This is a genomic window from Kitasatospora sp. NBC_00240 (assembly GCF_026342405.1).
Lineage (GTDB): Bacteria > Actinomycetota > Actinomycetes > Streptomycetales > Streptomycetaceae > Kitasatospora.
In genome coordinates this window covers 4,526,852-4,584,522 of the sequence record NZ_JAPEMU010000001.1, presented here as the reverse complement: position 1 = coordinate 4,584,522, position 57,671 = coordinate 4,526,852, and the positions used below count along the sequence as shown (strand labels likewise).

At 72.3% G+C, this 57,671-nt stretch carries 40 protein-coding genes, 1 tRNA gene, 3 rRNA genes and 2 pseudogenes (1 of these 46 cut by a window edge); 26 read left to right on the top strand and 20 right to left on the bottom strand.

What is annotated here, in order from left to right:
- Positions 1 to 148 precede the first annotated feature (148 nt).
- Together OG689_RS19330 and OG689_RS19325 are read left to right on the top strand one after the other, a co-directional pair.
- The gene (locus OG689_RS19330) at positions 149 to 886 is read left to right on the top strand and encodes a hypothetical protein (RefSeq protein WP_266321974.1); all 738 of its coding nucleotides are present in this window, start codon (positions 149 to 151) and stop codon (positions 884 to 886) included.
- An 11-nt stretch (positions 887 to 897) separates the two neighbouring features.
- Entirely contained in the window at positions 898 to 1,656 is a 759-nt protein-coding gene (locus OG689_RS19325) for a tyrosine-protein phosphatase (RefSeq protein WP_266321973.1), read from the top strand.
- Positions 1,657 to 1,743: 87 nt separating this feature from the next.
- Here OG689_RS19325 and OG689_RS19320 read toward each other — a convergent pair whose 3' ends face one another.
- From OG689_RS19320 to OG689_RS19285, 8 genes are all read right to left on the bottom strand, one after another.
- A complete protein-coding gene (locus tag OG689_RS19320; protein WP_266321972.1) occupies positions 1,744 to 2,838 on the bottom strand; it encodes a hypothetical protein in 1,095 nt (364 codons plus the stop codon).
- Positions 2,839 to 3,197: 359 nt separating this feature from the next.
- A complete protein-coding gene (locus tag OG689_RS19315) occupies positions 3,198 to 4,007 on the bottom strand; it encodes a hypothetical protein (protein ID WP_266321970.1) in 810 nt (269 codons plus the stop codon).
- A 312-nt stretch (positions 4,008 to 4,319) separates the two neighbouring features.
- Positions 4,320 to 4,393 (bottom strand) — tRNA-Met (locus OG689_RS19310).
- 47 nt (positions 4,394 to 4,440) lie between these two features.
- On the bottom strand, positions 4,441 to 5,964 hold the full coding sequence (locus OG689_RS19305; RefSeq protein ID WP_266321968.1) for a PrsW family intramembrane metalloprotease: 1,524 nt from the start codon (positions 5,962 to 5,964) through the stop codon (positions 4,441 to 4,443).
- A 96-nt stretch (positions 5,965 to 6,060) separates the two neighbouring features.
- A complete protein-coding gene (gene trmB / locus OG689_RS19300; protein WP_266321966.1) occupies positions 6,061 to 6,891 on the bottom strand; it encodes a tRNA (guanosine(46)-N7)-methyltransferase TrmB in 831 nt (276 codons plus the stop codon).
- A 106-nt stretch (positions 6,892 to 6,997) separates the two neighbouring features.
- Positions 6,998 to 8,233 (bottom strand): L-2-hydroxyglutarate oxidase, encoded by a 1,236-nt coding sequence (gene lhgO, locus OG689_RS19295; RefSeq protein ID WP_266321965.1) that lies wholly within the window; start codon positions 8,231 to 8,233, stop codon positions 6,998 to 7,000.
- Positions 8,234 to 8,330: 97 nt separating this feature from the next.
- On the bottom strand, positions 8,331 to 9,968 hold the full coding sequence (locus OG689_RS19290; protein WP_266321963.1) for a TROVE domain-containing protein: 1,638 nt from the start codon (positions 9,966 to 9,968) through the stop codon (positions 8,331 to 8,333).
- 527 nt (positions 9,969 to 10,495) lie between these two features.
- Entirely contained in the window at positions 10,496 to 11,923 is a 1,428-nt protein-coding gene (locus OG689_RS19285; RefSeq protein ID WP_266321961.1) for an MFS transporter, read from the bottom strand.
- Positions 11,924 to 12,981: 1,058 nt separating this feature from the next.
- Between OG689_RS19285 and OG689_RS19280 the strand changes: the two genes are divergently transcribed.
- From OG689_RS19280 to OG689_RS19270, 3 genes are all read left to right on the top strand, one after another.
- Positions 12,982 to 15,249 (top strand): asparagine synthase-related protein, encoded by a 2,268-nt coding sequence (locus OG689_RS19280; RefSeq protein ID WP_266321959.1) that lies wholly within the window; start codon positions 12,982 to 12,984, stop codon positions 15,247 to 15,249.
- Between the two features lie 57 nt (positions 15,250 to 15,306).
- Entirely contained in the window at positions 15,307 to 15,822 is a 516-nt protein-coding gene (locus OG689_RS19275) for a universal stress protein (RefSeq protein WP_266321957.1), read from the top strand.
- A gap of 146 nt (positions 15,823 to 15,968) precedes the next feature.
- Positions 15,969 to 16,661 carry a DsbA family oxidoreductase gene (locus OG689_RS19270; protein ID WP_266321956.1) on the top strand — a complete coding sequence of 231 codons (693 nt, stop codon included), beginning with the start codon at positions 15,969 to 15,971 and terminating at the stop codon, positions 16,659 to 16,661.
- A 48-nt stretch (positions 16,662 to 16,709) separates the two neighbouring features.
- Here OG689_RS19270 and OG689_RS19265 read toward each other — a convergent pair whose 3' ends face one another.
- Positions 16,710 to 18,926, bottom strand: coding sequence for a sigma-70 family RNA polymerase sigma factor (locus tag OG689_RS19265; protein WP_266321954.1), 2,217 nt, complete (start codon positions 18,924 to 18,926; stop codon positions 16,710 to 16,712).
- Between the two features lie 309 nt (positions 18,927 to 19,235).
- Entirely contained in the window at positions 19,236 to 20,270 is a 1,035-nt protein-coding gene (locus OG689_RS44830) for a helix-turn-helix domain-containing protein (RefSeq protein ID WP_323189309.1), read from the bottom strand.
- Positions 20,271 to 20,667: 397 nt separating this feature from the next.
- Between OG689_RS44830 and OG689_RS19255 the strand changes: the two genes are divergently transcribed.
- From OG689_RS19255 to pstB, 13 genes and pseudogenes are all read left to right on the top strand, one after another.
- Positions 20,668 to 22,080, top strand: a complete 1,413-nt coding sequence (locus OG689_RS19255) for an FAD-dependent oxidoreductase (protein ID WP_266321952.1) — start codon at positions 20,668 to 20,670, stop codon at positions 22,078 to 22,080.
- Between the two features lie 131 nt (positions 22,081 to 22,211).
- Positions 22,212 to 23,579: pseudogene (locus tag OG689_RS19250) on the top strand (PP2C family protein-serine/threonine phosphatase); the annotation flags it as partial.
- Positions 23,580 to 24,224: 645 nt separating this feature from the next.
- Positions 24,225 to 25,748 (top strand): 16S ribosomal RNA (locus tag OG689_RS19245).
- Positions 25,749 to 26,031: 283 nt separating this feature from the next.
- A 23S ribosomal RNA gene (locus tag OG689_RS19240) occupies positions 26,032 to 29,154 on the top strand.
- Positions 29,155 to 29,242: 88 nt separating this feature from the next.
- Positions 29,243 to 29,359 (top strand): 5S ribosomal RNA (rrf, locus tag OG689_RS19235).
- The 16S, 23S and 5S rRNA genes sit together here, the layout of an rRNA operon.
- Positions 29,360 to 29,441: 82 nt before the next feature.
- Positions 29,442 to 30,392 (top strand): mycothiol synthase, encoded by a 951-nt coding sequence (gene mshD / locus OG689_RS19230; protein ID WP_266321950.1) that lies wholly within the window; start codon positions 29,442 to 29,444, stop codon positions 30,390 to 30,392.
- Between the two features lie 359 nt (positions 30,393 to 30,751).
- Positions 30,752 to 32,842 (top strand): annotated as a pseudogene (locus OG689_RS19225) (RNA degradosome polyphosphate kinase); the annotation flags it as partial.
- Between the two features lie 68 nt (positions 32,843 to 32,910).
- Entirely contained in the window at positions 32,911 to 33,999 is a 1,089-nt protein-coding gene (locus tag OG689_RS19220) for a CHAD domain-containing protein (RefSeq protein WP_266321948.1), read from the top strand.
- Between the two features lie 348 nt (positions 34,000 to 34,347).
- The gene (locus OG689_RS19215; RefSeq protein WP_266327271.1) at positions 34,348 to 34,755 is read left to right on the top strand and encodes an NUDIX hydrolase; all 408 of its coding nucleotides are present in this window, start codon (positions 34,348 to 34,350) and stop codon (positions 34,753 to 34,755) included.
- Between the two features lie 367 nt (positions 34,756 to 35,122).
- The gene (gene pstS / locus OG689_RS19210) at positions 35,123 to 36,253 is read left to right on the top strand and encodes a phosphate ABC transporter substrate-binding protein PstS (RefSeq protein ID WP_266321946.1); all 1,131 of its coding nucleotides are present in this window, start codon (positions 35,123 to 35,125) and stop codon (positions 36,251 to 36,253) included.
- A gap of 144 nt (positions 36,254 to 36,397) precedes the next feature.
- Positions 36,398 to 37,378, top strand: a complete 981-nt coding sequence (gene pstC / locus OG689_RS19205) for a phosphate ABC transporter permease subunit PstC (RefSeq protein WP_266321944.1) — start codon at positions 36,398 to 36,400, stop codon at positions 37,376 to 37,378.
- On the top strand, positions 37,375 to 38,448 hold the full coding sequence (pstA, locus tag OG689_RS19200; protein ID WP_266321942.1) for a phosphate ABC transporter permease PstA: 1,074 nt from the start codon (positions 37,375 to 37,377) through the stop codon (positions 38,446 to 38,448). The genes pstC and pstA overlap by 4 nt, the downstream gene beginning before the upstream one ends.
- A 37-nt stretch (positions 38,449 to 38,485) precedes the next feature.
- Positions 38,486 to 39,262, top strand: coding sequence for a phosphate ABC transporter ATP-binding protein PstB (pstB, locus tag OG689_RS19195; RefSeq protein ID WP_266321940.1), 777 nt, complete (start codon positions 38,486 to 38,488; stop codon positions 39,260 to 39,262).
- Positions 39,263 to 39,464: 202 nt separating this feature from the next.
- Here pstB and OG689_RS19190 read toward each other — a convergent pair whose 3' ends face one another.
- Positions 39,465 to 40,460, bottom strand: a complete 996-nt coding sequence (locus OG689_RS19190) for an inorganic phosphate transporter (RefSeq protein ID WP_266321939.1) — start codon at positions 40,458 to 40,460, stop codon at positions 39,465 to 39,467.
- Positions 40,461 to 40,465: 5 nt separating this feature from the next.
- Complete coding sequence (locus OG689_RS19185; protein ID WP_073926641.1) at positions 40,466 to 41,086, bottom strand: DUF47 domain-containing protein; 621 nt, start codon at positions 41,084 to 41,086, stop codon at positions 40,466 to 40,468.
- Positions 41,087 to 41,494: 408 nt separating this feature from the next.
- On the opposite strand from OG689_RS19185, the gene OG689_RS19180 reads away from it, so the two are divergent.
- The gene (locus OG689_RS19180; protein ID WP_266321938.1) at positions 41,495 to 41,842 is read left to right on the top strand and encodes a metal-sensitive transcriptional regulator; all 348 of its coding nucleotides are present in this window, start codon (positions 41,495 to 41,497) and stop codon (positions 41,840 to 41,842) included.
- Between the two features lie 40 nt (positions 41,843 to 41,882).
- On the opposite strand, the gene OG689_RS19175 is transcribed toward OG689_RS19180, so the two are convergent.
- Together OG689_RS19175 and OG689_RS19170 are read right to left on the bottom strand one after the other, a co-directional pair.
- Entirely contained in the window at positions 41,883 to 42,233 is a 351-nt protein-coding gene (locus OG689_RS19175; protein WP_266327789.1) for a hypothetical protein, read from the bottom strand.
- Between the two features lie 241 nt (positions 42,234 to 42,474).
- Positions 42,475 to 43,347 (bottom strand): hypothetical protein, encoded by an 873-nt coding sequence (locus OG689_RS19170; protein ID WP_266321936.1) that lies wholly within the window; start codon positions 43,345 to 43,347, stop codon positions 42,475 to 42,477.
- Positions 43,348 to 43,511: 164 nt separating this feature from the next.
- On the opposite strand from OG689_RS19170, the gene OG689_RS19165 reads away from it, so the two are divergent.
- The gene (locus OG689_RS19165; RefSeq protein WP_266327787.1) at positions 43,512 to 43,706 is read left to right on the top strand and encodes a hypothetical protein; all 195 of its coding nucleotides are present in this window, start codon (positions 43,512 to 43,514) and stop codon (positions 43,704 to 43,706) included.
- A gap of 146 nt (positions 43,707 to 43,852) precedes the next feature.
- On the opposite strand, the gene OG689_RS19160 is transcribed toward OG689_RS19165, so the two are convergent.
- The gene (locus OG689_RS19160; protein WP_266327269.1) at positions 43,853 to 44,566 is read right to left on the bottom strand and encodes a phosphatase PAP2 family protein; all 714 of its coding nucleotides are present in this window, start codon (positions 44,564 to 44,566) and stop codon (positions 43,853 to 43,855) included.
- A 189-nt stretch (positions 44,567 to 44,755) separates the two neighbouring features.
- Complete coding sequence (locus tag OG689_RS19155; protein ID WP_266321934.1) at positions 44,756 to 45,910, bottom strand: bifunctional lytic transglycosylase/C40 family peptidase; 1,155 nt, start codon at positions 45,908 to 45,910, stop codon at positions 44,756 to 44,758.
- Between the two features lie 248 nt (positions 45,911 to 46,158).
- On the opposite strand from OG689_RS19155, the gene OG689_RS19150 reads away from it, so the two are divergent.
- From OG689_RS19150 to OG689_RS19130, 5 genes are all read left to right on the top strand, one after another.
- On the top strand, positions 46,159 to 46,509 hold the full coding sequence (locus tag OG689_RS19150; protein WP_073926635.1) for a hypothetical protein: 351 nt from the start codon (positions 46,159 to 46,161) through the stop codon (positions 46,507 to 46,509).
- A gap of 219 nt (positions 46,510 to 46,728) precedes the next feature.
- Positions 46,729 to 47,550, top strand: a complete 822-nt coding sequence (locus OG689_RS19145; RefSeq protein WP_266321932.1) for a hypothetical protein — start codon at positions 46,729 to 46,731, stop codon at positions 47,548 to 47,550.
- The gene (locus OG689_RS19140) at positions 47,540 to 48,808 is read left to right on the top strand and encodes a hypothetical protein (RefSeq protein ID WP_266321930.1); all 1,269 of its coding nucleotides are present in this window, start codon (positions 47,540 to 47,542) and stop codon (positions 48,806 to 48,808) included. The genes OG689_RS19145 and OG689_RS19140 overlap by 11 nt, the downstream gene beginning before the upstream one ends.
- A 7-nt stretch (positions 48,809 to 48,815) precedes the next feature.
- Positions 48,816 to 50,390, top strand: coding sequence for an SCO6880 family protein (locus tag OG689_RS19135; RefSeq protein ID WP_266321929.1), 1,575 nt, complete (start codon positions 48,816 to 48,818; stop codon positions 50,388 to 50,390).
- 33 nt (positions 50,391 to 50,423) lie between these two features.
- Positions 50,424 to 51,773 carry an ATP-binding protein gene (locus OG689_RS19130; protein WP_266321928.1) on the top strand — a complete coding sequence of 450 codons (1,350 nt, stop codon included), beginning with the start codon at positions 50,424 to 50,426 and terminating at the stop codon, positions 51,771 to 51,773.
- Positions 51,774 to 51,797: 24 nt separating this feature from the next.
- Here OG689_RS19130 and OG689_RS19125 read toward each other — a convergent pair whose 3' ends face one another.
- A complete protein-coding gene (locus tag OG689_RS19125; RefSeq protein ID WP_266321927.1) occupies positions 51,798 to 52,289 on the bottom strand; it encodes a hypothetical protein in 492 nt (163 codons plus the stop codon).
- A 266-nt stretch (positions 52,290 to 52,555) separates the two neighbouring features.
- Between OG689_RS19125 and OG689_RS19120 the strand changes: the two genes are divergently transcribed.
- Entirely contained in the window at positions 52,556 to 54,388 is a 1,833-nt protein-coding gene (locus OG689_RS19120) for a bifunctional metallophosphatase/5'-nucleotidase (protein ID WP_323189308.1), read from the top strand.
- 76 nt (positions 54,389 to 54,464) lie between these two features.
- On the opposite strand, the gene OG689_RS19115 is transcribed toward OG689_RS19120, so the two are convergent.
- From OG689_RS19115 to OG689_RS19105, 3 genes are all read right to left on the bottom strand, one after another.
- A complete protein-coding gene (locus OG689_RS19115; RefSeq protein ID WP_266321925.1) occupies positions 54,465 to 56,000 on the bottom strand; it encodes a HAMP domain-containing sensor histidine kinase in 1,536 nt (511 codons plus the stop codon).
- Positions 55,997 to 56,770: a response regulator transcription factor gene (locus OG689_RS19110; protein WP_266321923.1), complete on the bottom strand. Its 774-nt coding sequence runs from the start codon at positions 56,768 to 56,770 to the stop codon at positions 55,997 to 55,999. The genes OG689_RS19115 and OG689_RS19110 overlap by 4 nt, the downstream gene beginning before the upstream one ends.
- Before the next feature lie 131 nt (positions 56,771 to 56,901).
- Positions 56,902 to 57,671, bottom strand: partial view of a trypsin-like peptidase domain-containing protein gene (locus tag OG689_RS19105; protein WP_266321922.1) — the 3' portion only. 442 nt of this gene lie beyond the right edge of the window; 770 of the gene's 1,212 nt are visible here — the last part of the coding sequence; its start codon lies beyond the right edge, outside the window; its stop codon occupies positions 56,902 to 56,904.

Here is a 57,671-nt window from a genome sequence, read left to right as displayed (position 1 = left end):
CGTGGCGGGCAGGCGGGCAGGCGGGCAGGGAGGCAGGGAGGCAAGCAGGCAGGGAGGCAAGCAGGCAGGCCGGGACGGTCCGGCGGCGGACCACGCCGCCGGACCGTCCCGGGTGCGGGCAGCCCCGGCCCGTGGTCCGATGATCGTCATGGCCGAACCAGCCGCCCCCGAGATCCTGCTGACCTCGCGTCCCCTGGACGAGTACTGCGGGCTCTTCGGCCTCACCCGGGCCGCCCTCGCCGCCGTCGCCGGCCCCGTCCTGGACTGCCCGGGCGGGGCCGCCGGCCTCACCGCCGAGGCCCGCGCCCTCGGCTGCCACGTCATCGCCGCCGACCCCGCGTACGCCGCGCCGCTGCCCGCCGTCACCGCCCGCGCGCTGGCCGGCCGGGACGCGATGGCCGGGGCCATGCGGGCCACGCCGCACCTCTACCCGGCCCCCCGCGACCTCCCGCCCGACCGCTACCTGCGCAGCTGGGACCGCGCCCGCCGGCTGTTCGCCGCCGACACCGCCGCCCACCCCGAGGACTACGTCGCCGCCGCGCTGCCCAGGCTCCCGTTCGCCGACCACACCTTCGCCCTCACCCTCAGCGGGTACCTGCTGCTCGCCTACCCCGGCCAGTTCGGCCCCCGGCACCAGCTCGCCGGACTGCTGGAACTCGTCCGGGTCACCGCCCCCGGCGGCGAGGCCCGGATCTACCCCCTGCACGACGGCGACGGCCGGCGCTGCCCGCACCTGGCAGACCTGCGCCGGGAGCTCGGCCGACACCGGGTCAGCAGCGAGATCCGTGCCTTCCCCCGTCCCGGCGACGGCCGCACCCGGCGGATCCTGGTGCTGACCCACGCCCGCTCCCGGATCCGCCGACCCGCCGGGGCGCCCAGCCGTTAGCGTGTCTGCCCATGGACCTCACCGACCCGCCCGTGACCGGCGGCCCTGCGGCCGTGCCCGGCGCCCACCGCCTGCTCGACATACCCGGCGTCCGCAACGCCCGCGACGTCGGCGGGTTCGCCGCCGCCGACGGCCGGCGGGTGCGCACCGGGCTGCTGTACCGGTCCGGCTGGCTCGCCGAGCTCACCCCTGAGGGCAGCCGGGCCCTCGCCAAGCTCGGCGTCCGCACCGTCCTCGACCTGCGGGACCCGGCGGAGATGCTGGTCCGGCCCGACCGCCTGGACGGCCTGGACGTCAGCACCGCCCACCACCCGCTGCTCCCGCAGGACGGCGTCGACCACTACGGCGAGCCGCTCGACGAGGCGTACCGCCTGATCACCGACGCCGCCGCCGGCACCCTGCCGGCCCTGCTCGGCCGGCTCACCGAGCCCGAGGCGCTGCCCGCGCTGCTGCACTGCGCCGTCGGCCGCGACCGCACCGGCATCGCGGTGGCCGTGCTGCTCAGCGTGCTCGGGGTCCCCGACGAGGACATCGTCGACGACTACCTGCTCTCCAACCTGGGCCTCGGGCTGCTGGACGGCGTCCCGCAGGAGTACCTGGACGCCAACGGCGTCGTCCGGTTCACCGAGATCGTCGGCCCCGGGCTGATCACCGGGGCGCTGGCCGCGCTGCGCGAACGCCACGGCTCCCTGCCCGCGTTCCTGGCCGGGGCCGGACTCGGCGAGGCGGGCCTGGCCCGCCTGCGGGAGCTCTTCCTCGAACCGGCCTGAACCCGGCCTGAGCCCGGCGTGAGCCCGGGCGGGCGCGCCGGTCGGCGGTCGGCTTCCGCACCACCGGGGGCGGGGGCCGGTCAAGCCCTAGGGTCGGCCCTGCGCCGCGGGCTGGCGGGGCACGGCCGGCGCGGCGTCCACCCGGGCCAGGATCTTCTCCGCCAGCCAGCTCCGGTCCGAGCCGTACGGGATGCCCTCCGGGGCGACCAGCTGCGAGGCCACGGCGTCCCGCAGCCGGTGCCACTCCCCGGCGGCCAGCCGGGAGAGCAGGCCGCGGGCCGCCAGCAGCGCGTGGTACTGCTCGAAGCCCGAGCGGGGGCGCTCGATCGCCTCCAGGACGCTGCCGAGATCGGCCAGCGCCGGATCGCCCTGCATCAGCGCGAGCGCCTGCACCCGCCGGCCCTCCGAGCCGTCCGCGAACAGCTCCCTGACCTGCTCCGCCGTCAGGGCCGAGCGCCGGGCGGTCGACCGCACCTCGGCCACCACGTTCTCCGGGCTGGCGTCGCCGGCGGGCGGCAACTGCTCCCGGACGGTCTCCGGACGGTCGGTACTGCTGCCCAGCAGCCCCAGGTGCTGCATCGCCCGGACCCGCAGGTCGTCCGCGCCGACCTTGTCGCCCTTGCGGTCCCGGTCCTGCCCGGCGAGGAAGAGCTCCAGCGCGCGGTCGGCGTCCGACAGGGCCCGGGGCAGCAGCAGCCGGGTGGCCAGCCAGCCGGCCAGGAACCCGAGCACCAGGAAGTACAGCACCAGCGCGGCCGCGAACGGCGCCGCCCCCGGATCACCGCCGAGCGCCGGGGCGAGCGCCGCGCCGAGCTGGTGCAGCCGGGCGCCGAGCGAGCCCAGCTGGGTCAGACCTACGCCGAGCAGCACCTTGGTCAGCCAGTCCGAGACCTGCTCGAGGTTGGTGTTCGGCACGTACGAGTCCCGCGCCGGACCGCCGGCCGGGCCGGGCTGCTCGCCGGAGCGCATCCGCGGCACGCCGAACAGGAACCCCAGGGCGCCGCCCAGCACCGCGGCCGCGCCGGCGACCACCAGTCCGCCGCCCAGAGCCTGCAAGGGGTGCGCCCGCCCCAGCCCGAAGAGAAGTAACCCGGCCAGTCCCACTCCGAGCAGGCCTGCCGCCGCCGTCCGCCGCGCAGCCCGCAGCTGCGCCGCGCCCCCGGCCGCCCTTGCCCCCGCCATCGCCTACCCCCTGCGTCAGCCCCGTGAAGTCGGGCCGACTGTACCCAACGGGGGCGGCCCGGACACGCAGACGGCCCGTGGGCTGCTCCCTGCTGCCAGAGCCCGGCGCCGGGCTGCTGGCACCAGGGCACCGGGGATGTTCCGGTGAGCCCACGGGCCGGGTGACTGCTTGGGAATCGCCTGCCGCCGGAGGCCGATCACGACCTCAACTGCACAGGCAGGGGCGGCTCTAGCGAGCAGCCACCTCACACATCCTGACGGTACTCAACCAGGATCACCTCCTTTCAGTGTGCCGCCACGATAGGCACGCGACCCGAGTGGGGGCAACGGAATTAAGCGGCGGTTTTCCCGGGGCGGGCTCAGGCGGGCCGGAGCTTCTGCTTGACCATCGAGAAGTCGATCACGTTGTCGGCCGGCGGGGCCTTCAGGTCGAGCGGCTTGTCGAAGTCGCTGAAGGTCAGCTGCCCCGGCTCGGCGCCCGCGGTCTGCTCCATCCGCACCAGGTACGGCTTGCCCTGGGTGGCGATGTACAGCGTGCTGTTCTCGCCGTCGGAGTCGGTGGCGGTGACGCTGAAGGCCTTGGTGCCGTTGACGTCGGCGGCCGCGCCCTTGGTGTACTTGTCGCCGCTGGTGCCGTCGTCCTTGCTGATGGCCCCGACGAGGTCGCAGACCTGCGCCATCTCCTTCAGGCTCGGGTCGTCCTGCCCGTTGGTGATGTAGCGGCCCTTGAAGAGCTCGGCCAGTACGGCGCCGCTCCTGGCGTTGCCCTCCTTGGCGGCCACCGTGTTCCAGAAGACCGCGTCCGGCTTGATCCAGGTCTGGCTGCCGATCCGGACCACCTCGACCTTGCCCTCGCTGCCGGTGCCGACGCTGCCGGTGCAGTCGCCGGCCTTGCTGGCGGCGAGGTCGAAGGTCAGCTTGCCGCCGTCGACGGTCAGGGTGCCGTCGACCTTGACCGACTGGAGCCCGCCCATCGCGGTCTGGGCCTGCTTGACGATCTCCTCGGCGCCGAGCTTGTCGACGGCGATCGACTCCGCCTTGGCGGGCGGGGCGGCCGCCCCGGCCTTGTCGCCGGCCTTGTCGCCCGCCGTGTCGCCGCCGCAGGCGGTGGCGCCCGCGGCGAGCAGTGCACAGGCAATTGATGCGTACACGAAGCGCTTTGCTGGCATGGAACTTCCCCCTGAAGTGATGGGCGACCGCATCCGGGCCGGACGTATCGCTCGGAGATCATTGTGATGAAGTCCGGCGAGGTTCGCGGGCGGTTTTCCGAGCGCGTTACCTGTTCGTGCCAGGACCGGGAATTCCGTGACCGGACCGTACCGGACGCTTGTGCCGGCGGCGGCCGGGCGGCAGCGTCCGACCTGCCCGGACGCGCCCCCGTGCCGGGATGTGCGGCCCGGACGCGTGGGTCCGGTCCCCACCGGGTCCGGATACAGCAGAAGGCCCGGCAGATGATCTGCCGGGCCTTCTGTGCTACTGAGTAGCGGGGACAGGATTTGAACCTGCGACCTCTGGGTTATGAGCCCAGCGAGCTACCGAGCTGCTCCACCCCGCGTCGGTAAACACAACAGTACGTGGATGTGGCCCGAATGGGAAATCGGTTTACCGGGCGGGGGGTCGGCCGGCCGGCGGGGAGGCCGGTGGGCCAGCGGCCGAGGGTGTGGTGGCCGAGGGTGTGCTGGCGGGGGGTGTGGTGGCGGGCCAGGCGGTGACCGGGAGCGGAGCGGGGGCCGGGGCGGGCGCCGCCCGGCGGCCGGCGTGCTGCGCCGTCCGGGCCCGGGCCCACACCGCGAAGGCGACCAGGGCCGCGAAGCACGGCACCATCAGCGTCCCGTACACCAGCAGGAAGCCGTGGGTCCCCAGGCCCGCGGCGGCGTTCCAGGCGCCGTGCAGGGCCATCGCCAGCAGCAGACCGCCCGGGGCCGCCAGCCGGGCCGGCCAGCGGCGGCCGGTGGTCAGCGTGATCGCCAGGCCCAGCCCGGTCAGTGCGGTGAACAGCGGATGGGCGAAGGGGGACAGCAGGCCGCGCAGCACGAAGGTCTGCACGGTGCCGTCGAAGTCCCGCAGGCTCGGCGTCTCGCCGAGGCCGATGCTGTCCAGGCGCTGCTGCTGGTCGTCGGTGAAGGCCCGGCCCAGGTACAGCGCGTTCTCGGTGAACGCGAAGCCGCAGGCGGTGACGCCGCCGAGGACGATCCCGGCGGCCAGCGTGCGCGGGCGGGAGCGGGCCCGCGGGTGGGTCCGGGTGCGCGGGTAGGGGCGCAGGTACGGCAGCGGCCGCAGGTAGGGGCGCAGCCGCAGGTGCGGGCGGGCGTGCGCCACGCTGCGTAGGCGGGCGTAGGCGCGCGGCGGCAGATTGACGCGCAGCCTCGGGCGGGCCGCCCTGCCCCGGCGCAGCAGCACCGCGCAGCCGCGTTCGGCATGGCAGCGCAGCCGGCGGCGCACCGGCAGCAGGAGCAGCAGCAGGGCGGCCCCCTTGGCGCTCTCCTCGATCAGCGGGGTGGCGAAGTCGGCGCCCAGCGTCTCGCCGCGCAGCCCCTGGTGGGCGATCAGGAAGTCGCTGGCCCAGCCGTTGGCCAGGATCGCCACCGTGGTGGCCGCACTGGAGCCCCAGGCCAGACAGAACAGCAGGTGCCGCAGCGGTACCCGGGCGGTCTGGTTGAGCCAGGCCAGCGCCCCCAGCACGAAGGGCAGCGGCAGCAGGGCCAGCCCGAGGCCGACGAACAGCCCGGTGGTGCCGGTCTGGCGCCGCACCAGGTGCAGGATCAGCACCGCGCAGCCGGCCAGTGCCAGCACCGCCCCGGCGGTCACCGAGGTCAGCGCGGGGTGCCGCAGCACCGGATGCCGGCGCCGGCGCCCGGCCTCGCCCGGCTGTACGGCGGTCTCGGGCCCGGTGGGCGCGGCGGCATCCGGAGACGCGGCCGCCGCGGTGCTTCCCGGGGCCGCCACGAGGGCGGGCAGGGCGAGCGACACCGCCGCCGCCCATCCGGTCATCGGCAGCGGTCGGTGGGCCCCGCGGGTCCTGGGCCCCGGGATCGTCCGGGTGCCGGCGGCGCGCGTGGGGGCGTCCGGGGCGTCAGCGGCGGCGGCCGCCGCGCGGGCGGACCTCCCGCTGAACGGGCTGCTCACGCGGCAAAGGGTAGGGGACGCGTCCGGCCCCGCGGGAGACCTCGGCACAATACGTACCTGAAAGATCACCCGTGGTGACCGGACGGGCGGATTCGCTCAGCGGCGGCGGAACAGCAGATCGTGCACCACGTGCCCCTTGGCGATGCCGGCCCGCTCGAACTTGGTCACCGGCCGCCAGTCGGGTCGCGGCGCGTAGCCGGGCACGCTGCCGTCGGGGTGCTCGGACGGCTCCAGCCAGCCCGTGCCGTCGCCCTCCGGGTGCAGGTTCTCCAGCTCGGGGGAGGCGGAGAGCACCTCCAGCATCTGCTCGGCGTACGGCTCCCAGTCGGTCGCGCAGTGCACCAGCGCGCCGGGGGCGAGCCGGGGCAGCACGAGCTCCAGGAAGGACGGCTGGACCAGCCGGCGCTTGTGGTGCTTCGGCTTCGGCCACGGGTCGGCGAAGTAGACCCGCAGCCCGGCCAGCGAGGCGTCGCTGAGCATGTCGCGCAGCAGGATCACCGCGTCGCCGGCGGCCGGTCGCACGTTGGTCGAGCCGGCCCGCTCCAGCAGCTGGAGCAGGTTGCCGTGCCCGGGGGTGTGCACATCGGCGGCGAGGATGCCCGTCGCCGGGTCGGCGGCGGCCATCGCGGCCGTCGTCTCGCCCATGCCGAAGCCGATCTCCAGGGTCACCGGGAGGCCGCCGAAGAGCTCGGGCAGCGACAGCGGGCTGCCGTCGATCGCGATCCCGTACTGCTCCCAGCCCCGGTCCAGCGCGCCGGCCTGGGCGTTGGTCATCCGGCCCCGGCGCGGCTGGAAACTGCGGATCCGCCGCTCGCTGTGCTGGGCCTCGGTGGCCCGGTGCGGGTACATCGGCGCGGGGTACCCCGCCGGTGCGGCGGAGAGCCGGACGGAGGGGGAGGGCTGGGGGACGGGAGCGGTGGCAGTCACAATCGGCCAAGTCTAAGGGGCGCCGCCGGGGCCCGGGCCGGGCCCCGGCGGGGTGTGACGCAGCTCCCGTCCCGCCGCCCCGCCGCCGGCCGGCCCGGACCGCGGCTCAGCCGCCCGCGGCCAGCGCCGCCAGGGCCCGGCGGGCCACCTCCCGGCCGATGGGCAGCGAGGCGGTGGCGGCCGGCGAGGGGGCGTTCAGCACGTGCACCAGGCGCCGGGTGGAGCGCGGGTCGTCCGGGTCGAAGCCCGCGAACGCGAAGTCGTCCAGCAGCGAGCCGTCCCGGGCCACCGCCTGCGCCCGGACCCCGGCGGCGGCCGGCACCAGGTCCGCCTCGGTCACCGCGGGCAACAGGCGGCGGACGGCGGTGGTGAAGGCCCGCTTGGACAGCGAGCGGTGCAGTTCGCCGGCCTCGTACCGCCAGTGCCGGCGGGCGATCCGCCAGGCGCCGGGGAAGGCCAGCGTCCCGGCCAGCTCGCGGGGGCGGACGGTCCGCCAGTCGTAGCCCTCGCGGGCCAGCGCCGGCACCGCGTTCGGGCCGACGTGCACATCGCCGTGCACCCCACGGGTGAGGTGCACGCCGAGGAACGGGAACGCCGGGTCCGGCACCGGGTAGACCAGGCCGCGCACCAGGCCCCGGCGCTCGGGGGCCAGCTCGTAGTACTCGCCCCGGAACGGCACGATCCGCACCCCCGGGTCGTCCCCGGCCAGCCGGGCCACCCGGTCGCTGTGCAGGCCCGCGCAGTTCACCAGGACCGCGCAGCGCAGCTCCCCCGCGGAGGTCTGCACGGTCACGCCGTCCGCCCGGCGGGCCACCGCCCGCAGCTCGGTGCGGGGCAGCAGCGCGGCCCCGGCCTCCCCGGCCAGCCGGGCGTAGCCGCGGGCGACCGCGGGGAAGTCGCAGATGCCGGTGGTGGCCACGTGCAGCGCGGCCAGTCCGGCGACCTCCGGCTCGTGGTCGGCGATCTGCGCCGGGCCCAGCTCGGTGACCGGGATGCCGTTCTCCCGCCCGCGGGCGGCCAGCGCGTGCAGCCGGGGCAGTTCGGCCCGGTCGGTGGCGACGATCAGTTTGCCGGTCACCTCGTACGGGACGCCCTGCTCGCGGCAGAACTCCACCATCTCGGCGGCGCCCCCGACCGCGTACCCGGCCTTGAGCGAGCCCGGCCGGTAGTAGACCCCGCTGTGGATCACCCCGCTGTTGCGGCCGCTCTGGTGGGTGGCGAAGCCGGCCTCCTTCTCCAGCACGCCGAGCCGCAGCCCCGGCCGTTCCAGCGTGAGCGCGTACGCGGTGGAGAGGCCGACGATGCCGCCGCCCACCACCAGCACCTCGAAGTCGTACCGCACCGCTGCCCCTTCGTCGCCCGGTACCGCCCGCCGCCGATGCTGCCACGGCGGGCGGTGCCGGTCGAGGGCGCCACCGGGCGGTGGCGACCGGAGGTGTCTAGCCGCGCGGCCGCGCCTCCCACGGCCAGCCGGCGTCCGTCCCGGCCTCCAGCAGCGGGATCAGGCCGAAGGCGGCGTCGGTGAGGCCGCCGAAGGTGTGCCGGTTCGCGGCGCCGGACGTGGTGGCGCCGGCCCGGTAGCCGGCCATGTTCCACATGTAGACCGGGACGTCGGCCGGGACCAGGTCGTCGATCCGGGTCTCGGGCATGCCGCCCCAGTGCCCGTGGCAGTTGGACGGCAGCCAGCCCGCCCGGGTCTGCTCGTCGGTCACCACGACCACCCGGTCGTGCCCCGCGAAGTGCTGCTTCACGGCGGACGGGATGTCGGTGCCCTCGATCTCCCCGAACTTCTCGATCAGGCGCAGCACGCTGCCGCCCCTGGGGACGGGCAGCACCTCGCTGCGCATGCCGAACTGCACCAGCGTCGGTGCCTCGGCCCGCAGGGCGAGCGCGGCCCCGAAGACGGCGGCCTGCTCGGCCAGCGGGATGTCCGACCTGTTGGGCGTGGAGTAGCCGAAGCCCGGGAACATCGACGGCGAGCGGTCGACCAGGATCAGCGTCCGCCCCGGCAGCGCCGGGACGGCTGCCAGCGACAGCGCGAGCGCCTTCTCCAGCGCCTCGGCCCAGCGCAGGGACGGCGCGTGCTTGTACGCCGCCCAGTAGCGGAACGGGAACTGCTTCGAGCGGGCCACCTCGCCCTTGTCGCGGATCCTGGCCGCCACCGTGGCCGCCACCTCGTCCGAGACACCGGCCTGGTCGAAGTTGCGCAGGTTGCGGGCCAGGGCCATCGGGCCCATCGACGGGATGACCGCCTCCCAGACGGCCGCGTCCAGCGGGCCCTGCAGCCAGCCCGCCAGCGCCTCCCAGGTCAGACCCGCGGCGGCGAGCCGCTCGGCGCCGCCCTCGGCGGTCACGGCGGCCCGGCGCTCGGCGACCGGCAGCGCCAGCAGTTCGCGGTTGGCGCTCAGCAGCCGGTCGGCGGCCGGCGGCGCCGCGTCCTCGGGGTGGTGGCGGCGGTCCAGCGCGTACTTGAACAGCGCGCCCTGCCACGGCTTGGCCGGGTCCGGCGAGGGGTGGGTCAGCTCCAGCACGTCGCCGAAGCGGAACCCCTTCGAGGCGGTGTCGTACTTCAGCAGCGCCCGGCCGTCGTAGAGCCGGCGCACGGCGTCGGCGACGCCGCGCTTCAGCGGCTTCGGCAGGGCTCGGCCGTACGTGGAGGTCCAGTACGCGAGCAGCTCGCCCGGCTCGTCCGCGCGCTGCAGCACGGCGTCCACCACCTGGCGGGAGAAGCCGGGCGCCCCGGCGTCCAGTCGGGCCCGGGTGAACTCGGCGGCGCCTACCAGTGCGGCGGTGCGCAGCCGGGCGCCGTACCGCAGCCAGCGGAGCAGGCCCAGGGTCCACTCCGGGTCGGCGACGGCGAGTTCGCGGACCAGTGCGGCGTAGCGGTCGTCGCGGTCGGCGCCCTTCTCGTAGAAGGTGTCGACGCCCACCGTATTGGCCACGGCCAGCAGGAAGAGCTCGGACTTCTCGTCGCGGAGGAACCCGGTGCCCCCCTCGTGGTTGACCGTCCGCAGGCCGGTGCTGGTCACCGGCGACACGGGTGCGGGCCGGGCCCTGCGGACGTTGAAGCGCGACATGGTGGAGCCCCCTGCTGACTGGCGAAGACGGGAGGGAGGCATGGCGAAGCGGGGTGCCCGAGATCGGAGCGGCGGCGGTCGGTGAGACGTCCGCTTCCACGCATCCCGCCGGGGATGCTCCACGAAGTAACCGCTGCCCGCGCACCGGGCACCCCGGCGCTGTGCCTCCCGAGATCGAGGTGGCGGTGGTGTCGCGGGCTCGAACCGCAGCGCCCGAGGGCGCACTACCAAGAAGTAACCACTGCCGGTGCACCGGGAGGTGCTGAAACGCTCTTCAGATGAGTGTCCGGAGATCAGAAGCGGCTGAGGTGCCAAGCTGCTCTACCGACTGAGCTACACCGACCCGAGGTCGACGACGGGACTCGAACCCGCGACCTGCCCATTAACAGTGGAAGTAACCTCTGCCTGCACACCCGGACAGGAGGGACGATAGCCAGCCGTCTCTCGCACCCGCATCCGAATTACCCGTGCCCGTGCCCGTGCCCGTGCCCGTGCCTGTGCCAGGGGCAGGGCCCCGGCCCCCGGCCTCAGGCCGGCGCCACCAGCATCGCCCGCGCCCGTTCGGTCAGTTCCCGGACCCGCCGCTCGCCCTTGAAGGGCTCCAGCCGGCCCAGCATCTCGACCACGTACTCGCGGCTGCGCTGGGAGGAGATCCGGCCGGCCACGTCGACCGCCCGCTCGCCGGCCGCCACCGCCGCGTCCAGGTCGCCCGCCTCGGCCTCGGCCATCGCGGAGACCACCAGCCGCAGCCCGTGCGAGCGGACGAACCCCTCGGTGGGCCTGGCCAGCGCCTCCCGGGTGAACTGGCGGACCTTGGCCGGCACGCCCAGGTCCCGGAAGCACTCCGCGGCGTCGGCGGCCAGCCGGTCGTAGGCGTAGAAGTCGATCCACGCGGGATCGCAGTCCCCGGCGCGCGCCCGTTCCAATGCGCTCTCCGCCGCGCCGAGCGCCGTCGCACACGCCGCCGCATTGCGGGCCTTCGCCTGGGCCCGTGCCTCCACCAGGTGGAAGAAGCTCATCGTCCGGGCCGTCGCCAGCCCCCGGTTGCGCTCCAGGGCCGCCTGCGCGAGGTCCACCGCCTCCTCCGCGAAGCCCCGGTAGCCCGCCTGCAGGCTCATCGAGGCCAGCACGTACCCGCCGAGCGGCACGTCGGCCGCCGCCCGGGCGAGGCGCAGCGCCTGGATGTAGTACCGCTGCGCCGCCTCGTGCTGGCCGGTGTCGAAGGCCATCCACCCGGCCAGCCTGGTCAGTTCGGCCGTCGCGCCGAACAGCGCCCGGCCCACCGCGTCGCTGTACGAGGCCAGCAGCAGCGGCGCGGCCTCGACCCGCAGGCACTCCGGCACCATCGACGAACGCCAGTCCCCGCCGCCGTACTTGGAGTCCCAGCGGCGGGCCTCCTGGGCCGCCTCGCGGAGCTTCAGCGCGTCCGAGTGGCCGACCCGGTAGGAGGCCAGGTCGGCGGTGCTGGGCGGCGCCTCGCGGGCCACCGAGCCGTCCGCCGGGGTGATCAGCCAGCGGGAGACCGGCGTCGCGTACGCCGAGACCGAGAAGGTGCCGGCCAGACTGTCGCTCCAGCGGCCGCCGCCGGGCCCGCGGCGCAGGTCCAGGTCGACCCGCCACAGATCGGTCGCCGACCGGACCGCCTCCGACACCTCGCGCGGGAAGGCCAGGCCCAGTTCGGGGGTCGGGTCGGTGTCGCCGAGGCCGATCTCCTCCAGCGGGACGGGCCGGCCGAGCTTGCCGCCGATCGCGGTCGCGATCAGGTGCGGCACCGGGCCCTGTGGCACCATGCCCTTGCTGACCCAGCGGGCCACCGAGGTCTTGTCGTAGCGAAGCGTCAACCCCCGCTGCGCGCCGAGGTCGTTGACCCGGCGGGCCAGGCCGGCGTTGCTGATCTGGGCGAGGGTCAGGAGCGTGCCGAGCCGTTCGTTCGGTCCTCGTGGGCTGACGGTCATGGTGGCGGCGGCACCCCCTGCGACGTTTGTGCGCGGTGCCCGGTGCTGCGCCGGGCCGATCCTGCTGCACCTAGAGTAGTCGGACGCGTTCCGAGGGTTAAGGGCAAGCATTCCGGATGGCGGGAACGCGCACCCGCCGCAGGGGGCGGTCGCCCGCCCGGCGGGGCCCGAGCCTCCGTTTGTGTGCGCGCCGGAGCGTTGTGCTCCGGTCGTGTGCCGATGTGCGCCCGGCCGTGCCCCCTGGCCCGATGGCCAGGTCGGCGATTCGCTGGTGCCGTGGGTCGACCCGCCGTCGAGGACCCGGCGGGTCGGGGGAGCCGCTGCCTTCATCCCCGCGGGCGGCGGATCAGTCCGGGAGGGCATGCGGATGCCCTCCCGGGCCTTGCGACGCCTTTCGGCCATCTCGCGATGGCCATGACAGGGCGTTGCGACCGGCGGTCCGGGCCGTGGAGGGGAAGGCCCGGCCGCGCGGCCGCCGGTCCGCCCCGCGGGCGGGCCGGCCTCGGGGGACGGAGGATCCGAGCCGGGCGCCGGTCGGGGCCCTCGGCGGCCGGGCGAACGGTCCGCGACCCGCGTCCGCCGTCCGAACGGCCCTGCCAGGCCCGCGCGTCGACCGCCCGCGGCCCGCTCCCCGGCCGGATTTCGGCCCGTCCGCCACCACGGTCGTCCCGAGGGCCCGACGAGGCCCACGAACCCCTGGGAGATCCTGCGACCGAGCCCTGCGGCGAGGCGGCCCCGCCCGGTGGGCCCGCACCGTGCCGGGGCACCGACCGGCCGTGGCCGAACGGCCGGGCCCGGTCCGCCCGCTGACCGGGCGGTGAACGTCCTCGCCCGCGCGCCACGCGAATTGACAGCCGCAACACCGGTCTCCGGACGGGTGTCCAGTGGCACGATGGCACCTGACGGTGCGCCGGGCCGGCCGCCGCGCGTCGGGCCGTGCGCCCGCGCCGCGTCCGGCCCGTGGCGGTCCGGGCCCGGCGCAGCCGTGGTCAGGACCGGGTCCGGACGGACCGAACGGGCGCGCCGCCGTGATGAGTTCCTCGTCCGGTGGAGGCGCGATGCGGTGGCTGGCGGGCTGGAGCGGGACTGCGCCCAGGGCGGGAGCGCCGGCGGACGAGGGCCCGGGCGCGGTCCGCCCGATCGCCGCCCGCCCGCTCTGGACGGGCGCCAACCCGCTCTGGGCGGTCGGCGACTGGCGTCCCGAGGAGATCCGGCTGGTCACCCTCCGGCCGGGCGCCCCCGCCGTGGTCGGCACGGGCGCCCCGCTGCCCGACCCCGTCGAGGACACCCCGGCCACCACCCGGCTGGCCGTCCTCGGCCACTGCGGGGCCTCGGACGCCGAACTCGCCGCGGGCCTGGCCGCCGCCCGCGGCGGCGCCGTCCGCCACCTCAGCACCTGGCCCGGCAGCTACACCGCGGTGCTGCGCACCGGCACCCGCAGCACCCTGCTGCTGACCGACCTGGCCGGCGCCCTCCCGGTCTTCCACACGCCCTGGTGCGGGGGCACCGCGTACGCCACCGCCGCCCTGCCGCTCGCCGACCTGGTCGGCGCCCCGATCGACGCCGGGCACCTGGCCGCCCGGCTGGCCTGTCCGGAGTCGCCGGAGGCGTTCGGCACCGGCACCCCGTACCTGGGCGTCCAGCGGGTGCCGCCCGGGCACGTGCTGGCCGTCCGCGGCGGCCGGCCGTACACGGCCTCGTACGACGAACCCGCGGGCGGTCCGCCGCCGCGCGGGGAGGCCCCGGCGGTCCGCGAGCTCACCCGCGCCCTGCTGGAGGCCGTGCGCTCCCGGGTGCGCCCGTCCGCCCCGGGCTCGCCGACGGCCGCCCGGTCCGGGGCCGGCCCCGAGCGCCCGAGGCTCGGCGCGGACCTCTCGTACGGGACGGCCTCGGCCACCGTCGCGCTGCTCGCCGCCGCCGTGCCGCCCGGGCCCGCGCCGTCGGTGCCGGGCGCCGCCACCGCGGCCGTGCCGGCCGGTGCAGGGCCGTCCGGGCCGCCGTCGGGCGGGTTCGCCAGGGCCGCGCGGTCGCTGCCCGGCCCGCGGGGCGAGGTCGGCGAGGCGGCCAGGTCGGGGGCGACCAGGGGCTCCTGGGCCCGCCCGCCGGCGGAGGGCCCGCCCGAGCCGGAGCCGCTGGCGGCCGTCACCTTCGGCGAGCCGGACGGTCCGGCCGCCCCGGGCGGGAGCGCCGTCCTGCTGCCCGGCACGCCGAGGCTGCGGCACACGGTGCTGGCGGTGACCCCGCGCACGCTCCCGTTCGCCGGGGCCGGCGCCGACCCGCTGGCGGGCCGGCTGACCGACGAGCCCGGCCCCGGCCTGGTCTCCGCGGCCCGCGCCGAGGCCAGGTTCGCGGCCGGCGGCACCGACCACCTCACCGGCTACGGGGCCCGGCAGGTCCTGGACGGCCACCCGGCCCGGCTGGCCGACCTGATCCGGGCCGGCCGCCCCCGGGAGCTGCTGCCCCCGGTCGCCGCGCTGGCCGGGGCGGACCGCGCGGTGGCGGGGGTGCTGGCCGGCGCCGTCCGCACCCCCGTGACGGTGCTGCGGGCCGCCCACCGGCTGTCCCGGATCCGGTACGCCGACGCGCTGGACGACGCCGCCGTGCGGCTCACCGCCCGGCGGGCCGCCGCCGCGGCGGCCACGGCCGGCGCCGGGACCGCGGGCGGACTGTCCTGGTGCGTCCCCGGCCCGGCCGCCCGCTGGCTCTCCGACGAGGCGCTCTCGGCGGTCGCGCTGCGGCTGCGACTGGCCGCCCGCGGGCCCGCCCCGGCCGAGCACCCGGGCGCCCGGCGGGCCCGGCAGGCGCTGCACCGGCACGCCGCCGCGTACCGCACCCTGCTGCAGGCCGCCGAGCAGCCCGGCCAGCGGCTGCACGCGCCCTTCCTGGACAACCAGGTGGTGCGGGCGGCCCGGCTGCTGCCCGACGAGGTCCGGCTGCAGCCCGGCGCCCGGCACACCCTGCTGCACGCGGTGCTGGCCGGCGCCGGCCGCACCGACCTGCCCGCCGACTGGGGGCGCCGGGTCCGCCCCGACGCCGACGGCCCGGCCCGGACCGGCCTGCGCATGGCGGCGGACGGGATCGCCGAGCTGTTCGACCGGCCGCTGCTCGCCGAGGCCGGGCTGATCGACCTGGCTGCCGTCCGGCGGAGCCTGCGGCTGGCGGCCGACCCGGGCGCCGCGCCGGCGGCGGAGACCCTGGCCGGGATCGCCGAGCTGGTCTCCACCGAACTCTGGCTGCGCCGGGTCCGGGCCCGCCGGCACGGCTCCTGCTGGACGGGCCTGCCGCTCGCCGAACGCGTGGCGCTCTCGGCGGCGCGCTTCGCCTGATCCCGCCCGGCGGGGCGGGATCATGGCGGCAGGTGCCCCCCAGCCGTTCTTGGAGCCATGGTGACCAGCCCGGACCAGCCCACGCCCGTCCTGACGGTGACCGGCGGACCGCCCGCCGCCGGCCCGTCCGGCGTGCTGGCCGCCTGCGACGGCTCGGACGGCTCACTGTGGGCGCTGGAGCGGGCGATGACCGAGGCCGAGCTGTTCCGGCTGCCGCTCTACGTGCTGGCGGTGGTCAACCCGTCCCCGGTCGGCTACCCGCCGGGGATGGCCGAGCTGGTCCGGGAGAGCGTCGAGCAGCTGGTCGAGAGCATGGCGGACGGCCTGCGGCGCTCGGTGGCCGCGGTGCAGCGGGCCCGGTCCCGGCCGTACGAGGGGGAGCTGGCCCTGCACGTGGTGCTGGGCAACGTGATCGAGGTGCTGCTGGCGGCGGCGGTCACCCAGCACACGCTGGTGGTCGGCACCCGCGGCAACGGCGGGTTCAACCGGCTGCTGCTGGGGTCGGTGAGTACCGCGGCGGTGCACCACGCCGCCTGCCCGGTGCTGGTCGTCCCGCCGCCACCGGCCCGCTGACCAGGCGGTTCCTGGTCCGGGGCGGCGCCCGCCGGGGTCGCGGGCGCAGGCGTGACGCTCGTCGCGCCCGGCCCGGCGGGGGAATGGCCAGGGGATGGTTGACCGTTCACCTGTCGAACCGTCCCCGAGCTCAGGAGCCCGTCGTCATGAAGGTCGAGATCTACTCCGACATCGCCTGCCCGTGGTGCTACATCGGGAAGCGCCGCTTCGAGCAGGCCCTGGCCGGCTTCGAGGGCCGGGCCGGCGTCGAGGTGGTCTACCGGCCGTACCAGCTCGTCCCGGACGCCCCCGACACGGCGACCCCGCACCGGGCCTGGCTGGCCGAGCGCTACGGGCCGCAGTCGGTCGCGATGGACGCCCGGGTGACCGAGCTGGGCCGGGCGGAGGGCATCACGTACGACTTCGACACCGCCCTGCACACCAACACCTTCCTGGGGCACCGGCTGCTGCACCTCGCGCTGACCGAGTACGGCGCCGCGGTCCAGGGCGCGCTCAAGGAGGGCCTGCTGAAGGCCCACTTCAGCGACGGCGTGGACATCGGCGACCGGGCCCGGCTCACCGAGATCGCGGTGGCCGCCGGCCTCGACGGCGAGCGGGTGGCCGGCTACCTGGCCGGCGAGGAGGGCGCCGAGGAGGTCCGGGCCGAGCTCGCCGAGGCCCGCGAGCTCGGCATCAGCGCCGTGCCGACCTTCGTCTTCGAGGGCAAGTGGGCCGTCCAGGGCGGCCAGGAGGCCGAGACCTTCCGCAAGGTCCTGGAGCAGGTCGCCGCCGAGACCTCCACCCTGGTCCAGGCGGCGCCCGAGGCCGACTCCTGCGCGGACGGCGCCTGCGCGGTCTGACCCGCAGCACCGAGGGCCGGCCGGCGCGCGACCCGCGCCCGCCGGCCCTCAGTCGCAGCTGAAGCGGGCCTGCGCCCAGTCCCCGACCACGGTGCCCGCCCAGGGCCCGCGCAGCGGGGTGACCGTCAGCCGGACGGAGCCGAGCCCCGCCAGCGCGACGTGCACCGGCACCGGCGGGTCCCCGGCCCGCAGCTGCGGGGACGTCCACAGCGCGGTGCCGTCCTCGCCCAGCACCGAGAAGACCGCGCGGGCGCCCGGCAGGGTGAGGTCGTCCAGGCCCGCCACCGCGTCGAAGGACCGGCAGGAGCGGTTGAGGTCGACGGTGGTGCTGCTCGGCGCGCGCACCGAGAGGCCGTGCTTGTAGCGCTTGTCCCCGATCCGCACGGCCTCCCGCTGCCAGACCCAGCCGCCGCCGCGCCGCAGGCTCGGGCCGGCCGGCGGCACCCGGTTGCCGCCGGGGTTGAAGAACGGGAGCGCGTCCGCCCAGAAGTCACCGGCCGGCGCCGGCGGGGTCGGCGGGGTGACCACCGGGGACGGCACCGGCTCCGGCGTGGGCGGGACGGGCACCGGCGGCGGCTCGGGGGCCGGCGAGGCGGGCGGCGGCGTCACCGCGACCGGGGTGGGCGACGGCGGTGCCGGGGGCGCGGGGGTGCGCGAGGGCGCCGGGGTGCGGACCGGCGCGGGCTTCGGCGTCGGGGAGGGGCTCGGCGCGGGCGCCGGTTCGGGTTCCGGCTCGGCGGCCGGCGGCGCCGGAAGCGGCGCGGGCGGCGCCGGCACCGGCGGCGGGACGACGGCGGGGGAGGAGACCGGCGCGGCGGCCGCCACCGGGGGCGCCACCGGGTCGGGTGCGCCGGTCAGCGCGTACGCGGCGACGGCGGCGGCCAGCGCCGCGACCGTGGCGGCGATCCCGGCCTTGGCCGCGATGCCCAGACCGGGGGCGAGCGCGCCGGCGCCACCGCCGGCCGTCCCGCCCGCGCTGCCACCGGCCGCCGCGCCGGCGCCGGCCGTCGCCCCGGTCGTGCCGCCGCCACCGGCCGCGACGGCGGCGGTCGCCACCGCGGCGCCGCCGGCCACCGCCCCGGCCCCCGCGGCGGCCGCCGCGCCGAACCCGCCCACGCCGACCCAGACCAGCACGCCGCCGGGCAGCAGCGCCCGCAGGCCGTGGTTGATCTCGGACAGCTCCAGGTAGGCCGCCGTGCAGCGGTCGCACTCCTTGAGGTGCCGGCCGACCTCCGCCGAGGCCCGCTTGCGCAGCGAACCCCGCGCGTACGCGCCGAGCCGGTTCGCGTACGCCTCGCAGCCCTGCTCCTGGCTGCCGGAGACATGGGCCTGCAGGAACGCGGCGGCGAGCCGGTCCCGGGCCCGGTGGGCCTGTACGGCGGTGGCGTTGGCGGTCTTGCCGAGCAGCACCGCCACGGTCTTCGGAGACTCCCGCTCGACCTCGGTGTGCCAGAGCACCACCCGGTCGTCCTCGGGCAGTTCGACGAAGGCCTGCATCACCATCCGCCGGTCGGCCATCGCCATCGCCCAGGCGTCCGCGCCGGGGTCGGCCAGGTCCAGGTCCGGGCCGGCCGCCGAGGAGCGGGCGAAGGTGCTGAAGTCGTCGACGAGTTGCTCGCGCCGCTCGCTCCGGCCCCAGGCGGCCGCGACGTTGCGCACGGCCGTCAGCAGGTACGCGCGGACGGCGAACTCCGGCCCCTTGCCCGCCCGCAGGGCCTGCAGGGTCCGGGCGAAGACCTCGCCCGCGAGATCCTCGGCGGTGAAGCTGTCCCGGCAGCAGGTGCGCGCGTAGCGCCGGACCGACTCGGCGTGCCGGCGGTAGATCTCCTCGTACGCACCGTCGTCGCCGGCCCGCACCAGCGCCGTCAACTCGGCGTCGGAGGGGGGCCGCTCACCGTCCACCGGGTCGGCCGGGGCGGGCACGGTGGGCCGGGCCGGGACGTCCGGGGTGACGAAGGCCGCCGCGCTGACGCTGCCCTGCCCCGCGCCGGCCTGTCCGGGCACCCGGCCGAGCGCGGCGGGCGGTCCGGCCAGCGACTCGCGCCGCGGGGCACCCGCCTGATCGGGTACCTGGGCGGGCAGTTGGCCCGGCCCGGGCCCGGCCGGACGACCACCGGAGGCGTGCGCGCCGTCCGGTCCCGGCAGCTGCCCCGGCGACCGGTCGGGCCCGGCGGCCGGACCGTCGCCCGGGCTCCCGGGCCCGTCGGCAGCCGACCGGCCGAAGTCCAGGCCGTAGCTGAAGTCGTTCTGTTCCTCGGCGCTCACTGCGGCCCCCGGATTGCATGACGGCCCCCGGACCGTGGCTGGGCATCCCGGGGAGCGGGGGCGCTCGGCACCCGTCCACCCGGCGCCGACGGCGCGCGAACGGCGCGCATCGGGACATTGGCTCCAACCACGGCCAAAGGATGGCATAGCGAGGAGAACTGCGGTAGCCGGGCCGCCCCCGACCCACTCTTCCGAGCGGACGTCAGGAACACGCCCGACCCGCCGGATCCGCCGCCGCGGGTCGCCGGCGGGCGGCCCGGCTGCCGGCAACTGCCCGGCAGGAGAGGGAAAAGCGCCGGACGGCCGGGGTCAGCGCGCGCGCAGCCCGTCCAGCAGGAGCTCCAGCAGCCGCGCGGCCGGGCCGGAGTGCGGTTGACCCTCCGTCGTCCGGGTGTCCGGCGCCCAGCCGCCGATCCCGCCGTCCTCCGCGCCCCGGCCGTCCGCCTGCTGCGAGCCGCCGTGGCCGGTGCGCACCGGCACCGACGCCGTCAGCACCAGCACCACGTCGGAGACCGTGACGCCCGGCCGCAGCTCGCCGGCCGCACCGGCGCGCGCCACCAGTGCGGCGAGCAGCTGGAGCAGCAGCCGGGGGTCGGCGTCGGGCACGCCCGGCGCGCCGCCGGAGATCAGTTGGTACTGCTCGCCGCCCCGCGGCCGCCCGGGCCACGGTTCACTGCCGCGCTGCCCGGGCACCCGGCCGAGCTCCTCCGCGTACCGGAAGGCCTCCGGCGGCAGCAGTCGGCCCGCGCCGGTGCCCACCGCCCGCGCCAGGTACTCGGCCAGCGACTCCCACGGGCCGGCGCCGCTGTAGAGCGACTCCCGGGCCTGCGTGGTCAGCCAGGCGACCTCCTCCGAGGCGATCCGCTGGACCAGCACCTCCTTGCTGGGGAAGCGCCGGTAGACGGTGCCGACGCCGACCCCCGCCCGGCGCGCGACCTCCTCCATCGGGGCGTCGTAGCCGAACTCGCCGAACACCTCGCGGGCCGCCCGCAGCACGCTCTCCAGATTCCGCCGGGCGTCCACCCGCAGCCGGGTGCCGACCGGACGCGTCCCGCGTCCCTCGCCGGCGCCCTCGGGCGTCCGGCCCTCGCCGGCGGCGCCGGTCGGGGCCCCACCGGCCACCTCGCCGGCGTCCGGTCCCCGGGGTCCGTCCGGCCCGGAGGCCTCCGGGCGCGCCCCGGTGGGCCATGCCTGGTCCTGGCCCGCGGCCCGGTACGCCGGTCCCGCGTACCCCACCTCGTGCGCCGGCAGCGGCCGGTCGGCGGCGCCGCGCTGCTCGGGCACCGCGCCCTGGCCCGGGTACGGCGTGCCCGCCCGGCCCAACAGTCGATCCTGCTCCATCATCCCAACTCTCCCCCGCAGGCACCCGATCCCGGGCACCTGTCCTCACCCGTCACCGCACCCCCCGGTGCGCCCGGCCGTGGCCGCCGACCGCGGCGGGCCAACCGGATCGTGCGTCTGCGTCCTGTCTGCGGAAACCGTCCGGGACCACCTTCCCCGGATCGTCCGCCGGCAGTCGGGTCCCCCGCCGGCGGTTGAAGTGGCCATGATGGCCGCTCCACGGCACATCGCGCCCGGAGAATCCGGACAGAGCCTGCTCCGACACACAATCCGACCATAGTTCACGGCAGTTCGGGGCCGAAAGTGCGCCGAACCCCGCCACGCACGCATATCCACCGCGTCCTCGCCACATCCGCACCAGCGGATCCGGCACGGACTGTGGACAAGAGGGCCTCCGGCAGTGCGTCATGGAGGCGTGAAGCAGGTCACATCGGCAGGGGAAGCCCCCCTCAGGGTTCTGGTCGTCGGCGGCGGCTGCGCCGGCATGTCCGCAGCACTGCGTCTCCAGCGCGGGCTCAGAGACCGGCTCCGGCGCGAGGAAGCCCGGATCACCGTGGTCGAACCGCAGCCGTACCTGACCTACCACCCGCTGCTCGCGGAGGTCGCGGCCGGCTCGATCGACCCCCGGCACGTCGTGGTGCCGCTGCGCCGGGTGCTGCCCGACTGCCGGGTGCTCACGGCCCGGATCACCCGGATCGACCACGCCACCCGGCGGGCCTGGGCCGATCCCGCCCAGCACGGCGAGCCGGCCGCGCCGGTCGAACTCGCCTACGACGTCCTGGTGGTGGCCCCCGGCTCGGTCTCCCGCACCGCCCCCGTGCCGGGCCTGGCCGAGCACGGCCTCGGCTTCTCCACCGTCGGCGAGGCGGTCGCCCTGCGCAACCACGTCCTCGAACAGCTGGATCTCGCCTCCTCCACCCGCGACCCCGCCCTGCGCCAGGCCGCCCTCACCTTCGTCTTCGTCGGCGCCGGCTACGCCGGGGTCGGCGCGCTGGCCGAGCTGGAGGACATGGCCAGGTACGCCGTCCGGGGCTACCACAACGTCGCCCAGGAGGACCTGCGCTGGGTCCTGGTCGAAGCCACCGACCGGATCCTCGCCGAGGCCGGCTCGCACGGAAGCGGCACCGAACTCGCCGCCGACACCCTGGCCCAGCTGCGCGACCGCAGCGTCGACGTCCGGCTCGGCACCACCCTGGAGTCCGCCGCCGGCGGCCTGATGCTGCTCTCGGACGGCAGCAGGTTCGCCGCCCGCACCCTGGTCTGGACGGCCGGGGTCCGGCCCGCGCCGCTGCTGCGCGCCACCGACCTGCCGCTGGACGCCGACGGCCGGGTCCGCTGCCTGCCCACCCTCCAGGTGCTCGGGCCGGAGGGCCTCCCGCTGCCCGGCGTCTGGGCCGCCGGCGACTGCGCGGCCGTCCCCGACCCGCACGCGGCCGGCGAGCCCTGCGCCCCGAACGCCCAGCACGCCTTCGCCCAGGCCGAACTGCTCGCCGACAACGTCCTCGCCTCCCTGGGGTCGGCCGGCCAGCGCGAGTACCGGCCGGACCTCGCGGGCTGCTCGACCTCGCTGGGGATCGGCCGGGGGGTCGCGCAGACCCGGCGCGGCCGGCTCACCGGCCGCCGGGCCTGGCTGCTGCACCGGCTCCGCCAGCTGCGCCGGCTGCCCAGCGCGGACCGCCGGGTGCGGGTGCTGATCGACTGGATGCTGGCCGGAGTGTTCAGCCGGGAGGTCGTCTCGCTCGGGACGGTCGAGCACCCGAGGTCGGAATTCGAGGCGGGTTTTGTGGAGGGGGGTCCGGCCGGGCGTGGGTGAGAGGACGATGCGACTTCCGGAATGGGCCCTGCGCCTGACAGGATCGGCCCGACCGAGTTCATTACCCCGCGTGCCAGTCCGCACACAAAAAGTGATGATATGCCTGGAAACCCCGAGGAAGCGGCCGTCGTTTGAACCTCATGCGCTGGAGCGCCCGGCTCACCGGAGCCCCTAGACGTGCCGTGCCCCCGCCCGGCTCCGCCGCGGGGCCCACCGCCGTGACCTCGACCGGACCCTCCAGCGCGCCCGGCGCCGCGGACCGCGGCACCGTGGCCACCCTGAAGCCGACCCCGCCCGCCGGACCGGCGCCCGACACCGCCGAACCCCGGAGCGTCCCCGGCCCGCGCGACCCGCTCGCCGCCGGCGGACTGCTCGACCTGCGGGACGTCCACGAGCTCTACGACCTGCGCGAGGTGCTGGACCGCCTCCCGGCGCCGGTCGCGGTCACCCACGGCCCGCGCCACCAGCTCGGCTACGCCAACCGCGCGTACCAGGAGCTCTTCGGCGAGCGCCCGGTCGGCCTCCCGGCCGCCGAGGCCCTCCCCGAACTCACCGCCATGGGCGTCATGCCGCTGATGGACCAGGTCGTCCGCAGCGGCCGCGCCCGCAGCGTCAAGGCCCGCCGCATCCACGGCACCGGCGGACACCGCTACTACAACGTCTCCTGCGTCCCGCTCGGTGACGGCCGCGCCGGCGCCGAGCCCGACGCCGCACCCGCCGGCGTCCTGGTCTTCGCCGCCGAGGTCACCGACCAGGTGCAGGCCGCCACCCGGCTCCGCGAGGCCGAGCGCCGTCAGCGCGAAGCCGCCGTCACCCTGCAGCGGAGCCTGCTGCCGCAGAAGCTCGAACAGCCCGCCGGCCTGCGGGTCGCCGCCACCTACCAGCCCGGCGGCGCCGAGGCGGCCGTCGGCGGGGACTGGTACGACGTGATCGGCATCGACGGCGGCCGGACCGCCCTGGTCATCGGCGACGTGATGGGTCGAGGCCTGCGCGCCGCGGCGGTGATGGGCCAGCTGCGCACCGCCGTCCGCGCCTACGCCCGGCTGGACCTGCCCCCGCACGAGGTGATGTGCCTGCTGGACGGCCTGGCCATGGAGATCGACGCCAACCAGATCGCCACCTGCACCTACGCCGTCTGGGACCCGCAGCCGAGCACCCTCACCTACGCCTCCGCCGGGCATCTCCCGATCATGCTGCGCTGCCCGGACGGCACCGTGCTGCGCAGCGAGGAGCAGAACGGCCCGCCACTGGGCACCGGCGGCGGCCTGCACCTCTCCCACACCCTGCGCCTGCTGCCGGGCACCACCGGCGTGCTCTACACGGACGGCCTGGTGGAGCGCCGGGACGAGGACATCGACCAGGGCCTCGACCTGCTGGCCCGCACCCTCGGCGGCCCGGTCGGCACCCCCGACGTGGTCTGCGCCCGCCTCCTCCGGGCGATGGGTGTGACCGCCGAACACGACGACGACGTCGCGGTGCTCACCTTTCAGCTGCCGGCCGCCCAGACCCCCCTTGACTCTCCTCCCGGAGAGGTCTAGTGTTCTTCGAGCTGCCTGACAGGGAGAAACGGACGCGCGATCCGCACGGACGTTCCCGGGGTGGCCAATCCTCCGAAACACCACTCAGCAACAGCCCTGGGCCGTGCCTTGTCACGGTCGAGTGGGAATTGCCGTGCCCGGAATTCGTAGGTGGGGCCGGATTCGCTTTTCGGAGCAGGGCTCGGCTAGAGTTTGAGCCGTCGGACGGACCGTCAGGTCGGCCCGGCGAAAGCCTCCTGAAGGCCGGGACGCACGAAAGACTCTGATAGAGTCTGGGAGTGCCGAAAGGCCGAAGGAAAGCAAGGCAGGGAAGCGAAACTCCGGAAAACGGAGCGGAAAACATCTGCTAAGCTGGAAACACGAAAGAACGAAGCGCCCGGAGAGTTCACGAGAGTGACTCGAAGGAAGTATCCGTTCCTTGAGAACTCAACAGCGTGCCAAAAGTCAACGCCAGATATGTTGACATCCCCGGCCTGGATCGTTCGATCCGGGTTGGAGATTCCTTTAGTAACAAAACACTAGCGAGGACGCAGTGCGCGGGACCGCCTAATTCCGGTGGTTGCCGTGCCGCTCAACGCGAGTGGCTCGCCGGATTACCGGCAGACATTCACGGAGAGTTTGATCCTGGCTCAGGACGAACGCTGGCGGCGTGCTTAACACATGCAAGTCGAACGGTGAAGCCCTTCGGGGTGGATCAGTGGCGAACGGGTGAGTAACACGTGGGCAATCTGCCCTGCACTCTGGGACAAGCCCTGGAAACGGGGTCTAATACCGGATATGACCTTCCTCCGCATGGGGGTTGGTGTAAAGCTCCGGCGGTGCAGGATGAGCCCGCGGCCTATCAGCTTGTTGGTGGGGTAATGGCCTACCAAGGCGACGACGGGTAGCCGGCCTGAGAGGGCGACCGGCCACACTGGGACTGAGACACGGCCCAGACTCCTACGGGAGGCAGCAGTGGGGAATATTGCACAATGGGCGAAAGCCTGATGCAGCGACGCCGCGTGAGGGATGACGGCCTTCGGGTTGTAAACCTCTTTCAGCAGGGAAGAAGCGCAAGTGACGGTACCTGCAGAAGAAGCACCGGCTAACTACGTGCCAGCAGCCGCGGTAATACGTAGGGTGCGAGCGTTGTCCGGAATTATTGGGCGTAAAGAGCTCGTAGGCGGCCTGTCGCGTCGGATGTGAAAGCCCGGGGCTTAACCCCGGGTCTGCATTCGATACGGGCAGGCTAGAGTGTGGTAGGGGAGATCGGAATTCCTGGTGTAGCGGTGAAATGCGCAGATATCAGGAGGAACACCGGTGGCGAAGGCGGATCTCTGGGCCATTACTGACGCTGAGGAGCGAAAGCGTGGGGAGCGAACAGGATTAGATACCCTGGTAGTCCACGCCGTAAACGTTGGGAACTAGGTGTTGGCGACATTCCACGTCGTCGGTGCCGCAGCTAACGCATTAAGTTCCCCGCCTGGGGAGTACGGCCGCAAGGCTAAAACTCAAAGGAATTGACGGGGGCCCGCACAAGCAGCGGAGCATGTGGCTTAATTCGACGCAACGCGAAGAACCTTACCAAGGCTTGACATATACCGGAAACGGCCAGAGATGGTCGCCCCCTTGTGGTCGGTATACAGGTGGTGCATGGTTGTCGTCAGCTCGTGTCGTGAGATGTTGGGTTAAGTCCCGCAACGAGCGCAACCCTTGTTCTGTGTTGCCAGCATGCCTTTCGGGGTGATGGGGACTCACAGGAGACTGCCGGGGTCAACTCGGAGGAAGGTGGGGACGACGTCAAATCATCATGCCCCTTATGTCTTGGGCTGCACACGTGCTACAATGGTCGGTACAAAGGGCTGCGATGCCGCGAGGCGGAGCGAATCCCAAAAAGCCGGCCTCAGTTCGGATTGGGGTCTGCAACTCGACCCCATGAAGTTGGAGTTGCTAGTAATCGCAGATCAGCATGCTGCGGTGAATACGTTCCCGGGCCTTGTACACACCGCCCGTCACGTCACGAAAGTCGGTAACACCCGAAGCCGGTGGCCTAACCCGTAAGGGGAGGAGCCGTCGAAGGTGGGACCAGCGATTGGGACGAAGTCGTAACAAGGTAGCCGTACCGGAAGGTGCGGCTGGATCACCTCCTTTCTAAGGAGCACATGGCAGCTTCGGGCGAATGTCCTGAAGTGCTAGCTCATGGGTGGAACGTTGACTATTCGGCACGGTTCGGTCTCATCGACCGCGAGTACTGCGCTTCGGCGCGTGGAAAGCATCTGGTGGGGTTGGGTCGTGTCGGGCACGTTGTTGGGTCCTGAGGGAACGGCCGTATGGTCGTTGCTTCAGTGCCGGTCCTACTTGAGGTGCGTCTGACGCGTCGATGGTGGGTGACTGGTCGTTGTTTGAGAACTGCACAGTGGACGCGAGCATCTGTGGCCAAGTTTTTAAGGGCGCACGGTGGATGCCTTGGCACCAGGAACCGATGAAGGACGTGGGAGGCCACGATAGTCCCCGGGGAGCCGTCAACCAGGCTTTGATCCGGGGGTTTCCGAATGGGGAAACCCGGCAGTCGTCATGGGCTGTCACCCATACCTGAACACATAGGGTATGTGGAGGGAACGCGGGGAAGTGAAACATCTCAGTACCCGCAGGAAGAGAAAACAACCGTGATTCCGGGAGTAGTGGCGAGCGAAACCGGATGAGGCTAAACCTGATACGTGTGATACCCGGCAGGGGTTGCGTATGAGGGGTCGTGGGAAAGTTCTTCAGTCGTCTGCCGGCGGCTGGGTGAGTCAGAAACCGTTGGTGTAGTCGAAGGACATGCGAAAGGTCCGGCGTAGAGGGTAAGACCCCCGTAGACGAAACATCAGCGGCTCACTTGAGCTTCTCCCAAGTAGCACGGAGCCCGAGAAATTCCGTGTGAATCTGGCGGGACCACCCGCTAAGCCTAAATATTCCCTGGTGACCGATAGCGGATAGTACCGTGAGGGAATGGTGAAAAGTACCGCGGGAGCGGAGTGAAATAGTACCTGAAACCGTGTGCCTACAAGCCGTGGGAGCGTCGGACAGTGGGCTTGCCTATCTGTCTCGTGACTGCGTGCCTTTTGAAGAATGAGCCTGCGAGTTTGCGGTGTGTAGCGAGGTTAACCCGTGTGGGGTAGCCGTAGCGAAAGCGAGTCCGAATAGGGCGATCGAGTTGCATGCCCAAGACCCGAAGCGGAGTGATCTAGCCATGGGCAGGTTGAAGCGGAGGTAAGACTTCGTGGAGGACCGAACCCACCAGGGTTGAAAACCTGGGGGATGACCTGTGGTTAGGGGTGAAAGGCCAATCAAACTCCGTGATAGCTGGTTCTCCCCGAAATGCATTTAGGTGCAGCGTCACGTGTTTCTTGCCGGAGGTAGAGCACTGGATAGGCGATGGGCCTCACCGGGTTACTGACCTTAGCCAAACTCCGAATGCCGGTAAGTGAGAGCGTGGCAGTGAGACTGTGGGGGATAAGCTCCATGGTCGAGAGGGAAACAGCCCAGAACACCGACTAAGGTCCCTAAGCGTGTGCTAAGTGGGAAAGGATGTGGAGTCGCAGAGACAACCAGGAGGTTGGCTTAGAAGCAGCCACCCTTGAAAGAGTGCGTAATAGCTCACTGGTCAAGTGATTCCGCGCCGACAATGTAGCGGGGCTCAAGCACACCACCGAAGTCGTGTCATTGCAGCAACAGGGCCAACGCCTGCTGTGATGGGTAGGGGAGCGTCGTGTTCCGGGTGAAGCAGCGGAGGAATCCAGTTGTGGACGGGACACGAGTGAGAATGCAGGCATGAGTAGCGATACAAGAGTGAGAAACTCTTGCGCCGATTGACCAAGGGTTCCTGGGTCAAGCTGATCTGCCCAGGGTAAGTCGGGACCTAAGGCGAGGCCGACAGGCGTAGTCGATGGACAACGGGTTGATATTCCCGTACCCGCTTTGAAGCGCCAACGTCGAACCTCTGAATGCTAAAGCCGCGAAGCCGGCCTGGAGTCTTCGGACGAAGGGACGTGGTGGAGCCGCTGACCCAACAGGGTAGTAGGTGAGCGATGGGGTGACGCAGGAAGGTAGTCCAGCCCGGGCGGTGGTTGTCCCGGGGTAAGGGTGTAGGCCGAGTGATAGGCAAATCCGTCACTCATTAAGGCTGAGACCTGATGCCGAGCCGATTGTGGTGAAGTGGATGATCCTATGCTGTCGAGAAAAGCCTCTAGCGAGTTTCATGGCGGCCCGTACCCCAAACCGACTCAGGTGGTCAGGTAGAGAATACCGAGGCGTTCGGGTGAACTATGGTTAAGGAACTCGGCAAAATGCCCCCGTAACTTCGGGAGAAGGGGGGCCGGAACTGGTGATGAGTCTTGCACTCTGAGCTGGGGCCGGCCGCAGAGACCAGCGAGAAGCGACTGTTTACTAAAAACACAGGTCCGTGCGAAGCCGTAAGGCGATGTATACGGACTGACGCCTGCCCGGTGCTGGAACGTTAAGGGGACCGGTTAGTCGAGATTCGTCTCGGCGAAGCTGAGAACTTAAGCGCCAGTAAACGGCGGTGGTAACTATAACCATCCTAAGGTAGCGAAATTCCTTGTCGGGTAAGTTCCGACCTGCACGAATGGCGTAACGACTTCTCGACTGTCTCAACCATAGGCCCGGTGAAATTGCATTACGAGTAAAGATGCTCGTTTCGCGCAGCAGGACGGAAAGACCCCGGGACCTTTACTATAGCTTGATATTGGTGTTCGGTTCGGCTTGTGTAGGATAGGTGGGAGACTTTGAAGCAGCCACGCCAGTGGTTGTGGAGTCGACGTTGAAATACCACTCTGGTCGTGCTGGATGTCTAACCTGGGTCCGTGATCCGGATCAGGGACAGTGTCTGGTGGGTAGTTTAACTGGGGCGGTTGCCTCCTAAAGAGTAACGGAGGCGCCCAAAGGTTCCCTCAGCCTGGTTGGCAATCAGGTGTTGAGTGTAAGTGCACAAGGGAGCTTGACTGTGAGACCGACGGGTCGAGCAGGTGCGAAAGCAGGGACTAGTGATCCGGCGGTGGCTTGTGGAAGCGCCGTCGCTCAACGGATAAAAGGTACCCCGGGGATAACAGGCTGATCTTCCCCAAGAGTCCATATCGACGGGATGGTTTGGCACCTCGATGTCGGCTCGTCGCATCCTGGGGCTGGAGTAGGTCCCAAGGGTTGGGCTGTTCGCCCATTAAAGCGGTACGCGAGCTGGGTTTAGAACGTCGTGAGACAGTTCGGTCCCTATCCGCTGTGCGCGTAGGAATATTGAGAAGGGCTGTCCCTAGTACGAGAGGACCGGGACGGACGAACCTCTGGTGTGCCAGTTGTCCTGCCAAGGGCATGGCTGGTTGGCTACGTTCGGGAGGGATAACCGCTGAAAGCATCTAAGCGGGAAGCCTGCTTCGAGATGAGTATTCCCACCTCCTTGAGAGGGTAAGGCTCCCAGTAGACGACTGGGTTGATAGGCCGGATGTGGAAGCCCTGTAAGGGGTGGAGCTGACCGGTACTAATAGGCCGAGGGCTTGTCCTCAGTTGCTCGCGTCCACTGTGTTGTTCTGAAACAACGACCCCACTTGCCCTGGTCACGGGTGGGTGGTGCGGTGACAGTTTCATAGTGTTTCGGTGGTCATAGCATGAGGGAAACGCCCGGTTACATTCCGAACCCGGAAGCTAAGCCTCATTGCGCCGATGGTACTGCAGGGGGGACCCTGTGGGAGAGTAGGACGCCGCCGAACAATCATTGTGGAGAAGCCCTGCCGGGTAACCGGCGGGGCTTTTCTGCGTTTCCGGGCACGATCGTTGACGTAGGGTCAGGCCATGGGTGCTGAGCAGAGCTACACACGTGCCGGGAGCGAGATCCATGCAGGGCCGGTCCCGGAGAGCAGCGGTGGGATCCAGGAGATCCTGGCCGCCGCCGCTCTGGAGGACGGGCGGGAAGCCGTCTCGGAGCAGGGCCGGCTCCGGTTGCGGTCGGGGACGGCGCGGCCCGGCGTCACTCACCTCGTACAGAGCGCGGTGGGGGACGGCCCGTCGCGCCGGGTGGGGTACGCCCAGCTGGAGGCCGGCGCCGACGCGGCGTCCGGTACCGCCGAGCTCGTGGTGCACCCGGCCGAGCGGGGCCGGGGCTTCGGCCGGCACCTGGTCGAAGCGGTGCTGGCGGAGGCCGGCGGCCCGGTGGACTTCTGGGCGCACGGCGGGCATCCCGCGGCCCGGCGGCTGGCCGACGCCTTCGGCGGCGAGCTGGTCCGCGAGCTCCGCCAGATGCGCAGGGCCGGCAAGGCCGTCGACGTGGCGCAGCTGCCGGCGGGAGTGACGCTCCGTACCTTCCGGCCCGGCGAGGACGACGAGCAGTGGCTGCGGCTGAACGCACTCGCCTTCGCCCACCACCCGGAGCAGGGCGCCTGGACGGAGCAGGATCTCGCGGACCGCTTCGCCGAGCCCTGGTTCGACCCGGCGGGCTTCTTCCTCGCCACCCGTGGTGACCGGGTGGTCGGCTTCCACTGGACGAAGGTCCACCCGCGGACGCCGGCCGGGCCCGCGCTCGGCGAGGTGTACGTGGTCGGGGTGGACCCGGCGGAGCAGGGCAGCGGCCTCGGCCGGGCGCTGACCGCGGCCGGTCTGCGGCACCTGACGGGGGACGGCCCGGGCGAGCGCGGACTGGACACCGTACTTCTCTACGTGGATGCCGACAATCCGGCGGCAGTGCGGGTATATGAACGATTGGGGTTCACCGTCCACGAGGTGGACCTGATGTACCGCGTGCGGTAGCGGGCTGACGGCGCGGGGGCACGGGGCGTGACCGGGACCGGCCCCGACCGACTCAGCTTTCCTCCTGGCCATGCGGTGTTTACCGTGGATTCAATTGCCGCCGCGAAGATCACAGGATGAAGTCCGTAGTGTCTCGTTCGCGCAGCGTCGGCCGGCGCCCCGGATCCGGCCGTCTCCCGGCCGCTCCCGGCGGGTGGTCGCTGGCGCTGTGCGAGGCCGACGGTCTGCCGGCCGAATCGGACTCTGTCCTGTTGGAGGAGCTGGAGCCCATGAGCATCCCCCGCCCCGTCTCTGTCCCGCTGCCCTCGCCGGTCCGGATGTCCACCGCCCTGGGGATGCCCCCGGAGCAGTTCTCCGCGGAGGACGAGGACTTCGAGGAACTCCCCGAGGGCCGGTTCCTCGACCGCGAGCGCAGCTGGCTGGCGTTCAACGAGCGAGTGCTGGAGCTCGCCGAGGATCCGGACATCCCGCTGCTGGAGCGGGCCAAGTTCCTGGCGATCTTCGCCAGCAACCTGGACGAGTTCTTCATGGTCCGGGTGGCCGGCCTCAAGCGCCGGATCGCCACCGGGGTGGCCACCCGGTCGGCCTCGGGCCTGCAGCCGCGCGAGGTGCTGGACCTGATCTGGAACCGCTCGCGCGAGCTCATGGCGCGCCATGCCGCCGCGTTCCAGCAGGAGGTGCTGCCGGACCTCGCGTCCGAGGGCATCGAGCTGGTCCGCTGGTCGGAGCTGGCCGAGAAGGAGCAGGCCCGGCTGCACACGCTCTTCCGGCAGAAGATCTTCCCGGTGCTGACCCCGCTGGCGGTCGACCCGGCGCACCCCTTCCCGTACATCTCGGGTCTGAGCCTCAACCTGGCCGTGGTGGTCCGCAACCCCGTCTCCGGCCACAAGCACTTCGCCAGGGTGAAGGTGCCGCAGTCGCTGTCCCGCTTCCTGGAGGCGTCGCCGCAGCGCTACGTCCCGCTGGAGGACGTGATGGGCGCGCACCTGGAGGAGCTCTTCCCGGGGATGGAGGTGCTCGCCCACCACGCCTTCCGGGTCACCCGCAACGAGGACCTGGAGGTGGAGGAGGACGACACCGAGAACATCCTCAAGGCGCTGGAGAAGGAGCTGATGCGGCGGCGCTTCGGGCCGCCGGTGCGGCTGGAGGTGGAGGAGTCGATCGACCCCTACATCCTCGACCTGCTGGTCCGCGAGCTGAACATCACCGACGCGGAGGTCTTCCCGCTGCCGGGGCCGCTGGACCTCACCGGCCTGTTCGGCATCGCCGGCCTGGACCGCCCCGAGCTGAAGTACGCGAAGTTCGTGGCCGGCACCGCCCGCGGGCTGACCGACGTCGAGTCGGCCTCCCAGCCGGACATCTTCGCCGCCATGCGCGAGCGCGACGTCCTGCTGCACCACCCGTACGACAGCTTCTCCACCTCGGTGCAGGCCTTCCTGGAGCAGGCGGCCGCCGACCCGGACGTGCTGGCGATCAAGCAGACGCTGTACCGGACCTCCGGCGACTCGCCGATCGTGGACGCCCTGATCGACGCGGCCGAGTCCGGCAAGCAGGTGCTGGTGCTGGTCGAGATCAAGGCCCGGTTCGACGAGCAGGCCAACATCAAGTGGGCCCGCAAGCTGGAGGAGGCCGGCTGCCACGTGGTCTACGGGCTGGTCGGCCTGAAGACCCACTGCAAGCTGTCGCTGGTGGTCCGCCAGGAGGGCGACACCCTGCGCCGGTACGCCCACGTGGGGACGGGCAACTACCACCCGAAGACCGCCCGGCTGTACGAGGACATCGGCCTGCTGACCTCCGACCCGCAGGTCGGGGCGGACCTCTCCGACCTGTTCAACCGGCTCTCCGGGTACTCCCGCCGGGAGTCCTACCGCCGGCTGCTGACCGCCCCGCGCGGGCTGCGGGACGGGCTGATCGCCCGGATCCACGGGGAGATCGCGCACCACCGGGCGGGCCGCCCGGCGCATGTGAAGCTCAAGGTCAACTCGATCGTCGACGAGGCCGTGATCGACGCCCTCTACCGGGCGTCGCGGGCCGGTGTCCCGGTCGACGTCTGGGTGCGCGGGATCTGCGCGATCCGGCCGGGGGTGGCGGGGCTGAGCGAGAACATCCGGGTCCGGTCCGTCCTCGGGCGGTTCCTGGAGCACTCGCGGATCTTCGTCTTCGGCAACGGCGGCGACCCCGAGGTCTGGTTCGGCAGCGCCGACATGATGCACCGCAACCTCGACCGCCGGATCGAGGCGCTGGTGCGGGTCGCCGACCCGGCGCACCGGGCCGAACTGTCCGGCCTGATCGACCTCGGTGTCTCCGACGAGACCGAGTCCTGGCACCTCGGCCCCGACGGGGCCTGGACCCGCCACTCGCACGACGCCGAGGAGAGGAGGCTCCGGCACGTGCAGGACCTGCTGATCGACTCACGTCAGCGCCGCCGGGCCTCCTCCTCGGCCCGCTGAGGCCGCCGAGCAGTCGGCCACCAGCCCCGGGGGACGGTCCCCCGGGGGGACGGGGATTCACCTACGCCATGACCGATGCGCCGATGACGGCCTCGGGGTCGTCCACCGCGACCGCCGGGGAGATCCTCTCCCGCCATCTCACCGCCCAGGCCGGTGCGTTTCTGCGCGCCCTGCCGCAGGCGGTCGGGGAGGTCGGCTCCAGACCGGGCGCCGTCCTGCACTCCTCGGCGGGCACCGCGGACCTGCTGCGGGCCGTCCGGCGGATCGGCGGTGCGCTGCACACCTTCGCGGCCTCCTTCGAGCCGGTCTGGGCCCAGGAGTCCCGGGTCGAGCTGCGCTGGCTGCTCAATCTGCTCGCCCAGGAGCCCGGTTACCTGCGGCGCTCCACCCGGCTGCTCGGCGCCCTCGACTCGCTGAGCGCCGCCGAGTCCGACGGCCCCGGCATGCTGGCCGGCCACGCCGGGGCGCCCAAGGCCCGGGCCCTGCTGGACCGCCAGCTGACCCTGGCCCGTACCCGCGCGCACTCCACCGTCCTGCAGGAGCTCCGGTCGGCCCGGCTGCACGCGCTGGCCGACCGGATGACCCTGCTGGTCGGCGATGTGCCGCTGCGGCCGCCGGCCGGCGGCGGATCGGAGGACGGCCTCCTCCCGCAGGCCGGCGCCGCCCTCGGCGCGCTCAACGCCGGCGCCGAGCTGCTGCCGCTGCACCGCTCCTCCACCCCGTACGGCGGCGACGGCCTGCGCCGGCTGGGGACCGTCCCGGCCGCCCGCGGCGTGCTGGACGCCGATGCGGTGCTGGCCGCCGACGACGCGCCCTGGCACCGGGTGCGGATCCTGGTGAAGCGGGCCCGGTACGCCCTGGAGGTGGCCGCCCGCCCGGTCCAGGCCCTGGACGAGCTGGACCGGACGCTCGGCCGCCACCAGGAGGCCTCCGACGCCGCGGTCACCGCGGCCACCGCGGCGCGGACCCCGCGGATCACCCCGGCCACGGCCTACGTCCTCGGCGTGGTGCATGCTGATCAACGACTGGAGGTCGAGGCGGCACGGTACGCGTTCGGCCTGCAGTGGCCGGACCTCACCCCCAGCCTCGCCGGCTCGGGGGTACCTCCAAGCCACCCGGCCGGAGGAGAGGTGCCCCCAGCGTCACGGATGGCATGAATGGGCAACCGCCTGAGCGGTGAGCAGGACAAGGACGACCGCGCCAAGGGGTCGGCCCGGATGAGCGCGACCGGCCGGCCGGCCGCCGGCGGGCGCGCCGGCGGCGCCGAGCGCGCCAGGGGCCGGGACGCCGCCGACGGCCGCGGCAGCGAGCTCCGCGGCTCGGGCAGCCGGGACGTCGGGAGCCGGGACGCCGGGCAGCGGCGCCGGCTGCGGGAGGCGAAGAAGCAGGGCGGTCCCGGCCGCCCCCGGACGGCATCGCCGGAGGGGACCGAGCCGGTCCGCCACCGGGCCGGACCGGCCGCCCCCGCCCCCGCCCGAGGGCGGACGATCCTGGCGGCCGGCGCGGTGCTCTGGCTGCCCGGGCGGCAGAAGAAGAAGGGCCTCGGCCGGCCCAGGATCGCGCTGATCCACCGGCCGAAGTACGACGACTGGAGCCTGCCGAAGGGCAAGCTGGACCCGGGCGAGAGCCTCGTCCAGGCGGCCCTGCGGGAGGTCGAGGAGGAGACCGGCCTGCGCTGCGTGCTCGGCGCGGAGCTGCCCGCCCAGCACTACCTGGCGCAGGGGCGGCCCAAGGAGGTCCGGTACTGGGCGGCCGTGCCCGTCGGCGGCTCCTTCACCCCCAACCGTGAGGTCGACCGGTTCGAGTGGCTGCCGGCCCGCAAGGCCAGGGCCCGGCTGACCCACGACCGGGACCGGGTCCTGGTGGACGCGCTGCTGGAGGTCCTCGGCGCCCGCCCGCTGCCGAAGGCCTGAGCGGTCGGAGCCCGCCCGGCCCCGGCCGCGGACGCCGTGCCGGCCGCCGCCGGGGTCGTGCCGGGCCCGCCCGAGGGGACCGGCGCAGGTGTGCCTGGGCCGTCCGGGTTCACCCGTCCGAGTGATCTCTCCGCGCCCTCCCCGTGACGCAACCGTTACTACCTGACGCTGTTTCCCGCCATCCGTCCGAGGTTCACCCTCCGTTCACTTACGACCGGCTGACGCGTCACCTACCCGTCCTAACTTCTGGATTACCGGAGGGCCGAACGGGCCCCGGACCACAGCAGAACCCGCGCCATCCTCAGCAGTCGGACGCCCGCCGTCCGGATGCGAGCGGCGTCGGCAATGCCACAGAAAGGGACACCCTGTGAAGCTCCAGCGGAACGGCCGCTCCAAGGCCCTCGTCGTCGGTGCCATGGCGCTCGTCAGCTCGCTGTCGCTCGCCGCCTGCGGCTCGGACGACAACACCGGCGGTGCCGGCGCCGCCGGTACCAGCGCTCCGGCTGCCGCCGCCATCGCGTGCGGCAAGGCGGGTGCCCTGGTGGCCGCGGGTTCCACCGCGCAGGGCAACGCGATCGACGTCTGGAAGACCAACTTCGGCAACGCCTGCGCCGGCTCCTCGGTCAATTACAGCGGCGGCGGCTCCGGTGCCGGTGTGCAGCAGTTCACCCAGGGCAAGGTCCAGTTCGCCGGCTCCGACTCCGCGCTGAAGCCGGCCGAGGTCGAGGCCACCAAGGCCGTCTGCACCGGTGGCCAGGGCGTCAACCTGCCGATGGTCGCGGGCCTGATCTCGATCGTCTTCAACGTCGACGGCGTCGACAAGCTGACGTTGGACGGCCCCACCACCGCGAAGATCTTCGACTCGCAGATCACCAAGTGGAACGACCCGGCCATCGCCGCCCTCAACCCGGGCGTGACCCTGCCGGCCGCCGACATCCAGGCCTTCCACCGCTCGGACGACTCGGGCACCACGGACAACCTGACCAAGTACTTCGCCAAGGCCTCGGGCGGCGCCTGGTCCTACCCGTCCAGCAAGACCTGGGCCGGCAAGGGCGGCCAGTCGGCCAGCGGCAGCGCGGGCCTCGCGGCCCAGGTGAAGCAGGTCAAGAACTCGATCAGCTACGTCGAGCTCTCCTTCGCGCAGACCAACAGCCTGAAGAGCGCCGCCATCAACACCGGCGCCAGCAAGCCGGTCGAGGCCACCGCCGACAACGCCGCCACCACCTTCGCCAAGGCGAAGATCGCCGGCACCGGCAGCGACCTGGCGCTGACCCTCGACTACGCGACCAAGGAAGAGGGCTCGTACCCGCTCGTCCTGGTCACCTACGAGATCGTCTGCGACAAGGGCAACAAGGCCGAGACCCTGGAGACCCTGAAGTCCTTCCTCACCTACGCGGCCTCCGACAACGGCCAGAAGGCCATCGGCAGCACGGGCTACGTCCCGCTGCCCAAGGAGCTCGCGGCGAAGGTCCAGGCCGTCATCCCGACCCTGGCCTGACCCTCCCACCACCGGTGAGGCGGCCCCGAAGAGCCAGGGGGGCCGGGGCCGCCCCACCGGGTACCACACGCCAGAAGCACGTCCGGGGCACCGCCGCCATGGTGCCGCCCCCGCGGGGCAGCGCCACCAGACCGGAGTAGACCAATGACTTCATCCCTCCCTGCCGATGCGCGAGGCAGGGTCCGCAGGCGCAAGAGCAGTCAGCTCGGCGACAAGATCTTCTTCAACGCCGCCCGCGGAGCGGGCATCCTGCTGCTGGTCATCATGGCCGCCATCGCGGGATTCCTGGCCTACCGCTCGGCCCTCGCCCTCAGCAAGAACGAGGGCAACTTCTTCACCACCTTCGAGTGGACGCCGGACGCCCAGAAGCCCGTCTTCGGCATCGCCGTCCTGGCCTTCGGCACCATCGTCAGCGCCGTGATCGCGATGGCGATCGCGGTGCCGGTCGCGATCGGCATCGCGCTCTTCATCTCGCACTACGCGCCGCGGAAGATCGCCCAGCCCTTCGCCTACCTGGTCGACCTGCTGGCCGCCGTGCCGAGCATCGTCTACGGCCTCTGGGGCGCCCTGTTCCTCGTCCCGCACCTGGACGGCCTGACCAGCTGGATGGACCAGTACCTCGGCTGGACGTACGTCTTCGACCAGACCCGCGCGGGCACCACGCCGCGCACCCTGTTCACCGTCGGCATCCTGCTCGCCATCATGATCCTGCCGATCATCACGGCCGTCACCCGTGAGGTCTTCCGGCAGGTCCCGCGGATGCACGAGGAGGCGGCGCTCGCGCTCGGCGCGACCCGCTGGGAGATGATCCGCACCGCCGTCCTGCCGTTCGGCCGGCCCGGCATCATCTCGGCCTCCATGCTCGGCCTCGGCCGCGCGCTGGGCGAGACCATCGCGGTGGCCGTCGTGCTCTCCTCGAACAGCGTGCTCTCGCTGCACCTGCTCGACCCGGGCGGCGGCACCTTCGCGCAGAACATCGCGCTGAAGTTCAACGAGGCCGCGCCCTTCGGCCGGGATGCGCTGATGGCCTCCGGCCTCGTCCTGTTCGTGATCACCCTGCTGGTGAACGGTGCCGCGCGGATCATCGTCGCGCGCCGCAAGGAGTACTCGGGGGCCAACGCATGAGCGCCGTGACCACCACCGCGTCGGCCGTGCCGCAGCTGCGCCGCAACCTCACCACCGCCCGGCTGCCCAAGTGGGCGCCGGCCGCCGTCGCCGCCGGCTGCATCGCCGTCGCCTGCGGGATCGGCGCCGGCTTCGGTCTGGCCAGCCACCTGCAGTGGGGCCTGATCGCGGCCGCCCTGTTCGTGATCGTCAGCTACGCGCTGTCGGCCCGGATCGAGGGCCGTCGACAGGCCAAGGACCGCCTGGCCACCTCGGTGGTCTGGGTCGCCTTCGTGGCGGCCGTCGTGCCGCTCGCCGCGCTGACCTTCTACACGGTCCAGCAGGGCCTCGCCGTGGTCGACGGGCACTTCCTCACCCACTCGATGAAGGGCGTGCTGTCCTCCGGTCCCGGCGGCGGCATCTACCACGCGCTGATCGGCACCCTGCAGCAGGTCGCCCTGGCGACCCTGATCGCCGCCCCGCTCGGTCTGCTCACCGCGGTCTACCTGGTGGAGTACGGCCGCGGCCGGCTCGCCAAGACCGTCACCTTCTTCGTCGACGTCATGACCGGCATCCCGTCCATCGTCGCCGGTCTGTTCATCCTCTCCGTCTGGATCCTGGGTCTCGGGTTCTCGTACTCCGGTTTCGCGGGCAGCCTCGCGCTGGCCATCCTGATGATGCCGGTGGTCGTGCGCTCCACCGAGGAGATGCTCAAGCTGGTCCCGAACGAGCTGCGCGAGGCTTCGTACGCGCTCGGCGTGCCCCGCTGGAAGACCATCCTGCGGATCGTCATCCCCACCGCGATCGGCGGAATCACCACCGGTGTGATGCTCGCCGTCGCGCGTATCACCGGGGAGACCGCGCCGGTGCTGATGCTGGTGTTCGGTGCCGACATCATCAACAACAACCCGTTCCAGGACCCCCAGCAGTCGCTTCCGATGTACATCTGGCAGCAGTACGCCCAGGTGAACAACGACTACGGGTACGCCCGGGCCTGGGGCGCCGCGCTGGTGCTGATCGCCTTCGTGATGGGGCTCAACCTCATCGCCCGCGGTATCGCGCGCTGGCGCTCGCCCAAGACCGGGCACTGACGGACCGACTGACGTACGAGAGAGAAGACGAACGATCATGGCCAAGCGCATCGACGTCAGCGGACTGTCCGCCTACTACGGAACCACCAAGGCCATCGAGGACATCTCGATGACCGTCGAGCCCCGCTCGGTGACGGCCTTCATCGGCCCCTCCGGCTGCGGCAAGTCCACCTTCCTGCGCACCCTGAACCGGATGCACGAGGTGATCCCCGGCGCCCGGGTCGAGGGCAAGGTGATGCTGGACGACGACAACCTCTACGGGCAGAACGTCGACCCGGTGGCCGTGCGCCGCACGGTCGGCATGGTCTTCCAGCGCCCGAACCCCTTCCCGACCATGTCGATCTACGACAACGTCGCGGCCGGGCTGAAGCTCGCCGGCGTGAAGAAGAAGTCCGTGCTGGACGACGTGGTGGAGAAGTCCCTCAAGGGCGCCAACCTGTGGAATGAGGTCCACACCCGCCTCAACAAGCCGGGCGCGGGCCTCTCCGGCGGCCAGCAGCAGCGCCTGTGCATCGCCCGCGCCATCGCGGTCGAGCCGCAGGTCCTGCTGATGGACGAGCCCTGCTCGGCCCTGGACCCGATCTCCACCCTGGCGGTCGAGGACCTGATCGGTGAGCTGAAGTCGCAGTTCACCATCGTGATCGTGACGCACAACATGCAGCAGGCCGCCCGCGTCAGCGACCGCACCGCGTTCTTCAACCTGGCCGGCGTCGGCCAGCCCGGCAAGCTGGTCGAGCTGGACGACACCCAGCGGATCTTCTCCAACCCGTCCGTGCAGGCGACCGAGGACTACATCTCCGGCCGCTTCGGCTAGCCACCACCTGTCGCGCCCTTCGGGGGGAGCGACGACAGCACGAGCTGCTTCGCGGTGCTGCATGGCGGTGCCGCCGCGGAGTAAGGGACAGGGCCCGCCCCCGAGATATGGGGGCGGGCCCTGTCGTCCTTGCGGGTCGCATCCTTCGTCCCGCGTCCTTCGTGCCGCGCGGAGCGCGGGGGAGAGCGGTGGAGCAGGGGCGTCAGCCGAAGATCAGGTTGACGATCCAGTAGACCAGGGCGGCCACCAGTGCGGCCGCCGGCATGGTGATGAACCAGCCGAGCACGATGTTCTTGGCGACACCCCAGCGCACCGCGCGGATCCGCTTGGTGGCACCCACACCCATGATCGCCGAGGTGATCACGTGGGTGGTGGAGATCGGCGCCTTGAACACGTACGAGGTGATGTACATGATCGTCGCCGCGGTGCTCTCGGCGGCGAAGCCCTGCGGCGGGTCCAGCTCGATGATCTTGCGGCCGAGTGTCCGCATGATCCGCCAGCCACCCGCGTAGGTGCCCAGCGAGAGCATCGTGGCGCAGGAGATCTTCACCCAGACCGGGATGTCCTGCGAGGACTGCTGCCCGGAGATGGTGAGGGCCAGCACCACGATGCCCATGGTCTTCTGCGCGTCCTGCAGACCGTGCGCGAGGGCCATGGCGGCGGCCGACGCGGTCTGGGCGACCCGGAAGTTGCGCTTGGCCTTGTGCGGGTTGGCCTTGCGGAAGATCCACAGGATGGCCAGCATCACCAGGTAGCCGCAGACCAGGCCGACGATCGGCGAGACGAACATCGGAATGATGATCTTGTCGACGACGCCGCTCCAGATCACCCCCGTGCCGCCGGCCAGCGCCGCGCCCACCATGCCGCCGAACAGCGCGTGCGAGGAGGAGGACGGCAGACCGAAGTACCAGGTGGTCAGGTTCCAGGTGATCGCACCGACCAGCGCGCCGAACAGGATCATCATGCCCTGGCTGCCGGTCGGGGTCTCGATGATCCCGCTGGACACCGTGTGGGCGACGCCGCTGCCGAGGAAGGCACCGGCCAGGTTCATCACCGCGGCCATCGCCAGCGCGGCCCGCGGGGTGAGCGCCCGGGTGGAGACCGAGGTGGCGATGGCGTTCGCCGAGTCGTGGAAGCCGTTGGTGTACGTGAAGAAGAAGGCCACGCCGATGACGGCGATGAGTGCTGCCATGTCCACGCTGGTCAGGACTCCTTGACCGCGATGGTCTCCACCGTGTTGGCGACATGCTCGAAGGCGTCGGCCGCCTCCTCGAGGACATCCACGACCTGCTTCAGCTTCAGCACCTCGATGGCCTCGTACTGGCCGCTGAACAGGTGCGCGAGCAGCTTGCGGTGGATCTGGTCCGCCTGGTTCTCCAGCCGGTTGACCTCGATCCAGTACTCGGTCAGGTTGGACATGCTCCGCAGGTTCGGCATCGCCTCGGCGGTCAGCTCGGCGGCCCGCGCGAGCACCTCGATCTGCTGCTCGATGCCCTTGGGGAGGGTCTGGATGTCGTAGAGGACGACCAGGTCGACCGCCTCCTCCATGAAGTCCATGATGTCGTCCAGCGACGAGGCGAGGTTGTAGATGTCCTCGCGGTCGAAGGGCGTGATGAAGGAGGAGTTCAACTGGTGGAACACCGCATGAGTGGTGTCGTCACCCGCGTGCTCGGCGGCGCGCATGCGCTCGACGATCTCCGCGCGGGCCGACACGTCTGAACCCAGCAGTTCCAGCAGGAGCTTGGATCCCACGACGAGGTTCTCCGCGGCTGCGGAGAACATGTCGTAGAAGCTCGTCTCCTTCGGGGTCAGGCTAAAACGCACGGGAAATCTCCGATGTGCGGGGTAGGGACTGAACGATGCTAGGCGCAAGCGGCCGGAACCACGCAAACGGGGTGACAGCGGGGAATCGGAACCTCCTGTTCCGGAACTGTCCGTGCACCTGAGAGGCCGGCCCGTACGCCCGTGTACGGAAGCGAGCCCCAGTCTGACGGAACCTCGCCGGTATTGCCCCCTCCGTGCACCCGGAGATCCGGGCCGCAGCCCGGACGGAGGAACACCACCGCGGCGGCGGGTGTTGGACACTGGAAGCTGACGGGATCCCAGCCTTCCGCCGTACCCCGGCCCCGGCCGGGCGGGATTCCCCGGCGGCCGGCCGGGGGAGTACCCCGGGGCAGGTTCTCCGAGGGCTGCGAGCGACCACCCAGAGCCACCATGACGAAGGCGGGCCGGATGACCACGACCGACACCCACGAGGCCGGCGCGCAGGCCGAGCCGGCCGCGCACCCGCACGCGGGCCCGCACGGCTACAGCGACCAGAAGGACGCCCACCTCAAGCGCCTGCGCCGGATCGAAGGGCAGATCCGCGGCCTGCAGCGCATGGTCGACGAGGACACCTACTGCATCGACGTGCTCACCCAGGTCTCCGCCAGCACCAAGGCCCTGCAGTCCTTCGCGCTCTCGCTGCTGGAGGAGCACCTGCGGCACTGCGTCGCGGCCGCCGCCGAGGAGGGCGGCGCGGAGCTGGAGGCCAAGGTCGCCGAGGCCACCGCCGCGATCGGCCGGCTGCTGCGCAGCTGACCGGCGGGGCGCCCTGGCGGGGGCTGCCGGGGCGCTCGGTTCAGACGTCCTCGGGGGCAGGCCCGCCGGGGCGCGGCACGGCCCCGTTCGCGCCGCCCGGAGCCTGGACCGGGGGCGTCCCGCGCAGGTGGGCGCCGGGTTGTTCGGCGCTGAGCTGTTGGGCACCGAGCTGTTGGGCACCGGACTGTTCGGCACCGGGCCGGCGGGCGTCGGGCCGGGGGACGGCCCCGGGCTGGTCAGGGCGGTCCAGCAGGACCTCGTCGATGCGCTCGGTCGGCAGGCGGTCGCCGGCCGAGGAGGTCGCAGCGATCATCAGCTCGCCGGCCAGCTCGATCTCGTCGAGGGCCGTGTGGTCATGACCGCCGTCGCGGCCGCCCGAGGTCGACACCACCTGCACCACCCCTTCAGCGCCCTGCTTGCCCCTGGGGCGCTCCCCCGGCCTTCGGCAGAGGGGACCTCCGCCCGGCCCGCAGGCCGGGGGCGCGGCAGTCACCCGCCGTCCAGCCTAGGCATTTCGGAGTCCGGCCACATGGCACGGACGGGCCATCTTGGTGCGGCCGAAACGGGTGGGCCGCTCTTCCTGTGCTGCTCCCGCACCGGGCCCGCCGGCCGCGGCCGGCCCGCCCGACGCGTCACTTCGGGGGCTCGGTCGCGTTCATCGACCAGATGTCCCCGGCGGCGGGCTCCGCGGCGTCCACCGCCTTGCCGAAGTCGCTCAGCGAGGTGGTGGAGGTGACCTTGACCTGGTCCTTGGCCTCCTTCGAACCGGCCACACCGGCGAACGAGAACACCTCGACCACCTTGTGCAGCCTGCCCTGGCCGTCCAGCCAGACCTCGTACGGCACCTCCTTGACCGTGAAGGTCTGGGCGGCCATCCGCAGGCCGTCGGCCCCGCGCCCGCCGGTGGCCTCGGCGGCCTTCGCCAGGTCGAGCGTGCCCCGGTAGTGCTTCAGGGCCACCCCACCGACCGTCTCGCTGCCGACCAGCTCGGCCTTCTGCGCGCCGCGCAGGGCCCCGGCGGCGCCGGCCGGGTCGGTGGCCCCGCTCGACACCAGGTTCCCGTCCGGCAGCTGGCGGACGTCCAGCTTCACCCACTTGCCGGCCGGCACCTTCGCCCCGCTGTTCTGCAGGTAGACGATGCCCGGCAGGACCACCTCGACGATCTTCCCGGTGGTCGCGGCCCCCGGGGGTACCGCCACCTCCAGCCGGCCGATCCGCTTGACGTAGTCGTAGCCGCCGACGCCGGTGAAGACGGCCTTCTTGTCGGCGGACTCGGTGACCAGCTCGGTGACCGCGTGCGCGGAGCCCGTCCGGCCGGTGATGTCCGCGGCGCCGCGGACGGCCGTCAGCGGATCGGCGGCCAACTGGTCGGCCGAGCTGTCCTGCCGGTGGTCCGCTGAGCCGGACCCGCCCGAGCAGGCCGCGAGGCCGGTGAGGGCGGCGGCGAGCGCCACCGCCCGGGCCGCGGACCGGACGTGCGGCAACAGCTGGCTCTGGTTCGGCATCTTCATTCTCGCGACAACCCCCTCGGGCCCGACCGCCCGGCAAGCCCCACCCCCGATGGGCAGAGCTCTTTCCGGACAAACGAGTTGAGCCCCGGAGGGTTACGCGCGAACCGGCGCACCCGGAACGTCGCGCGCCGGGGCGCGGGCGCGTTACGGTGAGCTACGTGCACAGCGAGCTGCCGGTCTCCCCCGGCACGGCCCAGATGCCCGGACACCGCGTGGAGATCACCGAGCGCGGCTCCTTCTGCTTCGCCAACTGCAGCTGCGGCTGGTCCAGGCCCGCCCGGCGCTCCCGGGACCTGGCCAGACGCGAGGCCGCGGAACACCTGGAGGAGAGCGGCGCGGGCCAGGGGGTGTGACACCCGGACCCGGGCTGGGGCGTGTGACGTCCGGACAGCTGGGGGCGGAGCCGCCCCCGAAGGCCGTGGCAGCGGCCTGCAGGCCCCTCCGGCGACGGCGCGAGCCTCGGTGGCACCCGGGCCGCGCCCGAGTTCGTGGGCGGCCCTCAGGCGGCGAGATCGGGCTCCCGGGGCGGATCATCGGCCCGGACCTTGCCGGGGACGGCCCGGCGGCGCCGGGCGCCGCCCTTCGGGCTGCCGGTCCTGCGCCCGCCCGCCACGATCAGCGGGGCGGCGGCGCTCCGGGCCACCGCGTGGCAGAGCGGGACGAGCACGGCCATCGCGATCGGCGCCAGCAGCAGCACCACTGCGGTCGCCAGGGCGAAGCCGCCGATCACGTCCGTCGGGTAGTGGACGCCCATGAACATCCGGCAGAAGCCCTGCAGCAGCGCCAGGCCCCCGGCGATCCAGCCGAGCCGCCGGTTGACCAGGAAGAGCGCCACCGCGATGCCCATCGACATCGTCGAGTGGTCACTGACGAAGGAGTGGGTGCCCTCCTTGCCGGCCACCAGGACGTCCAGCCCGGTGTGGTCGACGAAGGGGCGCGGCCGGTTCACGATCGCCGCGATCGGCAGGTTGGCCAGCTCGGCGACGGTGACCGCCAGCGGGGCCCAGAGCAGCCCGGCGACGGCCACCGGGGCGTCCGGGCGGCGGCGGGCCTGCAGCCAGCCGGTGAGGCACAGCGCGGCCAGGCCGAGCAGGATGCCGTACTCGCCGATCCAGGAGACCAGCGAGTCCAGCCAGCCGGGCGAGGACTTGGCCAGCCCGTTGACGGCGTAGAGCAGACCGAGATCGGGGTCGCTCGTGTCGGCAAGTGGCATCGGCACGCCGCACCTCCTTCTGCTCCGCTGAACCTGTGGTCCCGGCCGGGGTCGGCCCAGCTCAGGAAGCTGACACAGAACCACCGGACACAACGTCACCACCGGCACACAGGGTTCCACGGGGACGCAGGGTTATGGAAACTTGACTCGCCGTCCACCGTGCGCTCACACCGGGGGCACCGCTTCGGCTCAGGTCTTTGCCGGCGTTTGACCGGAGCCGCCCGCGGCGGCCGCCCGCGCGGGCGGGCTCGCCGCAGGCGTGGTCGCGGGCGTGCCGGCCGGAGCGCCCGCGGGTGACCGGTCGGCGGCGCCCGGCCCCCCGGATCCGGTGATGCTGCCGTCCGCGCCGCGCACCGGCAGCGCGTTGGCGCCGTCCGAGGTGACCCGGGTGGCGCCGATGTACTCCTTGGTGTCGATCTTGTCGTAGCGGATCACGGCACCGGTGTGCGGTGCGTCGATCATGTAGCCGCCGCCGACGTAGATCCCCACGTGGTGGATGCTGCGCGGGTCGTTCAGGTCGGTGGCCCAGAACACCAGGTCGCCCGGCCGGAGCTGGTCGCGCGAAGGGTGCGGGCCGGCGTACCACTGGTCGTTGGCGACCCGGGGCAGGGTGATCCCCACCGACGCGTACGCGGCCTGCATGAGCCCGGAGCAGTCGAACCGGCCGCCCTGCGAGGGCAGCCCCTCACCGCCCCACAGGTAGGGCGTGCCCAGCACGTTCTGCGCGAAGTAGATCGCCCCGGCGGCCTGCTGGGACACCTCCACCGCGGCCGTCGGCGCGGTGAAGCTGCGGGCCAGCGTCGAGATGTTCCGCACGTACCCCTGGGTCTCCGAGTACGGCGGCACCCCGCCGTACTTGATCACCGCGTACGGGCCCGCGTTGTAGGCCGCCAGCAGGTTGGCCTGGCCGTCCCCCGGAACCTTCGAGACCTCCCGGGCCAGCGCGCAGTCGTAGGTCGCCGCGGAGGCGATTGCGTCGGCCGGGTCCCAGATGTCCTTCTTGCCGTCCTTGTTGGCATCCACCCCGTACGTCGCCCAGGTGCTCTCCAGGAATTGCGCCATACCGTAGGCCTTCGCCGGACTCCGGGCCGACGGATCGAAACCGCTCTCCTGATAGAGCTGCGCCGCGAGCATCGGCGGAGAGATCTCCGGGCAGAGTGAGCCCCACTCCTGGATCAGCCCCTGGTAGGCCGCCGGGACGGTGCCGGCGGAGAGCGCGGCCCGCGAACCCTGATGCTGCGGCGTACCGCTCGCCGCATACGTCCCGAAGGTCACCAGGCCCACGAAACCGACCAGCACAACTCCCGTAGCAGCGGCGGCCGTACCGGCCTTCCGGAGTACCATCAGCACCATCCCGACGAGTCGTCAGTCGAAGTGTCCCGGAAGGCGTTGCTCACCGCAATCATCAGAGATACAAAGAGTGAGCGCTATCCTTCGTACGGTGGACATCCTGGCGTACGTGTCCCATGCCTCACGACCAATCCGCGAGAAGCAGCCAAGTCGACATCAGATCTGGCCAAGAATAGGTACCGGCCCTTCGCGCAGGTGGGGTCATGGGCCTTGAATTTGCCTGATCGGGCGGTGAGATGGAAATGAACCTGAGCAGCGTGGACAGTATCGCGATCGGCCACCTGGCCGAGGACCCACCCAAAAAGGCCAATATCGACACCATCATCGGAGGGATCGCCCCGGACTGGGGGCCCTTCGCCACGCTCGGCTCCGAGGCCCGCGTGATGGTGGAGGTCGTCATGGCCGTGGCCATCCTGGCCTGCCTGGCCCTCGCGGTCTGGGGCGCCGCCAAGCAGCGGATCGGCGCCACCGCGATGCGCGACTCCTTCGGTGCCGAGCAGGGCAAGGGGCTGATCATCGCCGGGCTGACCGGCGTGTTCATCATCGGATCGCTGGGCACCCTGTTCACCATTGTCTACGGTATGGCCATCTGACGATCGGACAGCGTCCCGCCGACCGGCCCACCGGCCGCGGGGAGCACGTCCGGCCGCCGGCGGCCGGCAGCAGCCCGGCCGGGGGACCGCCAGGACCCCCGCCAGGAATCCACCCGCCCTCCTCACCCGCGCCCGCCGCCCGCCCACGGGCAGGCGGCCCGCCGGGCCGGAGGGGCCCAACGGAGCCGCCAGCCGGCTCCCCGCACCAGGAGGGCCGCCGTGCCGTTGTCCGACGACCAGCCGCACACCCGTACGCGGCTACCGGTCGCCGAACAGTCCTCCTACCAACCGAACGGCCGCCAGGCCCGACCGGTGCGGACCCTGCTGACCGTCCTGGTGGTCGTCACCCTGCTGGTCCTGGCCATCTCGGTCGCCAACCGCGGCAAGGCCGACCCGGACACCTCCACGCCGCCCTCCGCCGACCGCGCCGCGGCCTCCGCCGCCCCCGGCGGCGCCGGCCCCGCACCCAGCGGCGAACAGCCCGTCAGCACCACCAGCAACGGCATCGCCAACGGGTTCCCGCACACCGACCAGGGCGCCCAGTCCGCGGCCGCCAACTACGCCGTCGCGATCGGCTCCGCCGACATGTTCCGCACCGAGGCCCGGCACACCATCGTGGCCACCATCGCCGACCCGGCGGCCGTCGCGGGGCTGCAGAGCCGGCTCGACCAGGGGTTCTCGCCCGAGACCGCCGCGAGGTTCGGGGTCGATGTGCAAGGCAAGGCCCCCAAGGGATTGACCTTCGTCAGCCGAACCATCCCGATCGGAACCAAGAGCGACGGCTACGGCGCGGAGAGCGCCAAGGTCCAGGTCTGGTGCAACGGTCTCTTCGGATTGGCCGGCGAGAAGTCGACCAAACCGGTCTCCCAGGATTGGTTCACCCTCACGCTCAACCTGCACTGGACCGGGAGCGACTGGAAGTTGACCGAATTCAGCCGCGCGTCGGGCCCGGCGCCCGTTCCCGCGGATCAGCAAGCGGCGACCGCCGAGGAGATCACTGGTGCCGTCCAGCAGTTCGGAGGCTTTCGCTATGCCCGCTGACGGTGCCCGCAGGTCTGCGCGGTTCAGGCTCGGTGTGGTGGTCAGCGCCTTCGCGCTTGCTCAGACCATGGCCATGAGGGTGGCACAGCAGGCGTTCGCCGAACCCTCGCCCTCGCCGACCCCCGGGGCGACGAACACGAGCTGCCCCGGTATCCCGTTGCCGGGTGACAACGTCTACTGCTCCCCCGGCGGCGGCACCAGCCTCCCCGGCAGCGGCACCGTCGGCAGTGTCACCGACCCCCTCGGCTCGCTCGCCAAGGGGTGTGCGCAGGCCGCCGCCTGGGTGGTGCGCAAGCTGTCGACCGCGATCGACGGGACGACGCAGGTGGACTTCACCAACGCGTCGTTCCTGCAGCAGTACGCGGTGGTCTTCGCCGGTTCGACGATCATCACGTTGGTGCTGTGGCTGCTGGCGGTCACCAAGCGGGCCGTCCGCGGGGCCCCGCTGACGACGGCGATCGGGGAGGCGATCGGGTTCCTCTGGCTGACCGTGGTGGCCTCCGCGTTCACGCCGTTGATCCTGTTCACGGTGGTCAGCGCGACGGACGGGCTGACCAAGGCGATCGCGGTGGGCACCAAGTCGGACACCGGTACCTATCTCGGCGGCTTCGCGGACACCCTGGAGAAGGGTGACATGGGCGGCGGCCCGCTGATCCTGATCATCGTGTCGCTGGTGGCCGTGCTGGCCGCGGCGGTGCTCTGGATCGAGCTGCTGATCCGCGCCGCGATGCTGTACGTGGGGGCGCTGCTCGGGACGGCGGTGTACGCCGGGCTGGTCGACAAGCAGTTGTGGAAGCACGTCCGCCGCTGGGCCGGCCTGATGGTGGCGGTGGACCTGGCGAAGCCGATCATCGTGATCATCCTGGGCCTGGCGGGGGCGGTGGCCAGCGGGGCGGGGGCGACGGACGACTTCGCGCGGGTGCTGTCGGGGCTGGCGATCCTGTTCCTGTCGATCTTCGCGAGTGCCGCGGTCTACCGCTTCGTGCCGGGCTTCGGCGACGAGATGGTGAACATGCGCAACGCCCGGGCCGGCGCCGTCTCGGCGGGCTCGGCGATGATCAACGGCCCGGCCAACCTGGTGAAGCAGGGCATCAGTGCCCACGGCTCCCGGGGCGGTCCGCAGGCGGCGAACGCGGCCGGTGGCGGCGGGTCGGTGGCGCCGGGTATCGCCGCGCACGGGTCCCGTACCGCGGCGCCGCCGCAGCAGGCGGGGCCGCCGGCTCCGATTCGCGACAGCAATCCAGCGAAGGGAGGGTGACGGGTAAGTGAGCAGCGACCAGCTCGGCCAGTACGGGGGTCAGTACGGCCAGGGGTACGTGCACCAGCGCCGCACCTATCTGATCGGCAAGGCCCGCCCGAACGCGCCGATCGGCCGCAACCGGGAGTCCGGCGAGATCGTCCTGATCATCTTCGGGGCCTTCCTCGGGATGCTCTGGGGTCTGCTGATGCCGATCCTCCCGTTGCGGATCGCGGGGCTGGTCGGGCTGCCCCTGCTGGCGATCATGGCGGTGTACGTGCCGTACCGGCGCCGGACGTTCTACAAGTGGGTGGAGATCAACCGCACCTACCGGCGGACGGCGCGCAGCGGGCGCGGGCTGTGGAAGTCGGACGTGATCGACGCGGGTACCCGGCTGGACGGCCGGGAGGTCGAGGTCGGTCCGCCGCCCGGGGTGGGGCGGCTGCGCTGGCTGTCGGCGCCGTTCGGGCCGGACGAGGTCGGGGTGCTGATGCACCTGGAGCGGCGGACGGTGACGGCCGCGATCGAGATCGAGGGGCCCGGTGTCGGGCTGCGTGACTCGGAGGACCAGGAGGCGCTGGTCGACCGTTTCGGCACGCTGTTGAAGCATGTCGCCAACGGGGACGGCTTCGTGACCCGGCTGCAGATCCTGGCCCGGACCCTGCCGGCCGACCCGGACGCGCACGCCAAGGACGTCGAGCGGCGCGGGGACCACGACGCGCCGCGCTGGCTGCAGGACTCGTACGACCAGCTGCAGTCGATGGTGTCGACCTCCTCGGAGCAGCACCGCGCGTACCTGGTGGCCTGCATGCACTACACCCGGGACCTGGCGGCCGAGGCGCACGCGATGGGCCGGACGGCGACCGGCAAGCGGGCCCGGGACGACGAGGGTCTGGCGGCGGTGATGGCGCGTGAGCTGACCGACATCTGCGCCCGGCTGGCGGAGGCGGACATCCGGGTCCGGCAGCCGCTGGGCCAGGCCCGGCTGTCCTCGCTGCTGCACTCGATGTACGACCCGGATCACCCGATCGACCACATCCAGGCGATGTCGCGCCGCAACGCGTGGCCGGCCGAGCTGGACGCGACGCATCCGCAGTACCTGACCGCGAAGACCCGGGAGTCGGTGACCCGGGAGCCGTGGTGCCATGCGACGGCCTGGATCAAGGAGTGGCCGCTGACGCCGGTGGGGGTCAACTTCCTGGCGCCGCTGCTGGTCCACACGCCGGACGTGATCCGCACGGTGGCGGTCACGATGGACCTGGAGCCGACCGACGTGGCGATCGAGCGGATGCTCACCGAGAAGACCAACGACGAGGCGGAGGCGAGCCGCGCCGCCAAGATGAACCGTACGGTCGACCCGCGGGACCTGGCCCACACCGGCCGGGTCGACCAGCGCGGTGACGACCTGGCGTCGGGCGCGGCCGGGGTGAACCTGGTGGGGTACATCACGGTGTCCTCGCGCAGTCCGGAGGCGCTGGCCCGTGACAAGCGGACCATCCGGGCGTCGGCGGGCAAGAGTTACCTGAAGCTGGAGTGGTGCGACCGCGAGCACCACCGGGCGTTCGTCAACACCCTCCCGTTCGCCACGGGCATCCGCCGCTGATCCACGTACCGACCCTCCGGAGGCAGGCCCGCCATGGCAATCGGCAATCTCACCGACTCGTTCACCAGCCTGATGTTCGGCAAGGTGGAGACCACCCGGCTGCCCGTGCGGACCTCCACCGGGCAGGCGCAGGCGGTCTATCTGCCGACCGCCGCGCCGGGGCTGGGCGATTCCGGCGTGATCATCGGCCGGGAGGTGTACAGCGGCAAGGGGTACGTCTACGACCCGTTCCAGCTGTACGGGCAGCAGCTGCCGGCGCCGCACTGGCTGGTGCTGGGGGAGTCCGGCAACGGTAAGTCGGCGCTGGAGAAGACGTACGTGCTGCGCCAGTTGAGGTTCCGGGACCGGCAGGTCGTGGTGCTCGACGCGCAGGGCGAGGACGGCGTCGGCGAGTGGAACCTGATCGCCAACGCGCTGGGCATAAAGTCCATCCGGCTGGCCCCGATGGCGGCGCGTGACGGCGGGGTGAAGCTGAACCCGCTGGATCCGGCGATCACCACGACGGGGCAGTTGTCGCTGCTGCGCACCATCATCGAGGTGGCGATGGGGCGCGGGCTGGAGGAGCGGGCGGGCTTCGCCCTGAAGGCCGCGCACGCCCATGTGCTGGCGACGGTGACCGGCCGCCAGCCGGTGCTGGACGACATCATCAACACGCTGCGCAACCCCGACCTGTCCTCGGTGGAGTCGCTGGGCGTGGCCGTTCACGAGGTGCAGGCCTGGGGCCTGGACGTGGCGCTGGTGCTGGACCGGCTGGTCGACGGTGACCTGCGGGGGATGTTCGACGGGTCGACCACGGACGGGATCGACCTGGACGCGCCGCTGATCGTCTTCGACCTGTCGCACATCGACCGGAACTCGATCGCGATGCCGATCCTGATGGCGATCGTGGGGGTGTGGCTGGAGCACACCTGGATCCGTCCGGACCGGAAGAAGCGGATCTTCCTGGTCGAGGAGGCCTGGCACATCATCAACAGCCCTTTCGTGGCGCAGCTGTTCCAGCGGCTGTTGAAGTTCGGCCGGCGGCTGGGCCTGTCCTTCGTGGCGGTGGTCCACCACCTGTCGGACGTGGTGGACGGGGCGGCGGCGAAGGAGGCCTCGGCGATCCTGAAGATGGCCTCGACCCGGACGATCTACATGCAGAAGGCCGACGAGGCGAGAGCCACCGGCCGGGTGCTGGGGCTGCCGCGCTGGGCGGTGGAGATCATTCCGACGCTGTCGCCCGGTATCGCGGTGTGGGACGTCAACGGCAATGTCCAGGTGGTGAAGCACATCATCACGGAGGCGGAGCGCCCGCTGGTGTACACCGACCGCGCGATGACGGAGGACGCGGTCGCGGAGCGGGTCAGGGCCGAGCGGCAGTTGGCCGCCGAGCCGGGGGTCTGAGGCCCCGTTCCCCGGGGGGCGGGTTCAGCGGGTGGCGGGGGTCCGGCGGGATGGTCGGGCGGTGGCGGCGGCGATCGCGCCGACCAGCCCGGCGGCGATCAGGACGGCCTGGATCCAGCCGTGGTAGGGCCACCAGTTGGTCCAGCCGGCGGCCCCGAGGGCGCCGACCACGCTGGCCAGGCCGACGGCGAACACCATGCCGTCGGAGCCGGGGCGGCCGCGCCGGAGCCGGACGCAGGCCACCGTGCCGAGCGTGCCGAGGATCAGGGCGGGGACGGCCACCGCGGCGGTGAAGAGCATGACCAGGAGCAGTGAGACCTGGCCCTCGCCGGTGATCTCCCCGCGTTCGTCCGACCCGCCGAGGAGTTGGGCCAGGGTGTGGACGGCGTACCCCAGCAGGCCGAGGCCGGGCAGGCCCCAGAGGACGGCCAGGGCGCCCGGCAGCCAGGGGCTGGTGCGGGTGGCGGCGGTGGTCGGCGCCGGGATCGCTGCCGGGTTCGGTCCGGTGGGGTTCATGGCGGCTGCCCATCTCGTGTCGTAGGTCCGCGCTCGGGGCACCACGGTAACGCCCGTGTCGAGGGCCGCACCTGAGTGCGTGTACTCAGCTTCCGCGGGTGCCGAACCTGTGAAGGCACCTACCGGTCGGCAACAGGAAACCCTCTCGTTACGTCCAGGGTCCTGACAGCTACGCGCGTTGACTCTAGGCTGCACAGGTCACGAGCAACATCGCCGCCAGCCCGGCCCCGCCCACCGCGGGGCCCTCCAGGTGCAGGGGAACCCTCATGCCCAATGCCGGTCGCACCGGTAGTGACCTGCCGAACAGCGGGTCCAGGAACGTCAGATACCGCCGCGCGACGCTGGCCGTCGTCGCGGCCGCCGGCCTGTTCGGCACCTTGATGGTGCCGAGCGCCGCCCAGGCGGCGGACCGTCACAAGCTGGCCAACCTCCAGCTGCTGGCCATCAACGACTTCCACGGCAACCTGGAGGCCCCGGCGGGCTCCTCCGGGACGGTCAAGGAGATCGACCCGGCCACCGGCAAGGAGGTCGCCACCCCCGCGGGTGGCATCGAGTACCTGGCCACCGCGCTGCGCCAGGCCCGGATCCCCGCCGACGACTCGATCACGGTCGCGGCCGGTGACATCGTCGGCGCCAGCCCGCTGACCTCGGCGCTGTTCCACGACGAGCCGACCATCGAGGCGATGGACAAGCTCGGCCTGGACGTCACCGCGGTCGGCAACCACGAGTTCGACGAGGGTGCCAAGGAGCTGCTGCGCCTTCAGAACGGCGGCTGCCACCCGGTCGACGGCTGCTACGAGGCGGGGCGCAAGTTCAAGGGCGCCAACTTCAACTACCTCGCGGCCAACGTCACCAACGAGAAGACCGGCAAGCCGATCCTGGCCCCGTACTGGGTGACCAAGTCCCAGGGCGTCAAGATCGGTTTCATCGGCGCCACGCTGGAGGGCACGCCGAACATCGTCACCGCCGAGGGCGTCAAGGGCCTCAAGTTCGGTGACGAGGTCGAGACGATCAACAAGTACGCCGCCGAGCTCAAGAAGCAGGGCGTCAACTCGATCGTCGCGCTGATCCACGAGGGCGGCTTCCCGGCCAGCTCGGTCTACAACTACGACTGCGGCGCGGCCGGCCAGGGCATCTCCGGGCCGATCGTCGACATCGCCAAGCAGCTCGACCCGGCCATCGGCGCGATCGTCACCGGCCACACCCACAACGCGTACGCCTGCACCATCCCGGACCCGCAGGGCGTGCCGCGTTCGGTGACCAGCGCGGCCTCCTTCGGCCGGCTGTACACCGAGATCGACCTGCAGCTCGACAAGACCACCGGCACCATCGTGCGCCCGTCGGTGAGGGCCGAGAACCACGTGGTGCGGCGCACCCTGGAGAAGGCGCCGGACATGACGGCCCTGATCGCGCACTACTCGGCGCTGGCCGCCCCGATCGCGGGCCGCCCCCTGGGCTACATCCCGGCGGACGTCAACGGCCGTGGCAGCAGCGCGCTGGAGAAGCCGCTCGGTGACGTGATCGCCGACGCCCAGCTGGCCGGTCTCGCCCCCGCCGACAAGGGCGGCGCGCAGATCGCGTTCATGAACCCCGGCGGTATCCGCTCCGACCTCGTCTACAAGGCCTCCGGGGCCGAGGGCGACGGGGTGGTGACCTACGGCGAGGCGTTCACCGTCCAGCCGTTCACCAACATGATGCAGGTCAAGACGCTGACCGGGGCGCAGATCGTCCAGCTGCTCCAGCAGCAGCTGAGCGGCCTCAACGAGGCGGCTCCGAAGATCCTGCAGAACTCCAAGGGCTTCACCTACACCCTGGACATGCGCAAGGCCGGCGCGGACCGCGTGGTCGTCGACAGCGTCAAGCTGAACGGCGCCCCGATCGACCCGGCGGCGAGCTACCGGGTCGCGGCCAACGAGTTCCTGGCCGGCGGCGGCGACGGCTTCCCGGCCTTCGCGGCCGGTACCGACAAGCTGGTCGGCGCCTCGGACCTGGACCTCTTCGCGGCGTACCTCGGGGCCAACAGCTCCGCGGCGGCTCCGCTGGCGGTGCCGGCCCAGGACCGGATCACCATCATCGGCCCGGGCACCGACATCGACTGACCCACCTGCACGGCCGGACGGGCGGGGTGCCTTCGGGCGCCCCGCCCGTTCGTCGTTCCCCGGCCTCCGGTGCCCCTCAGGGAGCCACCGGTCGGCCCGGCAGCCGGACCGTCGCCTGGGCGCCAGGACCGCCGTCCCTGGCCGGTCCGAGCGAGACCTCGCCGCCCGCGTCCCGGACGGACTGCGCGACGATCGACAGCCCGAGCCCCGAGCCCGGCAGCTGGCGCGAGGACGGCGAGCGCCAGAAGCGGTCGAAGACGTACTGCAGCTCGTCCTGCGGGATGCCGGGCCCGTGGTCCCGGACGGTCAGCAGGCCCTCGTGCAGCCGTACGTCGACCACGCCGCCGGGCGGGCTGTACTTCACCGCGTTGTCCAGCAGGTTGATCACGGCGCGCTCCAGCGCGGCGCCGTCCCCGTGGACGTACCAGGGGGCGATGTCCAGCTCGAAGACCAGACCGGGGCCGCGCAGCCGGGCCCGGTCGACGGCGCGGCCGGCGATCTCGTGCAGGGCGACCACGGCGAGGTTCTGGCCGGGCTTGGGGGAGTCGGGCCGGGAGAGCTGGAGCAGGTCGCCGATGAGCAGGGTGAGTTCCTGCATCTGTGCCTTCATGTTGCCGAGCAGCTTGGTACGGGTCGCCTCGGGCAGCGGCCGGCCGGTGTCGTTGCTGCGGATCAGCAGGTCGACGTTGGTCCGCAGCGAGGTGAGCGGGGTGCGCAGCTCGTGCCCGGCGTCGGCGATCAACCGGGTCTGCCGGTCACGGGAGTTGGCCAGCGCGGTGCTCATCGAGTTGAACGAGGTGGACAGCCGGGCGATCTCGTCGTTGCCGGTCACCGGGATGGTGGTGCCGACCTCCTCGGTCCGGGCGATGTGCTCGACCACGTCGGTGAGGTCGTCGACGGGCTTGAGCGCGGAGCGGGCGATCAGGCGGCCGGTGAGGCCGGCGCCCACGACGCCGACAGCGGCGACCGCACCCAGGATGAGGGCGAGTTGCTGCAGGGACTCCTCGACCGGCTTCGTGGGGGCGGCGGTCAGCGCGATGCCGCTGGGGCGTGCGTTCCGGTCGAACAACCAGGAGACCCGGATCAGTGCCGAGTCGCCGTCGGTGTAAGTGCCCGACCGTACTGTGGTCTTGCCGGGTTGGAGCGTGAGGTCGGCCGGGTCGACGACGATGGCCCGGGTCGCGTCAGCCGGTACGCAGACGGTCCGGCCGTCCGCGGAGACCAGTTGGATGTCCTGGAGCTTGCCGCCCCCGAAGGGCTGGCTGGCGCCGATCGCCGACTGCGCCTTCTTGGCGTTGGCGAGGGCTTCCTGGGGCGTGCTCGCGCAGCCGTCTCCGTTGAAGGCGATGCCCGGCGGGATGTGCGTGATCCCGTTGCCGAGGTCCTTGCGCAGCAGGTCGTACATCCGCTGCTCCACGATGAACCAGCAGGTCAGCGCGCAGAGCGCGATCGCCACCGCCACCGCGAGCGCGGTCAGCGCGGCGAGTCGGCTGCGCAGCGAGCGCCCCCGGTACCAGGCGGCCAGCCGCCGCCGCAGCGTCCGGCGGGGCGGGTGGACCAGCGGCGGCGCCGGCGGCACGGGGGGCACCGCGGAGGGCATGGTCTCGCTCACGCAGCGACGCCTGCGGCCGGCCGCAGTGCGTAGCCGACGCCGCGGACGGTCTGGATGAGCCGGGGCATGCCGCCCTGCTCGGTCTTGCGGCGCAGGTACATCACGTACACGTCGAGCGAGTTGGAGGACGGTTCGAAGTCGAAGCCCCAGACGGCCTTGAGGATCTGTTCGCGGGTGAGCACCTGGCGGGGGTGGGAGAGGAACATCTCCAGCAGCATGAACTCGGTGCGGGTGAGTTCGACGGGCCTGCCGTCGCGGGTGACCTCGCGGGTGGCGGTGTTCATCCGCAGGTCGGCGAAGGCCATCACCTCGCTGTCGTCCTCGGCGACGACGGCGCGGGCGGCGGCCTCGGTGGCGAGGGCGTTGCGCCGGAGCAGGGCGCGGACGCGGGCGAGCAGTTCGTCGAGCTCGAAGGGCTTGGCGAGGTAGTCGTCGGCGCCGACGTCGAGGCCGGTGACGCGGTCGCCGACGGCGTCGCGGGCGGTGAGCATCAGGACGGGGGCGGTGTCGCCGCGGGAGCGCATCCGGCGGACGGCGGTGAGGCCGTCCATCCTCGGCATCATGATGTCCAGCAGGACGAGGTCGGGCTTGTCGCGTTCCACGGCGTCGAGGGCCTCGTAGCCGTCGGTGGCGGTGGAGACCTCGTAGCCCTCGAAGGCGAGGCTGCTCTCCAGCGCGTCTCGCAGGGCCGGCTCGTCGTCGACCACGAGGAGGCGGGCGGGGGCGGACCCGGCCTCGGCGGCGGTGCGGTCGTCGGCGGGGGGAGTCATGGGCGCTGGCCCTTTCTCGTCGTGGTGGGGCTCGTCGTCGTGGTGCTCGTCGTGGTGGGGCTTGGTGGGTGCTGGCGCTGTGCTGGAGAGGCTGGTGGGCCGTGCCGTGCCCGGTAGGGCCAATTGTCCGTCTAGACGTTCTGCCCTGCCTCCAGCTTGGACAGCACCTGCTTGATGTCGTTGATCGGGATGGCGAAGCCGAGGCCGACGCTGCCGGCGCTGCTGGAGTCGGCGGTGGAGTCGGCGCCGCCGGCCGAGTACATCGCGGAGTTGATCCCGATGACCTGGCCGCTCGCGTTGATCAGCGGTCCGCCGGAGTTGCCGGGGTTGAGGGCGGCGTCGGTCTGGAAGGCCTTGTACGTGGTGCTGTCCCCGCCGGAGCCGCTGGAGCTGCCGGAGCCCTGGCCGCCGCGGGTGCCGGGCAGGTTGGGGAATCCGAAGCCGCCGTTGCCGCTGGTGGAGCCCTCGTCGAGCTGGACGGTGACCTGGCGGTTCTCGGCGCTGATGATGCCGGAGGTGACGGTGCCGGTGAGGCCCTCGGGGTTGCCGATGGCGACGACGGAGTCGCCGACGGCGACCTGGCCGGAGTCGCCGAGGGTGGCGGGGGTGAGGTTCTTGGCGCCGGAGGCGGTGATCACGGCGACGTCGAGGGCCTTGTCGGTGCCGGTGACGGTCGCGGTGGCGGTGCTGCCGTCCTTGAAGGTGACGGTGGCGGTGCCGCCGCCGGCCGCGCCGGAGATCACGTGGTAGTTGGTGAGGATCCGGCCGGTGGTGTCGAGGACGACGCCGGTGCCGGTGGCCGTGCCGGCGGAGGTCTTCACGCTGATCTGGACGACGCTCGGCGACACGGCGGAGGCGATCGCGGCGACGTCGGCGCTGCCGTCGGTGCGGGCGGAGACGG

Excerpts from the sequence above, each read along its gene's own strand:
- OG689_RS19315 (WP_266321970.1), bottom strand. The coding sequence starts at position 4,007 with ATGCCAGCAAAGCGCTTCGTGTACGCATCAATTGCCTGTGCACTGCTC.
- OG689_RS19180 (WP_266321938.1), top strand. The coding sequence starts at position 41,495 with ATGACCACGACCGACACCCACGAGGCCGGCGCGCAGGCCGAGCCGGCC.
- OG689_RS19160 (WP_266327269.1), bottom strand. The coding sequence starts at position 44,566 with ATGCCACTTGCCGACACGAGCGACCCCGATCTCGGTCTGCTCTACGCC.
- OG689_RS19280 (WP_266321959.1), top strand. The coding sequence starts at position 12,982 with ATGCGGTGGCTGGCGGGCTGGAGCGGGACTGCGCCCAGGGCGGGAGCG.
- pstA (WP_266321942.1), top strand. The coding sequence starts at position 37,375 with ATGAGCGCCGTGACCACCACCGCGTCGGCCGTGCCGCAGCTGCGCCGC.
- OG689_RS19275 (WP_266321957.1), top strand. The coding sequence starts at position 15,307 with ATGGTGACCAGCCCGGACCAGCCCACGCCCGTCCTGACGGTGACCGGC.
- OG689_RS44830 (WP_323189309.1), bottom strand. The coding sequence starts at position 20,270 with ATGATGGAGCAGGATCGACTGTTGGGCCGGGCGGGCACGCCGTACCCG.
- OG689_RS19290 (WP_266321963.1), bottom strand. The coding sequence starts at position 9,968 with ATGTCGCGCTTCAACGTCCGCAGGGCCCGGCCCGCACCCGTGTCGCCG.
- OG689_RS19125 (WP_266321927.1), bottom strand. The coding sequence starts at position 52,289 with ATGAACCCCACCGGACCGAACCCGGCAGCGATCCCGGCGCCGACCACC.
- OG689_RS19170 (WP_266321936.1), bottom strand. The coding sequence starts at position 43,347 with ATGCCGAACCAGAGCCAGCTGTTGCCGCACGTCCGGTCCGCGGCCCGG.
- OG689_RS19270 (WP_266321956.1), top strand. The coding sequence starts at position 15,969 with ATGAAGGTCGAGATCTACTCCGACATCGCCTGCCCGTGGTGCTACATC.
- OG689_RS19285 (WP_266321961.1), bottom strand. The coding sequence starts at position 11,923 with ATGACCGTCAGCCCACGAGGACCGAACGAACGGCTCGGCACGCTCCTG.
- mshD (WP_266321950.1), top strand. The coding sequence starts at position 29,442 with ATGGGTGCTGAGCAGAGCTACACACGTGCCGGGAGCGAGATCCATGCA.
- OG689_RS19110 (WP_266321923.1), bottom strand. The coding sequence starts at position 56,770 with ATGACTCCCCCCGCCGACGACCGCACCGCCGCCGAGGCCGGGTCCGCC.
- OG689_RS19130 (WP_266321928.1), top strand. The coding sequence starts at position 50,424 with ATGGCAATCGGCAATCTCACCGACTCGTTCACCAGCCTGATGTTCGGC.
- pstC (WP_266321944.1), top strand. The coding sequence starts at position 36,398 with ATGACTTCATCCCTCCCTGCCGATGCGCGAGGCAGGGTCCGCAGGCGC.
- OG689_RS19330 (WP_266321974.1), top strand. The coding sequence starts at position 149 with ATGGCCGAACCAGCCGCCCCCGAGATCCTGCTGACCTCGCGTCCCCTG.
- OG689_RS19120 (WP_323189308.1), top strand. The coding sequence starts at position 52,556 with ATGCCCAATGCCGGTCGCACCGGTAGTGACCTGCCGAACAGCGGGTCC.
- OG689_RS19155 (WP_266321934.1), bottom strand. The coding sequence starts at position 45,910 with ATGGTACTCCGGAAGGCCGGTACGGCCGCCGCTGCTACGGGAGTTGTG.
- OG689_RS19320 (WP_266321972.1), bottom strand. The coding sequence starts at position 2,838 with ATGGCGGGGGCAAGGGCGGCCGGGGGCGCGGCGCAGCTGCGGGCTGCG.
- pstB (WP_266321940.1), top strand. The coding sequence starts at position 38,486 with ATGGCCAAGCGCATCGACGTCAGCGGACTGTCCGCCTACTACGGAACC.
- OG689_RS19325 (WP_266321973.1), top strand. The coding sequence starts at position 898 with ATGGACCTCACCGACCCGCCCGTGACCGGCGGCCCTGCGGCCGTGCCC.
- OG689_RS19150 (WP_073926635.1), top strand. The coding sequence starts at position 46,159 with ATGAACCTGAGCAGCGTGGACAGTATCGCGATCGGCCACCTGGCCGAG.
- OG689_RS19140 (WP_266321930.1), top strand. The coding sequence starts at position 47,540 with ATGCCCGCTGACGGTGCCCGCAGGTCTGCGCGGTTCAGGCTCGGTGTG.
- OG689_RS19220 (WP_266321948.1), top strand. The coding sequence starts at position 32,911 with ATGACCGATGCGCCGATGACGGCCTCGGGGTCGTCCACCGCGACCGCC.